The sequence below is a fragment of the Streptomyces sp. NPDC003042 genome, assembly GCF_053591315.1.
The window spans coordinates 63,361-120,060 of sequence record NZ_JBSFTP010000002.1 but is presented as its reverse complement, the minus strand read 5'-3'; the positions used below and the strand labels follow the sequence as shown (position 1 = coordinate 120,060).

Below are 56,700 nucleotides of genomic sequence, written 5' to 3'. Positions count from 1 at the left end.
CGGAGGCGCCGACGGTGTCGGTGGCGAACGCGACGTCCGAGCCGAGCAGCTCGCCGAGCCGCTCGGCGGCCGGGGCGAGCGAGAAGGCCGGGTCCGGGGCACCCTTGGGACGGCCCAGGTGCGAGGCGACGACCACGCGGGCGCCGGCTTCGGCGAGCTTCGCGATGGTCGGCTGGACGGCGCGGATGCGGCCGTCGTCGGTAATCCTGCCTTCGGCGAGCGGCACGTTGAGGTCCGCGCGTACGAAGACCCGCTTGCCGGAAACGCCCTCGGCGAGAAGTTCGTCGATCGTCTTCATGTGTTTCTACTCCTTGTCCCCATGCAGGGGCTTTCGTGCCCGTGCAGGGCGAGAGGACGAGGCAAGCCACAGGGCCCGTGCGGCGCTTCGTCGCGCTGCCCGGACCCTGTGCCTCACATCGTGGTGCCTTGCCCTGCGTGCTTAGAGCTGGCCGCCGACGAAGACGGTGAGGTCGACGAGGCGGTTGGAGTAGCCCCACTCGTTGTCGTACCAGCCGACGACCTTGGCCTGCGTACCGCCCTGAACCATGGTCAGGGAGGAGTCGAAGGTACAGGAGGCCGGCCAGTTGACGATGTCCGAGGAGACGATCGCGTCCTCGGTGTAGTCGAGGATGCCCTTGAGCTGGCCCTGGGCGGCCTTCTGGAACGCGGCGTTGATCTCTTCCACGGTGGTCTCGCGGGAGAGCTCCAGCACCAGGTCGGTGACCGAGCCGGTCGGGACCGGGACGCGCATGGCGATGCCGTCCAGCTTGCCCTTGAGCTGCGGGAGGACCAGCGCGGTGGCCTTGGCGGCACCGGTGGAGGTCGGGATGATGTTCTCGGCGGCGGCGCGGGCGCGGCGCAGGTCCGAGTGCGGGAAGTCGAGGATGCGCTGGTCGTTCGTGTACGCGTGGACCGTCGTCATCATGCCCTTGACGATGCCGAAGCTCTCGTCGAGGACCTTGGCCATCGGCGCCACGCAGTTGGTGGTGCAGGAGGCGTTGGAGATGACGTGGTGGTTGGCCGCGTCGTACTTGTCCTGGTTGACGCCCATCACGATGGTGATGTCCTCGTCCTTGGCCGGAGCCGAGATGAGGACCTTCTTCGCGCCGGCGGCGATGTGCTTGGCGGCGTCGGCCTTCTTCGTGAAGATGCCGGTCGACTCGATGACGATGTCGGCGCCCAGCTCACCCCAGGGGAGGTTCGCGGGGTCGCGCTCGGCGAAGGTCTTGAAGGTCTGACTGCCGACGGTGATGCTGTCGGTGGTGTGGCTGACGTCTTGCTTGAGGCGACCCAGGATGGTGTCGTACTTGAGCAGGTGCACCAGGGTCGCGTTGTCAGTCAGGTCGTTGACACCGACGATCTCGATGTCCGCTCCCTGCTCCAGGAGCGCACGGAAGTAGTTGCGGCCAATTCGGCCAAAACCGTTGATGCCTACGCGGATCGTCACGAACCGATCTCCTCGTTGGTGCGCCGGTCTACTGCGCCGGCGAGCTGTATGGGATGTCCCCGACCGCTTATGACCCTACCTCTCCGTGAGCTTCTGGGTGACATCGGCCAGGGCCTGACACGCCTTCTTCCCCTGTACCAAGCACTCGACACGGGGACGTCGGGCACTTCGCCCCCCGTCACCCAGAGTGAGCGACGGGGGGTCCGCCGGTCAGTGGTGCAGGGATCTCAGGGCCTTACCGACGAGTACGGCTCGGTCCGCCGCGGCCGGCACGTGTTCGAGGCCGAAACCGAGGAGCACGGTGTCACCGGTAGTGATCGAGGCATAGGACGTGAACAGCTCTCCGGTCCTGGACCAATCGCCCGGAACATCGGGGCTTCCGGCAGGTGCGCCCTGGACGGCCCAGACGCCGAGCGAGGTCTCGAAGCCCTCGACGGCCTGGTCCGCCCCGCCCACCGACACCCGTGCCTCGTCCGCGAAGACCCCGCGGCCGCCCGACCCGGGGTCGGTGATGTACGCCAGAGAGACCTCGACGGTCCTGCCCGCGTAGGCGCTCAGGTCGAAGGAGACCTGCTTCCAGCCGCCGGAGGAGCCGGTGAAGCTGTTCCAGGCGCCGCTGGTGCCCCGCGGGGTGCAGCCCGCGGCCTCCAGGGTGAGGTAACGGCGCAGGAAGGGATGGCCGTTCATGAAGAACCCGGCCTCGCACTCCACCGGGACCGTGGCGGAGCTCAGCCCGCCCTGGTCCGCCAGTGTGGTCCAGTCGTCCCCGCCGGCCGTACGGGCTTCCAGGACGGCGTGGTCGTAGCCCTCCTCGGTGTTCCAGTTGAGGGCCGTCTTCAGCTGCGGCTTGTCGGCGGCGCTCACCCCGGTCAGGTCGATGGTGCGCGTGAGCCGCCTCCAGTCGTCGTCCTCGTGGGTCGCCGCGGCCATCCCGCTGCCCGCGTAGGGGGCGTACGGGTTCACGACCCCCGTGTACCGGCCCGCCTGCGCGCTCTTGAACTGCGGGAACTGCGCCGGCGGCAGGGTGTCGGAGGTCACGGTGTAGGCCCCCGGGGCGTTCAGCGGGTTGCCCGCCGCGTCCCCGAGAGCGCCCGTGGCGCCGCCGAGGGCGCCGGCGCCGGCGAAGCCGGTGGGCACGCCGGCCGCGGCCCGCCCGTAGGCGCCGAGCCAGTACTGGCTGAAGTCGTTGGTCACGGCCCGGCCGACCTGGGCGTTTCCGCCTGCCAGCTCACCGGCCTCGATCAGCTTGCCGCCCTCGTTGAGGAAGGCGCGTACGGCCAGCTGGGTGGCGCCGCCGGGGGTCTTGGCCCCGGTGTAGTGGACGGCCGTACGGAAGTGGGAGAGCACCCCCAGGCGGTGCGGGACGCCCTGCGCGGCCACGTCCCAGACCGCCGCGGACTTCCCGTTGGCGCGCAGCGCGTCGACGTAGGTCTGGGCGTGCCGCGCCGTCGCGCCCTCCTCGGCGATGACGAGGACGTCCGCCCGTGGCCGTTCGGCGACCGTGTACGTGAAGTGCTCGCTGGAGACCTGTCCACCGGAGCGGTCCCGGCCGGTGAACCAGACCTCGACCCGGTCGCCGGGCCGCGCGCCCTCGACCTCGGCGCGGTACTCGTCGAACCAGTTGTTGTCCTCGCCGCCGTAGACCTCGCCGCCCTTCCAGGCCTCCAGGTCCTCGTCGTGCGTGCGGCCGCCGTTGACGCGGTACTTGAGCTCCTTGTCGCGCAGCGCCTTGCGGGCGGTGACGGAGACCGTCTGGTCCTCACCGCGTGGGGCGTAGGAGGTGGTGAAGGGGTCCGGGGTGAAGTCGGCCGCGCTCAGACCGACGGCGGACGCCGGCCGGTCGGGGTGCGCGGCGCTGTCGCCGACGGAGAGCGCGAAGGGGATGTTCTTGGCGAATTCGCCCTGGATGAGCTTCTCGTCATCCGGGAAGTTGAAGCCGGAGGCGCAGTCCTCGGGCTTCCACTGGTCGTTCGGGTCGCTCGCGGAGGCCGTCTGGCAGGTGGTCATCTCGGGGGTGAACATCATGATGCCGTTGGCGTTGGCCGCGTGCCCGTCGGCTTCGCCGTTGGTCGTGTACAGCTCGGAGGAGACCTGCGGGTGGTAGCCGGGGACCGCGGGGTTCTCGGGGGTGCCTGCGAGCGCCTTGTAGGCCACGTCGTCCGGGGTCGGGGTGGCCACCTGCCAGCCCACTCCGTAGAGGATCAGCTCGGCGGCGGAGTGGTAGTTGACGGCGTACTCGAAGCCGATGCGCTTCTGGAAGGCGTCGAGGGCGACGGTCTCGGGTTCGGAGGAGGCCGCGGGGCCGCGGTAGGTCTCGCTCGACCGGTTGGGCGAGGAGCCCTCGTTGTCGTAGCCCCACTTGTAGGCGAAGTTGCGGTTGAGGTCGACGCCGTCGCCGGTGGTGATCTTGCCGTCGCCGTTGTTGTCGCGCAGGTTCTTGCGCCACAGCCGGGCGCTGTCGGCGGAGAAGGTGTGGTCGTACCCGTCGGGGTTGGCGGAGATGAGGAACCACAGCTCGGTGGAGTCCACCAGCTTGGTGATCCGCGCGTCCCTGCCGTAGCCGTCGAGGGTGTGGTGCATCAGCCGCCGGGTCATCTCGGGGGTGATCCACTCGCGGGCGTGCTGGTTCGACATGTAGAGCACGGACGGTTTGTCGCCGTCCTTGGTCCTCTTCGCGTCCTTGGTGACCTTGACGGCGAGGATGTCCTTGCCCTGGACGGTCTTGCCGAGGGAGACGACCTTGGTGAGCGACGGGTTCTCCCGCGCGGTCCGCAGGATCTCCTCCTGGAGGCCGCCCTTGCCGCTGTACGGGCGGAAGACCCCGTCCCCGGCGGCCTTGGCGCGGGCGAGCCCCTGGGCGGGGATCTTGCGCTCGGCGAGGGTGACGCCCTGGGCGGCGAGCTGCTTCGCCTGGCCGCCGGTGAGGAAGAGCTCGACGCGGGCGGTCCCCGTCTCGGGGGCCTGTTCGGTGAGTTCGTGGGCGTCCTGCCCGGCGGCGAGGACGAGCGGGACCTGCTCGCGGGTGATGTCGGCGTCGTAGACCCGTACCTCGTCGGCGCCGGGTGCGGCGTCGGACGGGGGCCGGTCCTGGGCTGCGGCGGGTAACGCGGCCAGTGCGGTTGCGAAGACGAATGCGCTTGCGGCGAGGATCGTTCTCGCGCGGTGCCTCATGTGCCCCCCTGGGGGTCGTCTGCCACGAAAGCTTCGGACGACAGGCTCACGAGGAGTCCATGCCCATGTCAATGGGCCCTGGGGGCGACACGGCCGGAAGGGGCCCGCACGGGTGAGCGTGCGGACCCCTTCCGGAGTAGCGCCGGGTCTGGCCGGGGGGATGGCCCGAGGGGCCGAATCAGCCGGCCATGTTGTCGGCCAGCTCCTCGCTGAGGTCGAGGTTGCACTCCGTGCCCGGGATGCCGAGGTCCTGGGCCCGCTTGTCGGCCATCGCCAGCAGGCGCCGGATCCGGCCCGCGACCGCGTCCTTCGTCAGCGGCGGGTCGGCGAGGGCGCCCAGCTCCTCCAGGGAGGCCTGCTTGTGCTCCATGCGCAGCCGGCCGGCCGCGGCGAGGTGCTCGGGGACCTCCTCGCCGAGGATCTCCAGCGCGCGCTGCACCCGGGCTCCGGCGGCCACCGCGGCCCGCGCGGAGCGGCGCAGGTTGGCGTCGTCGAAGTTGGCGAGGCGGTTGGCGGTGGCGCGCACCTCGCGCCGCATCCGCCGCTCCTCCCAGGCCAGCACCGAGTCGTGGGCGCCTAGGCGGGTCAGCAGGGCCCCGATCGCGTCGCCGTCGCGGACCACGACCCGGTCCACGCCGCGCACCTCGCGCGCCTTGGCGGCGATCGAGAGCCGGCGGGCGGCGCCCACCAGGGCCAGGGCGGCTTCCGGACCCGGGCAGGTGACCTCCAGGGAGGAGGAGCGGCCCGGCTCGGTGAGCGAGCCGTGGGCCAGGAAGGCGCCGCGCCAGGCGGCCTCCGCGTCACAGGTGGCCCCGGAGACCACCTGCGGGGGAAGACCGCGGATGGGCCGGCCGCGGCCGTCCACGAGACCCGTCTGGCGGGCCAGCTGGTCCCCGCCCGCCACGACCCGCACCACGAAGCGGCTGCCCCGGCGCAGTCCGCCCGGGGCCATCACCACCAGGTCGGAGGAGTGGCCGAAGATCTCCAGGATGTCCTTGCGCAGCCGCCGGGCGGCGACTCCGGTGTCCAGCTCCGCCTCGATGACGATGCGGCCGCTCACGAGGTGCAACCCGCCCGCGAACCGAAGAATCGCCGAGACCTCAGCCTTCCTGCAGCAGGTCCGGGTGACGGGCAGGCGGGAGATCTCATCCTTCACCGCGGGCGTCATCGCCATGGGCCGATCCTTCCATGCATCCGAAAAATACGGTCGTACGCGGCGGCCAGCAGCTCCGGGTCGTGCTTCGGAGAGCCGTCCAGTCTGGCCACCGGCGCCAGCTCGACCGCGGCACCGAACCGTTTTGCGGCATGGGCGAGGGACTCGCGGTCGGGCACGGCGGCCTCGTCGGCCAGCACCACGTCCAGGGCGAGTTTAGGGGCGTGTCGGGCCAAAACCTCCAAATGACGCTGCGGAGAGAAGCCCTCTGTTTCTCCGGGCTGCGGAGCGAGGTTCAGCGAGAGGACCCGCCGGGCCTTCGTCTGGACCAGCGCGTCGAGCAGTTGCGGCACCAGCAGGTGCGGGATGACGGAGGAGAACCAGGACCCCGGACCGAGCACGACCCAGTCGGCGTCGAGCACCGCGGCGACCGCCTCCGGCACGGCCGGCGGGTCGCTCGGCACCACCTGTACGGAGAGCACCTCGCCCGGCGTCAGGGCCACCGTGGCCTGCCCCCGGACGGTGTCCACGTCCTCCGGGCGAGCCGGATCGTGGCCCTTGACCAGCGCCTGGAGCTCCAGCGGCACCGCCGACATCGGCAGGACCCGGCCGTGCGCGCCCAGCAGCTTGCCGACCAGGTCCAGCGCCTGGACGGGGTCGCCCAGCTGCTCCCACAGGGCGACGATCAGCAGATTGCCGACCGCGTGCTCGTGCAGGTCGCCCCGGGACTGGAAGCGGTGCTGGATGACGCGGGCCCAGGTCTGGCCCCATTCGTCGTCCCCGCACAGCGCGGCCAGCGCCTTGCGCAGGTCACCGGGGGGCAGCACGCCCAGCTCCTCCCGGAGCCGGCCGCTGGAGCCGCCGTCGTCGGCGACGGTGACGACGGCGGTGAGCTCACCGGTGATGCGGCGCAGCGCGGCGAGGGAGGCCGACAGCCCCATGCCGCCGCCCAGGGCGACGACCTTGGGGGCGACCACCTTGCGTGCCGCGCCTCGGCGGCCGGCGCGGCCCGCGCCGTCCTCTCCCCCTTCGGGGGCGAAGCGGCGCAGGCGGCGCAGTCGCAGGGTCCGTCCGGTCACTCCCGCCCCATGTCCCGGTGGACGACGACGGTCTCGACTCCCTCGGACGCCAGGCGGGCGGCGAGCTTCTCGGACATGGCCACGCTGCGGTGCTTGCCGCCCGTGCAGCCGACCGCGATGGTCACGTACCGCTTGCCCTCGCGGCGGTAGCCGGTGGCGATGAGCTGGAGCAGCTCGGTGTAGCGGTCGAGGAACTCCTTGGCGCCGGGCTGGCTGAAGACGTAGCCCGACACCTCCTCGTTGAGTCCGGTGAAGGGGCGCAGCTCGGGGACCCAGTGCGGGTTGGGGATGAAGCGGCAGTCGACGACGAGGTCGGCGTCGACGGGGAGGCCGTACTTGTAGCCGAAGGACATGACGGTGGCCCGCAGCTCGGGCTCCTCGTCGCCCGCGAACTGGGCGTCCATCTTCGCGCGCAGCTCGTGCACGTTGAGGCTGGAGGTGTCGATGACCAGGTCGGCGTCGCCGCGCAGCTCGCGCAGCAGGTCACGCTCGGCCGCGATGCCGTCGACGATGCGGCCGTCGCCCTGGAGGGGGTGCGGGCGGCGCACCGACTCGAAGCGGCGGACCAGCGCGTCGTCGGAGGACTCCAGGAAGACGATGCGCCGGGTGACCCCGCGGGCCTCCAGGTCGGCGAGCGACTCGCGCAGCGCGTCGAAGAACTGGCGGCCGCGGACATCGACGACGACGGCGATGCGCGCCACGTTGCCCTGGGAGCGGGCGCCGAGTTCCACCATCGTGGGGATCAGCGCCGGCGGGAGGTTGTCGACGACGAACCAGCCGAGGTCCTCCAGGCACTTGGCCGCCGTACTGCGGCCGGCCCCGGACATCCCGGAGATGATCACCAGCTCGGGGATGGCGACCTCGGCGTTGTCGCCGGGCTCCACTGTCGTGCCCGTACTCACCTGTGCTCCGTCTCGGTCGTACTCGGTCTGCTCGGACTGCTCGGACTGCTCGGACTCGTGCTCGTGCTCGGACTCGTGCTCGGTCATTGCTCGGTCCCCCGTTCGGACGGTGCCCCCGCCGACGCGGGTGCCTCGTCCTCCATGATCTCTCCTGTCGCCGTGTTGACGGCAGGACCAGCGGGAACGGCCTCGGCGAGGGCCGCGACCACGGTCTCGGCCGTCTTGCGGCCTATGCCCGGGACCTCACAGATCTGATCGATTGTGGCCTGTCTCAGCCTTTTCACCGAACCGAAGTGTTTGACCAGGGCCAGCCTGCGGCTCTCGCCGAGACCGGGCACCTCGTCCAGGGGGCCGGCCTTCAGGCGCTTGCCGCGCTTGGCCCGCTGGTACTGGATGGCGAACCGGTGGGCTTCGTCACGCACCCGCTGGAGCAGGTAGAGGCCCTCGCTGGTGCGGGGCAGCACGACGGGGTCGTCCTCGCCGGGCACCCAGACCTCCTCCAGCCGCTTGGCCAGCCCGCACACGGCCACGTCGTCGACGCCGAGCTCCTCCAGGGCGCGCTTGGCGGCGGCGACCTGCGGCCGGCCGCCGTCGACCACGACGAGCTGCGGCGGGTACGCGAAGCGCTTGGGGCGCCCGTCGTCCTCGGGCACCTCTCCCGCGCCGTCCTCCTCGACCCACTCCCCCGTCTTCGTCTTCTCCTGGAGGTAGCGGCGAAAACGCCGGGAGACCACCTCGTGCATGGAGCGGACGTCGTCCTGCCCCAGATGCGACTTGATCTGGAAGCGCCGGTACTCGCTCTTGCGGGCGAGCCCGTCCTCGAAGACGACCATGGACGCCACGACGTCGTCGCCCTGGAGGTGCGAGATGTCGAAGCACTCGATGCGCAGCGGCGCGCTGTCCAGCTCCAGGGCCTCGGCGATCTCCTCCAGGGCCCGGGAGCGGGTGGTGAGGTCGGCGGCGCGCTTGGTCTTGTGCAGGGCGAGGGACTGCAGGGCGTTGCGGTGGACGGTCTCCATCAGCGCCTTCTTGTCCCCGCGCTGCGGAATGCGCAGGTTGACGTTCGACCCGCGCCTCTCGGCGAGCCACTCGCCCAGAGCGGGCGTGTCCTCGGGAAGCGCCGGAACCAGCACCTCCTTGGGGACCGCCTCGCCCTGCTCCTCCCCGTACAACTGCTGGAGGGCGTGCTCGACGAGCCCCGCCGTGTCCACGGCCTCGACCTTGTCGGTGACCCAGCCGCGCTGGCCCCGGACCCGCCCGCCGCGGACGTGGAAGATCTGCACGGCCGCTTCGAGCTCGTCCTCCGCGACCGCGATCAGGTCGGCGTCGGTGGCGTCGGCGAGCACGACGGCGTTCTTCTCCATGGCCCGGCGCAGGGCCCCTATGTCGTCACGCAGCCGGGCCGCCTTCTCGTACTCCATCTCCTCGGCCGCCTCGCGCATCTGCTGTTCGAGGCGGGAGAGGTAGGTGCCGGTGCGGCCGGCCATGAAGTCGCAGAAGTCCTCGGCCAGTTCGCGGTGCTCCTCGGGGGTGACGCGGCCGACGCAGGGCGCGGAGCACTTGCCGATGTAGCCGAGCAGGCAGGGACGGCCGATCTGCTCGGAGCGCTTGAAGACCCCGGCGGAGCAGGTGCGCACGGGGAAGACCCGCAGCATCAGGTCGACGGTCTCGCGGATGGCCCAGGCGTGCCCGTACGGGCCGAAGTAGCGCACGCCCTTCTTCTTGGGGCCGCGCATGACCTGGACGCGGGGGTACTGCTCGTTCATCGTGACGGCGAGGGAGGGGTAGCTCTTGTCGTCCCGGTACTTGACGTTGAACCGGGGGTCGTACTCCTTGATCCAGGAGTATTCGAGCTGGAGCGCCTCGACCTCGGTCGACACCACGGTCCACTCGACGGCGGCGGCCGTGGTGACCATGGTGGCGGTACGCGGATGCAGGTTCGCGACGTCCTGGAAGTAGCTGGCCAGGCGCTGGCGCAGGCTCTTGGCCTTCCCGACGTAGATCACCCGACGGTGCTCGTCGCGGAACTTGTAGACCCCGGGAGAGTCGGGGACCTGTCCCGGCTTGGGACGGTAGCTGGAAGGGTCGGCCATGCCAACACCCTACTGGCGCGCAAGGACAACGAACCGTACCCGTCCGCCTCCGGCGGGGGGCCACGCCTCGGCCCGAAGCCCCGGTCCCGGACAGTGCCTCGCCGCCCACCCAGCCTCGCCGGCGTTTGAGGCGCGGGTCCGGGGCGGAGCCCCAGGTCTTTCAGCCTCGCCGGCGTTTGAGGCGCGGGTCCGGGGCGGAGCCCGGGGAACGGGGGAAGGGCGGGGAACGGGGGAAGGGCGGGGAGGGGACAGCCCCGCAGGGCCCGGCCCCTGGCGGTGGCCGGGCGCTGCGGGTCAGGGGTTACGCCGCGGCAGCGGTGCGGCGGCGGCGACGGGACCACCGCAGGCCCACGGCCCCGACGGCCCCGAGCATGACCGCGAGCCCTCCGCCCACCAGGCTCACGGGAACCGCGGCATCGGGATCGGGATCGGCGGAGCCGGCGGCGGCGAACCCACCCGCCTTCCCACCCTTGGCGTAGCCGGAGCCGGGAAGCTTGTCCCCGTACTCCTTGACCACGCGGACGCGATACGCGGCGAGGCTCGTCCCCCGCTCGCCCACGGCCCGAACGGCGTCCTCGTCCAGCGGCAGCACCTGCCCGCCCTGGGCGACGTACCACGCGTCGGTCTGCGGTTCCCGGAACACCGTGCCGCCCGGCAGCTTCGCGGCGCCGAGCTGGGCGTAGCGGAATTCGTCGTCGCCGGTGGCGATGTTCACCACCTGCCAGCCGGCCTCCGTCCGCGCGGTCCACAGCGCCGCCTGCTGCCCGTCGGAGGAGACGGCCTTGCTGGCGAGGAACTCCAGTCGGGCGACGGGGGCCCCGGCCTGGCCCGCGACGAAGTCGGGGGAGAGGTAGTGGACGGGGACGGCCTCGCCCTCGATGCGGGGCTGCGCGGCGGTCAGCGACACCTTGCCCTCGCGGGCGAAGAACCGGGAGAGGGTGGCCAGGGTGTCGGGGGCGGCGGCGGCCGCGTGGGCGGCCGCCCGGGTCTCGGCGGTGGCGGCCTGCGGCTGCGGCTGGGGCTGCGGCACGGGGGCCGCGGCGGCCGTCCCGCCGAGGGCGAGTACGGCGACGGCGGCGAGGACCGTCGCGGCGGCGGCCGCGCGCGGGGTGGGGGGCACGGGGGTCATGGCGGTCACGCCCCGATCCTGTAGAGGGAGTGGGTCCAGGAGAAGGTGTTGTTGTTCACGTACCAGGCGTGGGAGGCCCAGTTGTAGCGGTCGCTGGAGGGCCACGGGTCTCCCCAGTAGACCCAGCTGTTGGCGGTGTCGTAGCCGTAGATCACGTGCATGTGGCCACCGCCGTTGGACCACTGGATCCGGGTCTCGATGGGGCGGTTGGCGTTGATCTCGCTCTGCACGGTGGAGTACTGGAGCCAGCCGTTCACGTAGCTGCCGGCGTTGATGCCCGCCCAGCGCAGACCGTTCTGGACGTTGCCCAGGGTGGCCTGGTTGTTGGGGCATTCGGTGCCCTGCTGACGGTTGAAGGCGGCGTTGCAGAACTGGTTCTGGCTGTAGTTCCGGCCGAACCAGGTGGCTATGGTGTTGCCGCCCGCGGCCCAGCACCAGTTGGTCTTCTGCTGCGCCTGCATGGTGATGTCCAGGCGCTTGTAGGCGAGGGCCGCGCTTTCGGAGTCGGGTCCGGCCACGGCGGCGGTGGCGGTGCCGGCGCCCGTGGTCAGGACGAGGAGCAGGGCCGAGATGAAGGCGGCGAGGGATGGCCGTCGGTTCTTGTTGCGCATCGCGTTCCTCCCGAGGTGGGGAGTGGGGGGTGGAGGAGCGCGTCCGGACGCTGTGGAGGAGCATCAGGGAGTTGTCGCGATCAGGTCAACACGCTTCAATACGCGGTGACATTGCAATGTGAACGGTGGGGCTGTGGTGTGAACGGTTGCTGTCGTTTCCACCTGGTCCCCCCGGCACCACCGGCCCGGCCCCCACGTCGGCGCTGTGAATGTTCACAGAGGGAGTCGCCATGCGGCCGACCGGCGACAAGACGGAACTCGGACAACTCCTGCGCGGCGGCCCCTTCCATCTCGCCCTGCGCGCCGCCCTCGCCGCGCGCGGCCTGCCCCTGCATCGGATACAGCACCGGCTCGCGGCCCGCGGCATCAAGGTCGGTGTCACCAGCCTCAGTTACTGGCAGCAGGGCGCCCGGCGTCCGCGCCACCCGGAGTCCCTGCGGGCCGTCGCCGCCCTGGAGCAGATCTTGGAGCTGCCGGACGGCGCCCTCCTGCGCCTGCTGACCCACCCCGAGGGCGCGGCCTGGACCGGCCGCCCGGCCTCCCGCTCGTACCGGGCGCTGGTGAGCGTCGGGGCAGCGGTGGAGCAGCTGCTGAACGGCATGGAACTCCCGGCGGACGGCGGGCTGCACTCGGTCGGCCATCACGAGCGGGTCCGCATCGGGGCGGCCGGCGAGCTGCGCGGCCGTACCTCGCAGCAGATCGTCCGGGCCCACCGCGACGGGGTGGACCGCTACCTCGCCATCCACCACGGCGATCCGGGCTGCGACCCGACGCGCGTGGAGGTGACCGCGTACGAGAACTGCCGCACCGGTCGGGTGCGCTGTCATCCGGAGGCCGGGGTGGTGGTGGCGGAGCTGCTCTTCGACGCGCGGCTGCGGCGCGGGGACACGTACGTCTTCGGCTACGGCGTCGAGGACGGCACGGGTGCGCGCAGCGCGGAGTACGTGCGCGGTTTCAGCTACGCGGGCGGCCTGTACATGCTCCAGGTCCGCTTCGACGAGGCGGCCCTGCCGGTGCGCTGCCGCCGCTTCGCCCGTACGGGTCCGCAGGCCCCGCGCACCGGCTTCGCCGACCTGACCCCGAGCGGCCGCCACCGGGCCGTCCACCTGGTGGAGCAGGAGGTCCGGCGCGGGATCCTCGGGATCTCCTGGGACTGGGAGTAGCTCCGGCTCCGGAGGGCGCTAGCCCGCGATCAGCTTGCCGTTCTCGGCCTTGACCGGGACCGCGGGCAGCGGGTCCGTGGCGGGGCCGCGCAGCGCCTGGCCGGTCCGCAGATCGAAGCGGCTGCCGTGGCAGGGGCAGTTGCCCTGCCCCTCGACGATCTTGTCCAGGACGCAGCCGGCATGCGTGCACTGGGCGCTGAAGGCCTTGTACTGGCCCTCCGCCGGGCACGTGACGACGACCTTCCGCTCCCGGAACAGCTTCGAGCCGCCGACGGGCACGTCGCCCACCGCGCCCAGTTCCACCGGGGCCGTGGGCGTCGCGGGGGTGCTGCCTCCGCTGTTGGTGGCGGTGGAGCAGGCCGCCAGTGTCCCTCCGGTGCCGACGGCCCCGGCGAGCGCGGCGGCGCTCTTGAGGACGGTACGGCGGGCGGCCGACTGCGACGCGGACATGCGGTTCTCCTGGGCACGAGGGGGCTGGGCCCACCCGACGATACCGGCGCCCGATGGGGTAGCTTCCCCGCGTGATCGTCGTCGGTGGTGAAGCCCTGATCGACCTGGTGCCCGTCGCGGAGCCGCCGGGCGCGCTGGTGCCCCGGGCCGGCGGCGGACCGTACAACACGGCGCTGGCGCTCGGCCGGCTCGGGGCCGACGTCGCCTTCTGCTCCCGGGTGTCGGCCGACGGTTTCGGCGAGAGCCTCCTGGCCGGGCTGCGGGCCGCCGGGGTGGACCTCTCGCTGGTCCAGCGCGGGCCGGAGCCGACCACGCTCGCCGTACCCTCGCTGACCCGGGACGGCTCGGCCGCGTACGGCTTCTACGTCGAGGGGACGGCCGACCGGCTCTTCAGCCTGCCGCCCGCGCTGCCCCCGGGCGTACGGGCCCTCGCGCTCGGCACCTGCTCGCTGGTGCTGGAGCCCGGCGCGAGCGCCTACGAGGCGCTGCTGCGGCGGGAGTCGCGGCGCGGGCTGGCGACCCTGCTGGACCCCAACATCCGCCCCGCGCTGATCGCCGATCCGGTCGCGTACCGGGAGCGCTTCCTGAGCTGGCTGCCGTACGTGTCGGTCCTGAAGCTGTCGGAGGAGGACGCGGCCTGGCTGGGCGGCGGCGCCGGCGACTGGCTGGCGGCGGGGCCGTCGGCGGTGGTGCTCACCCGGGGCGCGGCGGGTCTGACGGTGTGGACGGCGGAGGGTGCGGAGCACAGCGTGGCGGCACGCCGCGTTCCGGTCGTCGACACGATCGGCGCGGGCGACACGGTCAACGCGGCGCTGCTGCACCGGCTGTGGGGAACAGAACCGGCGTCGGCGGACTGGCCGGACGTCCTGTCCTTCGCCGCCCACGCCGCCGCGCTGACGTGCACCCGGGCGGGCGCCGAGCCGCCGTACGCGGCCGAACTCACCGGATGACGGCTGCGGCCCGCGGAGCGGCGTCGCTCGTACCCATGAAGATGCCGCCGCTCGACGCGGGCCACGGGGTCACCGCGGTGGTCCACGACCCGGCCCGGGCGCGGCGGGCAAACCGGCCGAGACCATACCCGTCGCGGCACCGGTCGGGCCTTGGGGGACGGCGAGGGGTGCTCCCTCACGCTGGGCCACCCGATGCCGCGCAGCCGATGGCCGCGAGCGGTACGCGGCGACCGTGGTCAGGGCCCCCGACGCTGCCGGCGTGGCGGACGCCCTCCTGACGGCCGGCGCGTCCGGTCGACCCGAGCCCCGCCGGCGGTATCCCCGGGCCCAGTCCGGAGGTCGCGTCGCGGGGCTCGGCGGCGGAACCCCGCAACGGCGCCGTACGGCGAAGGGCCCGGCCGCCGGCCGAGCCCCTCACCGCTCCCGCTCACCACAGCGCAGCGACTACGCCTTGCGCGGTGCCCGCACGGCCTTCTTGGCCGGAGCCGCCTTCTTCGCCGGAGCCGCCCGCTTGACCGCGGCCTTCTTCACCGCGGCCGGAGGCGCCCCGGCATCGGACACCCGGTCCGCGCCCAGGATGTCGCGCAGGAACTTGCCCGTGTGGCTCGCGCCCACCGACGCGACCTGCTCGGGGGTGCCCTCCGCGACGACCAGACCGCCGCCGTAGCCGCCCTCGGGTCCCATGTCGACGACCCAGTCGGCGGTCTTGATGACGTCCATGTTGTGCTCGATGACGATCACCGAGTTGCCCTTGTCCACCAGGCCCGACAGCACCTTGATGAGCTTGCTGATGTCCTCGAAGTGCAGGCCGGTCGTCGGCTCGTCCAGCACGTAGACCGTCCGCCCCGTCTGCCGCTTCTGCAGCTCGGACGCCAGCTTCACGCGCTGCGCCTCACCGCCCGACAGCGTCGGCGCGGACTGGCCGAGGCGGACGTAGCCCAGCCCCACCTCGTTCAGGGTCCGCAGGTGGCGCGAGATCGTCGGCACCGCCTCGAAGAAGTCCAGCGCCTCCTCGATGGGCATGTTCAGGACCTCGGCGATGGACTTGCCCTTGTAGTGGACCTCCAGCGTCTCGCGGTTGTACCGGGCGCCGTGGCACACCTCGCACGGGACGTAGACGTCCGGCAGGAAGTTCATCTCGATCTTGATCGTGCCGTCGCCGGAGCAGTTCTCGCAGCGGCCGCCCTTGACGTTGAAGGAGAAGCGGCCCGGCAGGTAGCCGCGCACCTTCGCCTCCATCGTCTCCGCGAAGAGCTTGCGCACGTGGTCGAAGACGCCCGTGTACGTCGCAGGGTTGGACCGCGGGGTCCGCCCGATCGGCGACTGGTCGACATGGACGACCTTGTCCACCAGGTCGTCGCCGTCCACCCGCGTGTGCCGTCCGGGCACGGACCGGGCGCCGTTCAGCTCCCGGGCCAGGTGCGTGTAGAGGATGTCGTTGACCAGGGTCGACTTGCCGGAGCCGGAGACGCCGGTGACGGCCGTGAGCACGCCCAGCGGGAAGGACACGTCGATGTCCCGCAGGTTGTTCTCCTTGGCGCCGTGCACGGTCAGCTTCCGCTCGCCGTTCACGGGACGGCGTACGTCCGGCACCGCGATGGAGCGCTTGCCCGACAGGTACTGGCCGGTCAGCGACTCGGGGTTCTCCAGCAGCTCCTTCAGCGAGCCGCTGTGCACCACCTTGCCGCCGTGCTCGCCCGCGCCGGGGCCGATGTCCACGACCCAGTCGGCCACCTTGATGGTGTCCTCGTCGTGCTCGACGACGATCAGCGTGTTGCCCATGTCCCGCAGCCGCACCAGCGTCTCGATCAGCCGGTGGTTGTCCCGCTGGTGCAGGCCGATGGACGGCTCGTCCAGCACGTACAGCACGCCGACCAGGCCGGAGCCGATCTGCGTGGCCAGCCGGATGCGCTGGGCCTCACCGCCCGAGAGGGTGCCGGCGGCGCGGTTCAGCGAGAGGTAGTCCAGGCCCACGTCCACCAGGAAGCGGAGCCGCTCGTTGACCTCCTTGAGGACCCGCTCTGCGATCTTCTTGTCGCGCGCGTCGAGCCGCATGCGCCCCAGGAACTCCGCGCACTCGCTGATCGACATCGCGGCGACGTCGGCGATGGACTTCTCCATCACCGTCACGGCGAGCACGATCGGCTTGAGCCGGGTGCCCTCACAGGTCGGACACGGCACCTCGCGCATGTAGCCCTCGAAGCGCTCGCGGCTCGTGTCGCTCTCGGATTCCGCGTGCCGCCGCTTGACGAACGGCACGGCGCCCTCGAAGGCCGTCGTGTAGGCCCGCTCGCGCCCGTACCGGTTGCGGTAGCGGACCTCGATCTGCGTCTTGTGCCCGTACAGGAGGGCCTTCTTCGCACGCGCCGGCAGCCCGGCCCACGGGATGTCCGTACGGAAGCCCAGCTCCGCGGCGAGTGCGCCGATCAGCCGCTGGAAGTAGTCCTTGGTGTGGCCGAGCGACCACGGCGAGACGGCGCCCTCGTCCAGGGACCTGTCCTCGTCCGGGATGATCAGCTCCGGGTCCACCTCCATGCGCGTACCGATACCGGTGCACTCGGGGCAGGCGCCGAAGGGCGAGTTGAACGAGAAGGAGCGTGGCTCCAGCTCCTCGAAGGAGAGGTCGTCGTACGGGCAGTAGAGATGCTCGGAGAACATCCGCTCGCGCTCGGGATCGTCCTCGGCGAGGTCGACGAAGTCCAGGATCACCATGCCGCCGGAGAGGCCCAGCGCGGTCTCGACGGAGTCGGTGAGCCGGCGCTTGGCGCTGTCCTTGACCGTGAGGCGGTCGATGACCACCTCGATGGTGTGCTTCTCCTGCTTCTTCAGCGTGGGCGGCTCGGAGAGCTGGATGGTCTCCCCGTCCACCCGCGCCCGGCTGTAGCCCTTGGTCTGGAGATCGGCGAAGAGGTCGACGAACTCGCCCTTGCGCTCGCGCACCAGCGGGGACAGCACCTGGAAGCGGCTGCCCTCGGGCAGTGCGAGCACCTTGTCGACGATCGCCTGCGGCGACTGCCGCGTGATCGGGCGGCGGCACTCGGGGCAGTGCGGCTTCCCGATGCGGGCGAAGAGCAGGCGGAGGTAGTCGTAGACCTCGGTGATGGTGCCGACGGTCGAGCGCGGGTTGCGCGAGGTCGACTTCTGGTCGATCGAGACGGCCGGGGAGAGGCCCTCGATGAAGTCGACGTCGGGCTTGTCCATCTGCCCGAGGAACTGGCGGGCGTACGAGGAGAGCGACTCGACGTAGCGGCGCTGGCCCTCGGCGAAGATCGTGTCGAAGGCCAGGGAGGACTTGCCCGAGCCGGAGAGTCCGGTGAAGACGATGAGTGAGTCGCGGGGCAGGTCGAGCGAGACGTTCTTGAGATTGTGCTCGCGAGCGCCACGAACGATGAGACGGTCGGTCACGCCGGTCTGCACCTTTCTTGAGAGAGCGGGGGGCACGGGGCCCCCGTCCCAGGGTATGGGGGGCGCCTCTGCGATGGAGTTGGAGTCTGGGCTTCCGAGCGTATAGCACGCACATTCGATTTACGGCACTCCGCAGACCGCTTCACCCGATCGTGTGGCCGAGGCCCGGAGCGGACTAGGCTCGGTCCATGACTGATCATGTGCACGACCTGCGATCTGTACGTGAAGCCACCGAGCGGCTGCTGACCGCGGTGGCGAAGCTGGACAACGCCGCCCTCACCGAGGAGTCACATCTCCCCGGCTGGACCCGTGGCCACGTCCTGGCCCACCTCGCGCGCAACGCGGACGCCCTCGTGAACGTCTTCGAGGGACGCCCCATGTACGAGAGCGCCGCCGCACGCGACACGGACATCGAGCGCGACGCCGACCGGACTCTGGAACAACAACTGACGGACGTCCGTGATTCCGCGGCCCGCTTCCTCGCGGTCGCCGAAGCCCCCCAGGACTGGTCGCGCACCGTCGAGCTGCGCGGCGGCGTCACCGACCTCGCGGCCAACGTGCCCTTCCGCCGGCTCGTCGAGGTCGAGCTCCACCACGTCGACCTGAACGTCGGCTACGAGCTCGCCGACCTCCCCGACGAGTTCACCGGCCGCGAGATCGCCTTCCTCGCCGACCGGTGGTCGGCTCGCCCCGAGGTGCCGCCGACCGCCCTCGTCGCGGCCGACGGGCGCACCTGGCGCACCGGCACCGCCGGAGATCCGGCCGTCACCGTGTCCGGCACCGCCGCCGGGCTGCTGGCCTGGCTGGCCGGCCGCGGCGACAAGGGCGCCTCCCTGACCACCGCGGGCGGCCCGCTGCCCGAGCTTCCCCCGCTCTAGCCTGTGACACCCCTACCAGCCCGCGACCCACCTAGGATCACCACATGACGTACAGCGGAGCGGTCAAGGTCGGCGGTCCGGCCGACGTGCACGAACTCGCGGACCTGATGATTTCCAAGGTCGCGGTGGGCTCGATGAACAACAACGCGTACCTGCTGCGCTGCCGGGCCACCGGCGCGCAGCTGCTGATCGACGCGGCCGCCGAGGCGGACACGCTGCTCAGCCTGATCGGCGACGACGGCATCGAGTCCGTCGTCACGACCCACCGGCACGGGGACCACTGGGGCGCCCTCGCGGCCGTGGTCGCGGCGACGGGGGCGCGGACGTACGCGGGCGCCTACGACGCCGAGGGCATCCCGGTCGCCACGGACGTCCTGGTCGAGGACGGGGACACGATCCGGGTCGGCCGCGTCGAGCTGACCGCGCGGCACCTGGTCGGGCACACGCCCGGCTCGATCGCGCTGGTCTACGACGACCCCCACGGTCACCCGCACGTGTTCACCGGCGACTGCCTCTTCCCCGGCGGAGTCGGCAACACCTGGGGCGACCCGAAGGCCTTCGCGCGGCTGATCGACGACGTGGAGCACCAGCTCTTCGAGCAGCTGCCGGACGAGACGTGGGTCTACCCGGGACACGGCAACGACACCACGCTCGGCGCCGAGCGTCCCCACCTGGCGGAGTGGCGCGAGCGCGGGTGGTGATCCCGGTCAACGCCGCGGGACGGGGCACACCTTCCGGTCGATGATGACCGAACGCATGTCCTGGGGGTGCGGGGTGGGGTAGTTGCTGCACCATGCAACAGCACCCCTCTCCCACCACCTCACCCACCACCTCCCCTCCCTCCTCCCCCTCGATGCTGCGCCTCGCCACTGCCTCGCTCGCCGGCACCGCCATCGAGTTCTACGACTTCTTCGTCTACGGCACGGCCGCCGCCCTGGTGCTCGGCCCCCTCTTCTTCCCGTCCTTCTCCCCGCTCGCCGGAACCCTCGCCGCATTCGGCACGTTCGCCGTCGGGTTCCTCGCCCGCCCGCTGGGCTCGGCGGTCTTCGGCCACATCGGCGACCGCTACGGCCGCCGTCCGGTGCTGCTCGGCTCGCTGCTGCTCACCGGCGTCGCCACGGTGGCCGTCGGCTGCGTGCCCTCGTACGCCTCGATCGGCATCGCCGCTCCGCTGCTCCTGCTCCTGCTGCGCTTCCTGCAAGGACTCGGGCTCGGCGGCGAGTGGGGCGGGGCCGTGCTCCTGACCGCCGAGCACGCGCCCGAACGCCGGCGCGGCCTGTGGTCGAGCTTCCCGCAGATCGGCCCCGCCGTGGGCTTCCTACTGGCCAACGGACTGATGCTGGTGCTGTCCGGCACCTTGAGCGACGCCCAGTTCACCGCCTGGGGCTGGCGGGTTCCCTTCTGGGCCGCCGGGCTGCTGGCGCTGGCCGGGCTCTGGCTGCGGCGAACGGTCGAGGAGACCCCGCAGTTCCGGGAGCTCGCCGAGACCGGCCGCCGGGCCGAGGCACCGCTCTCCGAGGTCGTACGCGGCCACTGGCGGCTGCTCCTGCTGACCGCGGGGGCCCTGGCCGTCGGATATGCCGTCTTCTACGCGGTCACCACCTGGTCCCTCGCCTACGCCACCGAGCGCCTGGGCGTGGACCGCACCGTGATGCTGGCCTGCATCATGGCGGCGGTCCTGCTCAAGGGGCTGGTCACCCCGCTCGCGGCAGTGCTCGGGGACCGCTGGGGGCGGCGGCCGCTGTGCCTGGCCGGCTGTACGGCCTGCGTGGTGTGGATGTTCCCCTTCGTCGGGCTGCTGCGCACGGCGGACCCGCTGCTGATGACGCTGGGCTTCGTCGGCGCGCTGCTGGGGATGGTGACGATGTTCGCGGTGGTGGGCGCGTACCTGCCCGAGCTGTACGCCCCGCGGATCCGCTGCACGGGCGCGGCCGTCGGCTACAACCTGGGCGGCGTACTGGGCGGGGCGCTGACCCCGATCGTGGCGACGGCGCTGGCGGACGGCTCCGGTCCGCCGTGGGGCGTGGCGGTGTACCTGACCGGGATCGCGCTGGTCAGCCTGGGCTGCTTCGCGCTGCTGCCGGAGACGAATCCGGTGGTCGTGCGCGAGCGGGACGCGGGTACGGCAACGGGGGCGGCCGAAGCGACCGCCCCCGCGTAGATCCGTAGATCCGTAGACCCGTAGGTCTCGTTACGCGTCGATGCTCTCCGAGCGGGTGGCGGCCTCGGCCGCCGCCTGCTTCTTCGAGGCCATCAGGCTGGTGACGGTGGTGATCACCAGGACACCGCAGATGACACCCAGGGAGACCGGGATGGAGATCTGCGGGACGTGCAGCCCGGACTCGTGCAGGGCGTGCAGCACGAGCTTGACGCCGATGAACCCGAGGATGGCGGAGAGGCCGAAGCTGAGGTGGACCAGCTTCTTGAGCAGACCGCCGATCAGGAAGTACAGCTGGCGCAGCCCCATCAGGGCGAAGGCGTTGGCGGTGAAGACGATGTACGGGTCCTGGGTGAGACCGAAGATCGCGGGGATCGAGTCCAGGGCGAACAGCACATCGGTGGTTCCGATGGCGAGCATCACGACCATCAGCGGGGTCAGGACGCGCTTGCCGTTGTTCCGGATGAAGAGCTTGGTGCCGTGGTAGCGGTCGGCGACGCCGAACTTCTTCTCGATCGACTTGAGGAGACGGTTCTCCTCGAACTCCTCCTCTTCGTCGTCCTTCAGCGCCTCCTGGATCAGCTTCCACGCGGTGTAGATCAGGAACGCGCCGAAGATGTAGAAGACCCACGAGAAGTTGGTGATGATCGCGGCGCCCGCCGCGATGAAGATCGCGCGCAGGACCAGGGCGATCAGCACACCGATCAGCAGCACGCGCTGCTGGAGGTGGGAGGGCACCGAGAACTTCGCCATGATGAGCACGAAGACGAAGAGGTTGTCCACGCTCAGCGACTTCTCGGTGATGAAGCCGGCGAAGAACTCCTGCGAGGCCTGGCCGTTGCCGAAGAACAGCAGGCCGAGGCCGAAGAGCACAGCGAGGGCGACCCAGACGACGGTCCAGATGCCCGCTTCCTTCATGGAAACGTCGTGGGGCTTGCGGCCGATGAAGAAGTCGGCGCCGATCAGGACGCCCAGACCGGCAATGGTCAGCACCCATAGGGTCAACGAAACATCCACTATTTACCCGCCTCCGGCAGATGGCTCAGCACATGGTCAGCGTCATCGCTGCCGGAGGTCTCTTCCACCCGGCCGGCCTGGAGGCCACGGGCCGGCGCCCCGGGACCGAATGCGGTCCGTATTGACGGGTACGCCGTAGCAGGCAAGCAGGAATACTCCCCTCCGCGTTCACCAGGGTACCCGCCGGAGCCGGAAAAGGTAAAGGGATGGCCAAGGACTGGTCATCGCAGGGTTTTCCGGCCCCCGCCCGCCGTCAGGGCCGGGCGGTGCGCCGGGCCCGCGCTATCCGCTCCAATGCCTGGTCCAGCACCCGGCTGCCCTGCGGGGGCAGATCCGGGGAGAAGGTCCAGGCGTGGTGGACCCAGGGGTCGGCGAGATGGTTGTCCGGCACCGGTGACAGCCGCATCAGCGAGCGCCACAGCGGATCCAGCAGCGGCCCGTACGCCGAGGCCTCGTCACGGTCCGCGACCATCAGCAGGTGCACGCCTACCGCCGGGCCCTCGTCTGCCAGGTAGCGCAGCTGCGTCACGGCGCGGTCGTCGAAACCGTGCGGGAAGTCGTGCACGAGCACCAGCTGCTCGGCCCGGTCCACATCCGGCGGCAAGTCCTCCGGAGCGCCGGCGCGCAGTGCCATCTGTACGAGGTCCACCCGCCGCGTCAGCTGCGCCAGGGTCTGGGTGACCCCGGCGGCCCCGGCGGCGGGCGGCGCGGCCAGCACCCCGGCGCGTACCAGGGGGGCCAGCGAGGCGGCGCCCGCCCCGGCCGCGTCGATGACGTGGAGGGAGAACCGGTCCGCGGGGTGGACGGCGAGCAGCCGTACGGCGTGCGCCACGGCCATGTCCATGGCGGCGCGGCGCAACCGGTCGGTGTCCATCGCCATGGCGGCCTCGGAGCCCGTGCGGCCGTTGTCGATCCACAGGCCCCGCTCCAGCGGGAACCGCATCAGCATCGGGATCCGCAGGTCGGGCCGCTCGGGCAGGGTCAGGTCGCCCAGGCGCAGCGCCAGCGGGCCCTCCTCGGGCGTGCCCGAGCCCTGGCCGTGCCAGACGGGGTTGTCCCAACGGGCGTACGCGGCCGGCAGCGCGGGCTCGACCACCTCGGACTCGGCGACCAGCTGGGCCAGGTCCCGGTCCAGCACGGCCCGTGCCTGGGCGACCAGCTCGTCGCGGCGGGCGCGGGCGGTGTCGCGGGCGGCGTTGCCGGAGCCCGCGAGCCGGTCGCGGGGGTCGGACAGGGCCGCGTCGAGCTCGCGGTCGAGGCGCGAGTCGGCGAAGTCGACGGCGCTGCGGTAGGCGGCGACGGTGCGGGCCAGGTCCTCGAACATGCCCCAGACCTGGTTGTAGAGCCGCTCCTCCATGGACCAGCCGTCGGCGTCCCCGGCGACGGGGCGCGGGTACTGGCCCGGCTCGGCAGCGGGGGCCGGCCGGGGCGCCGGTTCGGGCGGCTCGGCGCTGGTACGGCGGCGGCGCGGGTGGGCGTAGTCGACGGTGGGCGGGCCGCCGGCCGCGTCCGCGACGGTGGCGCCGGAGGCGGGCGCGGAGACGGGCGCGGGGCCCGGATCCAGCGGGGTGGTGGCAGGCGTGGGCTCCTGCGGGGCGGCGTCGCGCGAGCCGCGTAGATTCCGCGGCTGTCCGGGCCGGGAGGCGAAGGTGCGGTCGCCCTCGCCGCTCCGCGCGGCCGGTGCGGCCGCCTTGAGGGCGGCGGCGGCCAGCGCGGTGGCCTCGGGCGCGGCCAGTCCGCCGTCGACGAGCAGGGCGCCGAGGCCGTCCGCGTATCCCTGGCCGACGGCCCGTACCTTCCAGGCGTCCTGGCGCCGGTACAGCTCCAGGGCCACCACGGCGGTCTCGCTCTCCAGGCCCGTCAGGGTGAAGCCGGCGAGCTCGGCTCCGCCCTCGCCCGCCACCGCGACGTACGACGCCGGGACCGCGCCGAAGCGGACCGGGCCGCCGGGCGGCAGGACGAGGACCACGCCGATCTTGTGGACGTCCGCCGCGACGGCGTCGAGGTCGACCGCGAAGGTGTGCCGGTCGGCGAGCCCCGCGGGCACCTGAAGCCCGGGGAGCGACGGGGCCCCCGGGTGCGCGAGGACCCCGGGGCCGGAGAACCGGCCCCGTTCGTCCGCCAGCGAGGCCAGGGCGAGCACGGGCGCGCCCGCCGAAACCCTGACCTCCACCCGGCTGTGGGACACGGGGTGGTTCTGCCCCCGGACCAGTTCGGCCGTCATCGTGCAGCCCCTCCCCCGTGCCTTCTTCTCTTGTCCGGTACTGCTACAGGTGCGGCAGGATCGACGGCATCAGGTCCTGGAAGGTCCGGCCGTTGGCCGGGTTTCCGAGGGCCGTCATCTGCCAGCCGCTGCCGACACGCGATACCTTCGCCATGATCTGCGCGGTGTACTGGCCGCCGCCGTCGAGGGTGTAACGGGCCATCTCCTGGCCGTTGGTCTCGTCGACGATGCGGCAGAACGCGTTCTGCACTTCCTGGAAGGTCTGGCCGGTGAACGAGTTCACCGTGAAGACGATCTGGTCGATGTGCACCGGCACGCGCTGGAGGTCGACGAGGATGGCCTCGTCGTCCCCACCCTGACCGACGCCGCCGACGAGGTTGTCGCCGGTGTGCCGGACAGAGCCGTCATCGCTCTGCAGGTGCCGGAAGAACACGACGTCCACGGGCTGCTTGTCGGCGAAGAGCACCGCCGACGCGTCCAGGTCGATCTCCCGGGTCCGCGAGCCGAACAGCCCACGGCGCTTGGCAGCCTGCCAGCCGAGGCCCATCCGGACCGCGGTCAGCGTGCCGCCGTCCGCCTTCTGCAGACTGATGGCCTGACCCTTGGTCATGTTGACCGTCACGCGATGTCCCCTCTCCATAGCCCGCCCCAATAACGAGCGCGCCGCGTGTACCTGCGACTGTGCCCCAACCCTACTGACAGCCCCCGAGTCAGGCGAGGCCCGCTTCCTTCATCTGCCGAAGCTCCTTCTTCAGCTCGCCCACCTCGTCCCGGATCCGGGCCGCCACCTCGAACTGCAGCTCCGCTGCCGCGCCCCTCATCCGCTCGGTCATCTGCTCGATCAGCGCGGCCAGTTCGGCGGCGGGCCGGTCGGTGAGCACCTCGGCCGCCTTGGCGCCCTTGGCCCCCCTGGCGCCCTTGCCCGCCTTGGCCTGAGCCGCCTTGCCGCCCAGCGCGGGGACCGGCGCCACGGCCACCACCTTGCCGTCCTTGGCCTGCCGGTAGCCGGTGCCGAGCAGTTCCTCGGTGTCCAGCTCCTCGCGGGCGATGGTGGCGACGATGTCGTTGATCTTCTTGCGCAGCGGCTGCGGGTCGATCCCGTGGGCCGTGTTGTACGCGACCTGCTTCTCCCGGCGGCGGTTCGTCTCGTCGATCGCCTGCGCCATCGCCGGAGTGATCGTGTCCGCGTACATGTGGACCTGGCCGGAGACGTTGCGCGCCGCGCGGCCGATGGTCTGGATCAACGAGGTGCCCGAGCGCAGGAAGCCCTGCTTGTCGGCGTCGAGGATCGCCACCAGCGACACCTCGGGCAGGTCGAGGCCCTCGCGCAGCAGGTTGATGCCGACCAGGACGTCGTACTCGCCGGAGCGCAGTTCGCGCAGCAGCTCGATGCGGCGCAGGGTGTCGACGTCGCTGTGCAGGTAGCGGACCTGGATGCCGAGCTCCAGGAAGTAGTCCGTCAGGTCCTCGGACATCTTCTTGGTCAGGGTGGTGACCAGGACCCGCTCGTTCTTCTCCACGCGCCGGCGGATCTCGTGCACCAGGTCGTCGATCTGGCCCTCGGTGGGCTTGACCACGACCTCGGGGTCGATCAGGCCGGTGGGGCGGATGATCTGCTCGACGAAGCCCTTGCCGCGCGAGAGCTCGTACTTGCCGGGCGTGGCCGACAGGTAGACGGTCTGGCCGATGCGCTCCTGGAATTCCTCCCACTTCAGCGGCCGGTTGTCGAGCGCGGACGGCAGGCGGAAGCCGTGGTCGACCAGGGTCCGCTTGCGCGAGGCGTCTCCCTCGTACATCGCGCCGATCTGCGGCACCGTGACGTGGGACTCGTCGATGACGAGGAGGAAGTCCTCGGGGAAGTAGTCGATGAGGGTGTTGGGCGCGGAGCCGCGCTCGCGGTCGTCCATGTGCAGCGAGTAGTTCTCGATGCCGGAGCAGGACCCGATCTGGCGCATCATCTCCAGGTCGTACGTGGTGCGCATGCGCAGCCGCTGCGCCTCCAGCATCTTGCCCTGCTTCTCCAGCTCCGCGAGGCGCGAGGCGAGCTCCGCCTCGATGCCGGCGATCGCCTTCTCCATGCGCTCGGGACCGGCCACGTAGTGGCTCGCGGGGAAGACGTAGAGCTCGCGGTCCTCGCTGATGACCTCGCCGGTCAGCGGGTGGAGGGTGGAGAGCGCCTCGATCTCGTCGCCGAACATCTCGATGCGGACGGCCAGTTCCTCGTAGACCGGGAAGATCTCGATGGTGTCGCCGCGCACGCGGAAGGTGCCGCGGGTGAAGGCGACGTCGTTGCGCGTGTACTGGATGTCGACGAAGCGGCGCAGCAGCTGGTCGCGGTCGATCTCCTCCCCGACCTTGAGGGAGACCATCCGGTCGACGTACTCCTGCGGGGTGCCGAGGCCGTAGATGCAGGACACGGACGCGACGACGATCACGTCGCGGCGGGTCAGCAGGGAGTTGGTCGCGGAGTGGCGCAGCCGCTCCACCTCCTCGTTGATCGAGGAGTCCTTCTCGATGTAGGTGTCCGACTGCGGTACGTAGGCCTCGGGCTGGTAGTAGTCGTAGTACGAGACGAAGTACTCGACGGCGTTTTTCGGCAGGAGCTCGCGGAACTCGTTCGCCAGCTGGGCGGCGAGCGTCTTGTTCGGCGCCATCACCAGGGTGGGGCGCTGAAGCTTCTCGATCATCCACGCCGTGGTCGCCGACTTGCCCGTGCCGGTCGCGCCGAGCAGGACGACGTCCTTCTCACCTGCGCGGATGCGCTTCTCCAGCTCGGCGATGGCCGCCGGCTGGTCGCCGCTGGGCTGGTAGGAGCTGACGACCTCGAAAGGCGCCACCGTGCGTTCGATCTTCGATACGGGCCGCATGAGTCAACCGTACGGCCCCCCACTGACAGTCAGCGCCGGCCTGGTCCGTTTGTCGTAGTTCGGTGGCGCCGCGGTGATCTCCAACCCCATGATCGCCGTAGAACCGCTCGCCGTTAGTGCATCCAGTGCATCGCCGCAACGTCTGCCGTGCCGCGCCCGTTTGAGGCAGGAGCAGGGTTCACGACCCGAGGAGAACGCACATGTACGTCGTCCGACCGGCCGCCGCGGCCACCGCCGCCTTCCTGGGCCTCACCCTCACCGTGCTGGGCGGCGGGACGGCCGTGTCCGCCGCGCCGGGACCGGCCGCCTCCGCAGCCGGGGCGGGGGCCGGGGCCGGGCCGAGCGCGTTCGCCGGGCCGGTCGTGTACGCCCACCGGGGAGCTTCGGCGTACGCCCCGGAGAACACCCTGGCCGCGGTCGACCTGGCGATGCGGCTGGGTTTCGCCTGGGTCGAGAACGACGTCCAGCGCACCAGGGACGGCGAGCTGGTGGTCGTCCACGACGACACCCTGGCCCGCACGACGGATGTGGAAGAGGTGTTCCCGGACCGCGGGCCCTGGCGGGTCAAGGACTTCACGGCCGCGGAGATCGCCCGGCTCGACGCGGGGAGCTGGTTCGGCGACGGGGAGTACACGGGCGCCGGGGTGCCGACCTTGCGGGAGTACCTGGACCGGGTGCGGCGCAACCAGCAGCGGCTGCTGCTGGAGATCAAGAAGCCGGAGCTCTACCCCGGGATCGAGGAGCAGACCCTGAAGGTGCTGGACGAGGCGGGCTGGCTCGACGAGCAGCACGTCACCCGCCGCCTGGTGGTGCAGAGCTTCAGCGCCGACTGCGTACGCATCGTGCACCGGCTGCGTCCGGACCTCGTGACGGCCTTCCTGGGCACCCCGCCCGTGGCCGACCTGCCGCGCTACGCCGAGTTCACCGACCGGATCAACCCGTGGCACACAACGATCTCGGCGGACTGGGTGGCGGCGGTGCACGACCTGCGCGGTGCCCACGGGGACGTCATGGGGGTGGACACCTGGATCGTGGACGACGCGGCCACGGCCCGCAAGGTCCAGGAGATGGGCGTGGACGGGATCATCACGAACGCTCCGGACGTCGTACGGGAGGCGGTGGGCGGATTCTGACCGCGTTGTCGGAGGCGAGCCGTACCGTGGACGCGTGGACAGCACCGAGCGGCCCCGCGGGCCGCACCTCGAATGGACCGTCGTCCCCAGCGGCAGCATCGGCATCGGGTCCCTCCTCCTGGCCGCGACCCCCGAGGGTCTGGTCCGGGTCGAGTTCCATGCCGGGCCGGACCGGGCTGAGAAGATGATCGGCTCGCTGGTCTCCCGGCTCGGCGCCGACGCCCGGCGGCCGGCACCGGGCGAGGAGGTGCTGCTGGCCGAGCCGATACGCCAGCTGACCGCGTACTTCGCCGGTTCGCTGCGGCGCTTCGAGCTGCCGCTGGACTGGCGGCTCAGCTCCGGCTTCAACCGCCGGGTCCTGCTGGAGCTGGACCGCTCGGTGCCGTACGGATCGGTCGTCGGGTACGGGGAGCTGGCCGCCCGCGTCGGGCAGCCGGGGGCGGCGCAGGCCGTGGGCAACGCCATGGGGTCGAACCCGCTGCCGCTGGTCGTGGCCTGCCACCGCGTGGTGGAGAACGACGGCGGCATCGGGGGCTTCGGGGGCGGCGTGGAGACCAAGCGGATCCTGCTGGCGCTGGAGGGCGTGCTTCCACAGCCACTGTTCTGACCTGCGGTTTCCGTGCCCCGGGGGTCCGCTGCGGGGGCGGGCCGCCCCACCGGGACCGGGTTCCCCCGCGCGGTAAGGGATGGGACACTGCCGCAGTGACCACTCGTGCCGCATCAGGCCTCACCCCGTACGCAGCCACCCGGTGCCCGCGACGGGGGTGCCCGGCATGAGCGCCACGCCCGAGACCTCACCCGGGACGTCGCCCGTGACCGGCGCACCGGTCGGCCCGGCGGAGCTGCCCCGGATCCAGCGCAGGATCACCGGTGTGCTGATCGCCTCCCAGATGCTGGGCGGCCTCGGGGTGCCGATCAGCATCGCCCTGGCGCCGGTGCTGGCCACCGAGATCAGCGGTACCGAGGCGCTGTCGGGCCTGGCCTCCACCGCCTCGGTGATCGGCACCGCCCTGCTCTCGCTCCCGCTCGCCGCCCTGATGACCTCGCGCGGGCGCCGGCCCGGGCTGGTCGTCGCCTACGCGATCGGCGCCGCCGGCGCGGGCCTCGTCGTACTGGCCGCCGCGATCAAGAACTTCCCCCTGCTGATGCTCGGCATGGCCGCCTTCGGCGCCGCCTCCTCCGCCAACCTCCAGGCCCGGTTCGCCGCCGCCGACCTCGCGGCGCCCGACCGCAGGGCCCGCGCGATCTCCGTGGTCGTCTGGGCCTCCACCATCGGCGCGGTGCTCGGCCCCAACCTCTCGGCCCCGGCCAGCGACAGCTTCGCCGGCACCTCCATACCCCAGACGGCGGGGCCCTTCGTGTGGGCCGCCGCCGTCTTCGTACTCACCGGCGCGCTGATCGGCGTACTCCTGCGGCCGGACCCGCTGCTGACGGCCCGGGCGCTGGCCGCGCCCGAGGAGCAGACCCGCCGAGGGCGCTCGCTGCGCGCCGGGTTCGCCGCCGTCAAGGCCTCCCCTCGGGCCCGGCTCGCGCTCGTCACCGTCGCCGTGTCACACACCACCATGGTCTCGATCATGGTGATGACCCCGGTCGACCTGGGCCACCACGGCGCCGACCTGAAGCTCGTCGGCCTGGTGATCAGCGGTCACATCGCGGGCATGTTCGCCTTCTCGCCGATCATGGGCTGGCTCGCCGACCGGCTCGGCAGGCTCTCCGTGATCGGCCTCGCGGCCGGGCTGCTGTCGATCGCCGCGCTGCTCGCCGGCACCGCCGACGGGAGCCACACGCAGAGCGCGATCGGCCTCTTCCTGCTCGGCCTCGGCTGGTCCGCCGGGATGGTCTCCGGCTCGGCGCTGCTGACCGACTCGGTGCCGCAGGCCGCACGGCCCGCCGTACAGGGGCTGAGCGACCTGACGATGAACACGGCCGCCGGCGTGGGCGGCGCGGCGGCCGGCCTGGTCATGGCCCAGGCCGGGTACGGCTGGCTCAACGCGATCGGCGCCGCACTGCTGCTGCCGATGGCGGCGCTCGCCCTGTTCACCGCCCGACGGCACCCGCAGCCCGTGAAGCAGGGGGCGGACGGGGACGCGTAGGCCCTCAGCAGTTGATGTGGTAGGCCTTGCGCAGCGTCTCGTGGACCGTCCAGGTCGTCTTGTCGCCCTCCCGCAGGACGCAGGCCGAACCCGGGCCCACCTCCAGGGTCGCGCCGCCCGCGACCTCGATGGTGGCGCGGCCTCTGACCACCACGAACAGTTCGTCGGCTTCGGTGTCGGTGACCACCCCGGGGGTGATCTGCCAGATTCCCCGGATCTGCGAGCCGTCCTCGGACTCCCACAGCACCTTGCCGGTGACGACGGGCGCGCCGGAGACGATCTGTCCGGGATCGAGGTCCTCGGCTTCGAGTTCGGCGTCCGGGACGTCCGCGACGGACACCGCGAAGGAGGCGGGGGCGGCGGGGCCGCGGTCACTGGTGCTCATGGCGCGTCAGCCTATTGCGACCGTCGGGCGGGGCGCGGTGACCAGAACGTCCAGCGCGGGGACGCCGCGCGCGTCATTGCGTCGAGCGCCCGGGGCGTTTCGGCCAGAGCGGCGCGTACGTCCGGGAGCGGCGGGCGGGACTCGCGTCGCGGTCCGCGTACGTGAGGTCGTAGCGGGCGGCGCGTTCGTCGCAGAAGCCGCGGCGGTCCCTGGAGGAACGGTACTCGGACAGCTTGACGCCGGAGCGGGGGCGGCGCGTTTGGGGGCGCGAATCCGGTGCCATGGATGGGGACATGCCACAGCACAGAGCATCCGAGGTCCCGGTCCTGTCGGAAGAGGTACGCGAGGCGCTCGCCGCCGGGCGGCCCGTCGTCGCCCTGGAGTCGACGATCATCTCGCACGGCCTGCCCCGGCCCCGCAACCTGGCGGTCGGCCTCGAACTGGAGGCCCTGGTCCGGGACGAGGGGGCGGTTCCGGCGACGATCGCGGTGGTGGACGGGGTGGCGTACGCCGGCCTCGACAAGGGGCGGCTGGAGCGGATCGCGGGCGGCGACGGCGTACGCAAGCTCGGCCACCGCGACCTGGCTCCCGCCCTCGCGACCGGAGCGACCGGGGCGACGACGGTGTCCGCCACCGCCTTCCTGGCCGCGCGGGCCGGGCTGCGGGTGTTCGCCACGGGCGGGCTGGGCGGCGTCCACCGCGAGTGGACACGGTCGCAGGACGAGTCGGCGGACCTGTCGCTGCTCGCGCGGACGCGCATCACCGTCGTGTGCGCCGGAGTGAAGTCGATCCTGGACGTGCCGGCCACCTTGCAACGGCTGGAAACCCTCGGGGTGGGCGTGCTCGGCTACAGGACGCGGCGATTCCCCGGGTTCTACCTGGCCGACTCCGGCGAGCCGGTCGACTGGACGGTGCACAGCCCGCAGGAGGTCGCCGCGGTGATGGCCGCTCAGGACGCCGTCGACGGCCCCGAGTCCGCCCTCCTGGTGGCGCAGCCGGTCCCGGAGGCGGAGCAGCTGGATCCGCAGCTCCACGACCGGGTCCTGGCCGAGGCGCTCGCCGAATGCCGGGAGCGGGGCATCACGGGGCAGGCGGTGACACCGTTCCTGCTGGCGTTCCTGGTAGAGGCGACCGCAGGCGCCTCCCTGGAGGCCAACCTGGCGGCGGTACGGGGCAACGTGCGGCTGGGGGCCCGGATCGCGGAGGCCTGGGCGGCCCGGGCATGACCGGGCCGCGACCCGGCGGACCGGGGGCGCTGCTGGTCGTCGGGGACGTGGTCACGGACGTCGTGGCGGTCCACCCGGAACCCCTCGACCCGGCCACCGACACCGCCGCCCGGATCCGCACCCTGCCGGGCGGCGCCGGGGCCAACGCAGCCTGCTGGGCCGCCCGCACGGGCACGGCGGAGGTGCGCCTGCTCGCCCGGGTCGGCTCCGACTCGGCACGGTGGCACGAGCGGGCCCTGGTCGAGGCGGGAGTCCGGCCCCGCCTCGTGGTCGACCCGGCCGAGCCGACCGGGACGGTCGTGGCGCTGGTCGGCAAGGACGCGGAGCGGACCTTCCTGACCGACAGCGGGGCCTCGCTGCGCCTGTGCCCCGCCGACTGGGCACCCGCCCTGCTGGACGGCGCCGCGCACCTGCACCTGTCCGGATACCTGTTCTTCGCCGACACCAGCCGGGAGCTGGCCCTGGTCGCGCTGCGGGCGGCGCGGACGCACGGGGTCGCGGTCAGCGTGGACCCCGCCTCGGCGGGGTTCCTGGCCGCACTGGGCCGCGAGCGCTTCCTGGCCGCCGTGGCCGGGATCGGCGTACTCCTGCCCAACGAGGACGAGGCCCGGCTGCTGGCCGGCCTGCCGGAGCCGGCCGGAGTGGCCCGGGCCGCGGCGGAACTGAGCCGGCGGATACCCCTGGTGGTGGTCACGCGCGGCGCGGGCGGAGCCCTGGTCGCCGAGGGAGGCCGGATCACCGCCGAGGTCGACGCGGAACCCGCCGAGGCGGTGGACTCCACGGGCGCCGGAGACGCCTTCACCGGCGGCTTCCTCGCCGCCCGCCTGTCCGGCGCGAACCCGTCGGAGGCCGCCCGCGCGGGCTGCCGCGCGGCGGCCGAGGCGGTCACGAGGCTGGGCGGTCGACCGTAGCCCGACCCGGCGGGAGGGGGCCGGCGCCGGTTCGGCTACGGACGGCCCCCTACACCGGTCCACGCCGGATGCCGCGGATCATCCGCCCTGACCAGCACGTCGGCGGCCGCCGCGGGGTCGGTCTCCCGCGCGTAACGGGCGTACGCGGGCAGGGTCCAGCGCTCGGACTCCGCCGTGCGCCGGGCCAGCGCCCCCGGCGAGAGGCTGATGTGCACGCTGAGGTCGAAGGGGAACCAGTGCCCCAGCAGCAGCGGGCCGTGCACGATCAGTACACCGCCCGGCGGCAGTTCGGCGTACGGGCTGCGGGTGGCCCGGTCGGTCACCGGGTCCCAGAGGTCGGGCAGCACCCGCCCGCTGCCCCCGGGATCGGTCGGGCCGAAGACCTCGCGCCACAGCGCGCCGGTGTCGTACCAGCCGCCGAGGTACGCGTCCACGTCCTCGCGCCCGAACTCGAACCGCAGCGACGCGGGCCGCAGGAACCCGTCCGCCGCGACCACCAGGGCCGGACGGCCGCGCGGACGCAGCGCCCCGGCGAGGTGCGCCGCGAGGACGCCGGTACCCGCGGCGGGCGCGCCGTCGATACCCACCCGCTGCCAACTCGGTTCCTCGGACGTCGTGTTCAGGTCGTCGAGGTGAGCGGCGAGCCGTTCGGCCATCCGCTGCCAGGTGATCGCTTCCAGCTGCACGACCCCATTGTCAGTGGTCGGCCTTAGCGTTTTTCACGAGGGATCACCGGGGACAGGAACCGGCGGCCCGGCCTTCGGGGAGGGGTCTGTCATGGCTCGGGAGACGACGTATCTGGAGCTGTCGCAGGAGGACGGCGCGGCGCACAAGTTCTACGAGGTCACGGTGGACGGCACCGCCGTCCGCGTGCGGTACGGCCGCATCGGCGCGGACGGCCAGCTCCAGAGCTCCTCCTTCCCGACCGCCGACAAGGCCCGTGCGGCCGCCGCGAAGAAGATCGGCGAGAAGGTCCGCAAGGGGTACGCGCCCGCCGTACGCGGTGTCCGCGCCGCCCGCTCGGTGACCCGCCGCCAGGTCACCTCGGCGCCCTCGACGGCGCGCGCGGTGGCTCCGGTGCTGTGGCGCTTCCGTACCGGCTCCTCGGCCTTCGGCATCCACGTGGACGAGGACCGCTGCTGGGTCGGCAACCAGGCCGGGGACGTCTACACCGTGAGTCACGCCGGCGAGGTGCTGGCCCGCTACTCGCTGCCGGACGGGGTCAAGTGCCTGGTGGCGGACGAGTTCTGGATATACGCGGGGTGCGACGACGGCACGGTGTACGACCTGTCGTCCAAGGTGCCGTTCGGGGCGTACGACATCGCGGCGGACGTGGACATCTTCTGGCTCGACATCCGCGAGGGCGTGCTGAACGTGTCCGACCGCAACGGCGGGCTGACGGTCATCGACCACGAGGACGAGTTCCAGTGGTCGCGGCGTTCGGCCGGGTCCAACGCGTGGATGGTCCGGGCGGACGAGCGGGCCGTCTACCACGGTCACAGCCAGGGCGTGACGGCCTACGCCCCCGACGGCGGCGGCGAGTTGTGGCACACCGCCACCAACGGTTCGGTGCTGTTCGGCTGGCAGGAGCAGGACGCCGTGTACGCGGGGACCGGCCGCAACACCGTGCAGCGGCTGTCGAAGGCGACGGGCGCGGTGGAGGCCTCGTACCGGTGCGACGCGGCCGTCTACTCGTGCGCGACCTCGCCGGACGGGCGGCACGTGTTCGCCGGTGACCTCGCCTCGTCGGTGTACTGCTTCGACTCCTACGGGCAGCGGCTGTGGAAGCTCGGTACGGGCAGCGGGGCGGCGTTGTCGATGCAGTACCTGGACGGGCGGCTGTACCTGGTCACGACGGACGGCTCGCTGGTGTGCGTGGACGCGAGCGAGGCGGCGATCGCGGCGGCTCAGCAGGGCTCAGTCCCGGCGCCGGTGGATGTGAAGTCCGCGGCGGCCCTGCCGGTCTTCACCCCGGCGGCCTCGGCTTCGGCGGTGGCGACGGTCTCGGTGGCCGCGGTCCCGGCCGGCGGGGTGGTGGTCGAGTGCGTCCAGCAGGGCGGCCGGATGCGGGTGCAGGTGGTGTCGGGTGGCTTCGACCCCGCGTGGAACGTGCAGTTCCCGCGCGGCATCCGGGAGGCCGGGGCGCGCTACGTGGTGGACGGGCTGCACCCCGCGTCCGGTGGCTTCTACCGGGTGCGCGGGGAGATACGCCGACTGGTCTGAGCGGCCCCGGTACAAGCCGGGCGGTTCACCGGTCATGCTCGGGGCAGCCGCACGGCGTAGCACCGGGCGGGGTCGCGACGGGCACCGACAGGACGGCGTCCGCGGCGAGGTGGCTGGTCACCTGGAGGACGATCGGCTCGGTGCCGAGGTTGCGGCCGAGGTGTATGTGCCCGATCCCCTCCGGTTCGACGAAGGTGTCCCCCGCCGTGTGCACCTCGATCGAGTCGTCGCTCAGGATCCTGGTCAGTGTCCCTGACTTGACCACGGCCATCAGCAGCACGCGGTGGTAGTGCCAGCCCGTGCAGCCACCGGGCTCTATGACGATCTCCCGGACTATGAGGTCCGAGGTCCGCGTCGCTCTCGGGCGCCGCGCCGTCGCCTGCCTTCCACCCATGTGCCCTCCTCCGTGAGCCCACCGCTGCCCACTTGACTGACGGTAGGGGGACATCATGGCGTCGAGGGAGAGTCGGTGAAAGACGAACAACCCATATCCGTAAAGTGATATACGCACCGGTTGGCGGTATCACCTCGTCATGAGTCTCGTCGTTTTCGAGTCGCGGAAGCAGATCCATTGCGCCGACTGCCGCCAGGGCCCGCTCCGGCGTCTCGTCCGCGAAGCCGGGGTGCCCCGCTGCCTGGACTGCGCCGATCTCGGGCACCTGGTCTACCTGCCGCGCGGCGACGCAGCGCTCACCCGACGGGCCCGGGAGGCCAGTTCGCTCTCCGCCGTCGTCCTGCGCCGGCACAAGCGCCGCCGCCGCTACGAACGCCAGGGACTGCTGGTCGAGGAGGCGGCCCTGGCCCGCGCCGAGCGCGCCTGCCTCGCGGACGCCGAGGCGCGGGCCCGCCGCCGGGAGCGCGACCGGCTGCGCCGTGCGGCCGAGGACACCCGGTTCACCGCGGCCTTCGCCGCCGAGATCCGGCGGCTGTTCCCCGGGTGTCCGGCCGACCGCGCCCAGGCCATCGCCGCTCACGCCTCGCAGCGCGGCAGCGGCCGGGTCGGGCGCAGCGCGGCCGGCCGTGCCCTCGACGAGCAGGCGGTGTCGATGGCCGTACGGGCGGCCGTGCGGCACACCGACACCGAGTACGACGCCCTGCTGATGGCGGGGATCCCCCGCTTCGCGGCCCGGGCCCGCCTGGCGGCACGGATCGACGCGGTCCTGGACGGCTGGCGCCCGGCTAGTTGAGGCGGAAGCGGCGGTACAGCAGTGCCCCGCCGAGCAGCAGCGCACCGCCGCCGGGCAGCAGGTAGCCGACGCCGTCGGATCCGGTGTGGGCGAGGGCCGAGATGGGGCGGGGCTCCGCGGAGGGGGCGGACGCCGTGGGCGGAGCGGTCGGGGCCACCGGCCGCTCGGTGGTGGGCGGCTGGGGCGGCTTGCCGCCGGTGGGGGGCTGCCCGTTGACGGAGGTGTTCCCGTGGGAGCTGTTGCCGACCCCGACGACGCTCACCGCGTTGCCGCTGACGTTCAGCGGCAACTCCACGGGAAGCTGGAGGCCGTTGCCGGAGAGCAGCCCCGGCGAATCCTTTCCGCGCCCGTCGGCCACGGATCCTCCGCCGCCGGCGGCCCCGGGTTTCGACGGGTGCGGAGCCGGATGCGAGGGCCCCGGCCCCAGATTCCCGCCGCCCCCGGGCGCCCCGTTGCCACAGCTGTTCCCGGCGGCCGAGTTGAGCACGCCGATCACGCTCACCGTGTTGCCGCACACATTGACCGGGGTGTGCACGGGCAGTTGCACCAGGTTCCCGGAGAGCAGCCCCGGCGAACGCTCCGTGCGCCCACCCGCGTCCGCATCGGCGTGGGCGAGGCCGCCCACCCCCGCGACCGCCAGTCCACCGCCCGCGACCATCGCCGCGATCAAGCCATTCCGACGACTGTGACGCATCAGTTTTCCTGCCTTCCGGAGGGTTTACGGGCATCACGCCCGCACCGGAGACAACGCCCTTGAACCCGTTCGGGTTATAGAGCCGGTAGGCATTTCACTCCATCGTGTACTGGGTAGTACTTACTTCATGACTGAACGACCGCGGCTCCTGCTTGACGTGGACGGCCCGCTCAACCCCTTCCGCTCCCCCTTCGCAGGCCTGCGCGGCTACACGAGTCACCGGATGCGTCCAGCCCTCTGGACGTCGCGTCGCGACCCGGAGTCCCGGCCCCCGGTTGCTGGCTCTGCCCTGCGAACTCGCTCCTCCTGACGGGCGACGGAGCCGGTCCGTCAGCGGGCGAGCGCGGTGACCGGGTCCGGGGAGGGGGTGGCGGGAGTGGGCCACCAGTCGTCGTCGTCCGGGCGGGACTCGTAGGCGTACCAGAGACCCTCGCGGCTCAGGCGGAGCTGGCGGGTGTGACAGGTGAGGCGGTTGCGCTCCGGGCGGAAGGAACCCCGGCCGGCCGCCACGAGGGCGGGGCCGGCCCGGTCGAAGGGGCCGGCCGGAGGGTCCCACGGCTCGTCGAGGACGGTCAGGGCGGGCAGGCCACCCTGCCGCCAGGCGGCGGCGGCACGGGCCAGGTCGGTGGTGCTTCGGCCGGTGGCCCGGGCCAGGTCACGGTAGAGGGCGCGGGCGGGGCCGGTGAGCCCGGCGGTGGGATGCGCGGAGGCGAGCCGGACGGCGTCCTGCCACAGGGTGAGGTCACCGGTCGGGTCGGCTCCCGCGGTGAGCAGGGCGAGGGCGCGGGCGGCGGCATCGGTCGCGAGCTGGTCCAGGGCCAGCGGGTCCGGAGCGGCCGGGTCGGACGGGTAGGCGGGCGGCAGGCCCACGGCGGTGGGCGCGGCGAGCGGAGCGGGCAGCGGGGGCAGGCTGGTGCGGGCCACGGCCGCGCGGGCCTGGACGCCGGGGAAGTCCGGTGCGGCGCCGGGCTGTTCACGGGCGGCATGGGCGGCACTGCGCCGGGCCAGCTCGTCGAGCAGCTCCCGCTCCCCCCGCCCGCGCAGGAGCAGCAGGACGAAGGGGTCCTCGTCGAGCAGCCGGGCCGCCCGGTAGCAGAGGGCGGCGGCGTGCTTGCAGGGCGGACGGGCCAGGTCGGGGCAGGAGCAGCGCGGCACGAGCTCGCCCGCCAGGGGCAGGATCGTCTCCGCGAGGGACTGCGGGACCTCCCTCTCCAGCAGCGCCGCGAGCGCCGCGGGATCCGCGGCCACCGTCTCCAGGACCTCGGCCCACTCGGTGTCGGTGAAGGCGCCGAGGGCCAGCTCGGTGCGGTACGGGCGGGGCCGACTGCCCCGGACGTACGCCACGATCCGGCCGGGGGTGATCGTGACCGCGTCGACGCGGCCCCCGGTGGCGTACGTACGGCCGCGGGCCAGCCGGGCCGCGTCCTGCGCACGCTCCTCCAGTGCGGCCACCCAGGCCTTGCCCCACCAGGTCGCGGCCTCCTCCCCGTCGGGCACGGTCTCGAAGGTGCGGCGGCGGTCGTCGCGCGCGGTGATCACGCCGGCCTCCGCAGCGAGACGAGATCGGCCAGCTCGCGGTCGGTCAGCTCGGTGAGCGCCGACTCGCCGGAGCCGAGGACGGCGTCGGCCAGGGCCCGCTTGGCCTCCAGCATCTCGGCGATGCGGTCCTCGACGGTTCCCTCGGCGATGATCCGGTGGACCTGGACGGGCTGGGTCTGGCCGATCCGGTAGGCCCGGTCGGTGGCCTGCTCCTCGACGGCCGGGTTCCACCAGCGGTCGTAGTGGATGACATGCCCGGCGCGGGTGAGGTTCAGCCCGGTACCGGCCGCCTTGAGGGAGAGCAGGAAGACCGGGACCTCACCCGACTGGAAGCGGTCCACGAGCTCCTCGCGCCGGGGGACGGGCGTCCCACCGTGCAGGAACTGGTGGGAGATGCCCCGGGCGGACAGGTGCCGCTCGATGATCCGGCCCATCGTCACGTACTGGGTGAAGATCAGCACCGCGCCGTCCTCGGCGAGGATCGTGTCCAGGAGCTCGTCCAGCAGGGCGAGCTTGCCCGAGCGGTGAGCGATCCGGGGCGCCTCCTGCTTCAGGCTGTGCTCTTTGAAGCTGTGCTCTTTCAAACTGTGCTCTTTCAAATACTGAGCCGGGTGGTTGCAGATCTGCTTCAGCGAGGCCAGCAGCTTCATGATCATGCCGCGCCGCTCCATGCCCTCGCTCGCCTCGATCACGGCCATCGCCTCCTCCACCGCCGCCTGGTAGAGCGAGACCTGTTCCCGGGTGAGGGACACCGGATGGTCGGTCTCGGTCTTCGGCGGCAACTCGGGCGCGATACCCGGGTCGGACTTCTTGCGACGCAGCAGGAACGGCCTGACCAGCGCGGCCAGTCGGGCCACCGCCTCCTGGTTGCCTCCGTCCTCCTCCTGCTGGTGCTCCACCGGGCGCGCGTGGCGGGCCCGGAAGCTGGTGAGCGGGCCGAGCAGTCCCGGCGTCGTCCAGTCGAGCAGCGCCCACAGTTCCGAGAGGTTGTTCTCCACCGGGGTGCCCGTCAGGGCCACCCGGGCCGGGGCCTGGATCGTGCGCAGCGCCTTCGCCGTCGCCGAATGCGGGTTCTTGACGTGCTGGGCCTCGTCCGCGACGACCATGCCCCAGCTCTGCTCGGCCAGCCGGGCCGCTGCGGCGCGCATCGTCCCGTACGTCGTGAGGACGAAGCCCCCGGCCAGCCCGTCCAGGCTGCGGCCCGCGCCGTGGAAGCGGCGTACGGGGGTGCCGGGCGCGAATCTCTCGATCTCCCGCTGCCAGTTGCCCAGCAGCGAGGCCGGGCAGACGACGAGGGTGGGCTCCGGGTGGTCGCGGTGCAGGTGGAGGGCGATGAGGGTGACCGTCTTGCCGAGGCCCATGTCGTCGGCGAGGCAGCCGCCCAGACCGAGCGAGGTCATCAGGTCCAGCCAGGCCAGCCCGCGCAGCTGATAGTCGCGCAACGTGGCCTTCAGCGTGGCGGGCGGCGCGATCGGGGTCAGTTCGCCGGTCAGCCGGTCCCGCAGGGCGGCCAGCGCTCCCACCGGAACCGCCCGCACCTGCTCCCCGTCGATCTCGGCCGTCTCGCTCAGTACGGTGGCCAGCGCGTCCACCGGGTCCAGCAGCCCCAGCTCCCGCTTGCGCGCCTTGCGCACCAGCTCGGGATCGACCCGCACCCACTGGTCGCGCAGCCGCACCACGGGCCGGTGTGCCTGCGCGAGCGCGTCCATCTCGCCCGGGGTGAGCCGGTCGCCGCCCAGCGCGAGCTCCCAGGAGAAGGCGAACAGCCCGGCCGCGTCGAAGAACGCCGTGCCGTCCGTGGCGGATCCGGGCGCGGTCGAGCGTACGACGGCGGTCGCGGACAGCGTACGAGCCAGCTCGCGCGGCCAGTGGACCAGCACCCCGGCCGCGGCCAGCCGGGTCGCGGTCACGCCCAGCAGGTCCTCCAGCTCGGGATCGCAGAGCGCCAGGGAATCGGGAACCGGCTGGTCGAGCAGGCGCAGCAGCGGCGGCCAGACCCGGGCGGCCCGGCGCAGCGCGAGGACGGCGTCGATCCGGGCACGCGGGCCGAAGCCGGCGGCGGCAGCGCCCGCCCATAGCTGCGCCGCGTCGGTCACCAGGGTCGGATCGGCGAGGCTGTGCACCTGGACCACGGCGGCCCCGGCCCGGCGGACGTCCGGCGCCTCGGCCTCGTCGAACAGGCGGAAGGAGGACAGGTCGAGCCGCAGCGAGATTCCCACCCCGGCATCGGCGCCGGCCGCGACCTGCGCGGCCCACTCCTGTATCCCGGGCACCCGCTGGGGCTCCTGCGCGGCGAACGGTCTCCCGGCGGCGAACGGCGCGGCCAGCGTACGGGGCAGGCTGTCGGCGACGGCGTCGAGGAACGCCCGGACCAGCGCCTCCGGTTCCGGCAGGGTCAGCGGGCGGCGCCCGGCGAGCGGCGTGGCGTACCCCTCGTGGGGCAGGGCGGCGGCGATGGCGCGCAGGTGTCCGACATCCTCGGCGTCGAGCGGCCCGGCGCGCCAGGCGTCCACGCCTTCGGGGGTGAGGCCGGGCAGGAGCCGGCCGCGCGCGGTGAGGACGAGCGCCTGCGCGGCGGCGGTGCCCCAGGCACGGGTGGCGGGGTGGGCGGCCGGGCTGCGGGCGGCCCGTATGAGCAGGGGCAGGACCGCCACGACGGAGAGGGTCACGGCGGGCACGGTGCGGGTGCGCACACCGTCGCCGTGCGGCCGGACCACCTGGAGCGTCTGCGGCGTCCCGGCCTCGGGCAGTGGCTCTCCCTCGGGGCACCAGAAGGCGACCCGCCCTTCGCGGGGGACCGCGGCGGGAAGGAACACGGCGGCCCGGCGAAGCAACAGCGGGTGCGGCTGTGCTCGTGGCTGTTCTTCTGGCTGTGGCTCTGACTGTGGCTGTGGCTGTAGCTGCGGCTTCACGGTGTCCCCCTCCCTCGTCCTCGGCTCCGCCCGCTCATGGCGGATCCACTGCCGCCGAGTCTAGGCGCGACCACTGACAATGGCGCTGACCTGCGGGTACACCCCACGGGCACCGCGCAGCCGCCTTCAGCTCGCCCAGCGGCCCAGTTCGCTCGCGAAGCCGTACTCCGGCCGCCCCGTCGTGGCGCTCGTGCGCCAGGGGACGCCGTTGTCGTCCAGGCGCAGGGTGCCGGACCCGCCGGGACCGGTCCACCGCAGGTCGAGGTACCAGTCGCAGTCGCAGCCCGTGGCCGCCGCCTCCACCCGCAGCACGGCCGGTTCCGCCGCCGAGACGCGCAGCGGGAAGGCCGGGGCCGGGACCGGTTCCCCGGAGTCGTTCCCCGCGACGGCCCGCGCCAGCGGCCTCGGCGCGTCCAAGTTGACCGCGAAGCCGGCCGGGGTCAGTGCCCCGCCGCAGCCCTGGGACATCTGGTAGACGTTCCAGGCCGGCGGGGTCCGCCGCGCGGCGACCCGTACCTCCAGGTCCTGGAGGACCACCGCCCCCTCCCCCGTCCCGTGCACAGTGACCTCCACGATCTGGGTCCGGGCGTGCACGGCTCCCTGTGCCCGCGCCCAGGCGGGCGCGTCCGCCTCCACCGGCGGCGGGGGCACGGTGGCCGGGGCCCGCGTGGAGAGGTAGGCGTGGTCACAGCCCGCCGCCCACACATGCGACCGTACGACCGCCTTGAGCGGCGTCACGGGCGCGGGAGCCGGCGAAGCCGGGGCCGCGCCCTGCGTCGGGCCCGCCTGCGGCGTACGGGCCTGCGGCGTACGCGGCTCCGGGCCGGCCGCGGCCAGCATCCCCACCGCGACCGCTCCGGCCACCGCCCCCGCCGCGACCACCGCGACCGACCGCCGCCGCCGGTACCAGGGCCGCCGGACGACCGGCTCCCGCTCCACGACCGGCTCGACACGCGGCTCGACAACCGGCTCCGTGAAAGACCGCGCACCGCGCCGCGCGTCCGCCAGGAGCCAGGCCCGGTGCAGGTCCACGGCCTCCTCCCGCGTCGCCCCGCAGGCCCGCGCGAAGCGGTCCACCGTCGCGAACTCCGTCGGCACCGCCTCCCCGTTGCAGTACCGGTGCAGGGTCGACGTACTCGTGTGCAGCGTGCGCCCGAGCGACCCGTAGCTGAGTCCCGCGCGCTCCTTCAGCTCCCGCATCCGCCGCGCGAAGATCTCCGTCTCCGCCGGCACGGACCGTTCCGCCTCGTCCACAGCGCTCCCCCCGTCCCGTGAATCCGTTCCATGCGTGGGGTGTTCCCCCAGGTGACGGCGTCCACGGCCGTTCCAGTGTCCCGGATCCGTCCCGTTCCGTCGCCTGACGCCCCGTGGCGGGGAAGGCTGTTCACGCTGTCGTACCTCAACCGCACTCGTACGGGGAGAACACCGTGTTCCGACGCTCCAGCACCTCGGCCCTCGCCACCGCCGTCCTCGCGGCGGCAGCCGCCCTGCTCCTCACCGCCTCCACCACCGCCGCGGCCGCGGCCGCGCCCGGCTTCATCAACGGCACCGACCTGCCGCCGCACCCCTCATCCCCCTGGTACACCGGCAAGGTCACCCAGGGGCTGCCCGAGAACGCCCCGTTCTGCCTGGAGGGGGTGCTTCCGACGGCCGGCAGCTGGCACCGTTCCTTCGGCACCGAGTTCGACACCGGCGCCGTCCAGATCTCCGTACGGTCCGCCTCGGGTTCCGCGGCCGCCCGGCTCGCGGCCACCTTGGAGCGGAAGGTCGCGGCCTGCGCGGCCGACTGGCTGCGTACGACGCCGGGCGGGACGGCATCCTGGCAGGACTACGGGACGCTGTCCGTCGAGGAAGGCGCGCACGTCTACGGGGTCCACACCTCCATGCCGGAATCCGAGCCGGGTGTGCACCTGTACGGGATCGGGCGCGACGGGTCCACCGTGACGGTCGTGAAGTGGGGGCAGATGGGCCACCTGACCGACGCTCCCGTGCCCGCCTTCCAGAAGACGACCACCACGGCCGTCAGGAAGCTCACCCCGTAGCAGCGCGGACAGCGCGGACAGCCCGTACATCCGGTCGTCCCACCGCGCGTGGCACCATGGATCTGAGGCCTCACCCCAGGACGAGGCGGTGCGCATGCGTTCCGGAAACGAGCCCGTGACCGCCCGCAGCCCGCTGCGGCTGCGGTTCTGGCTGAGCCTGTGGGGGCTGATCTGGGGCGCCGGCGGGGCGGCCGCCTTCTCGCTGGCCGGCCGTCCCGGGTGGGCGGCCGCCTGCGCGGCCGTCGCGCTGCTGGCCACCGTGGACATGCTCGTCGTGGTCCGGCACATCCACCAGGGCGCGCACTACCAGCCCGGCCGGGACGTGCCACCGTACGAGCCGCCGCACAACCGCTGAGGCCCGGCCTCGGTCCCCGGCCCCAGGCCTCGGTCCCTGGCTCGATCCCCGGCCTCAGTCCTCGAAGCGCGCCGCCGCCAGGTACTCGGGCTGCGGGTCCAAGGCCGCGGCGAGGCGGAAGTGCCGACGGGCCTGCTCCCGCTTCCCCGACCGCTCATGAGTACGGGCGAGCGCGAAGTGGGCGAAGGCGTTGTCCGGCTCCCGTTCGAGCACCAGCTCGAATTCCAGCTCCGCCGGACGCAGCTGCGCCGCCGCGAAGAAGGCCCGGGCACGCAGCAGCCGGGCCGCGGTGTTCTCGGGGTGGGCGGCTATGACCGAGTCGAGCAGCTTGACCGCGCCGCGCGGGTCGCGCGCGGCCAGCAGCTGCTCGGCGGCCCGGTAGTCGATGACGTGCGTCTCGGGGCTCGCCAACCTGGACGGCCCTGATCGGGAGGACGAGGACGACGACGAGGACGACGAGGGCGGCGGCTCCGGCGGGGGCGTGGTGTCGGACATGCTGTCTTTCCTTCCCTCTTACGAGCGCGTTCAACGCTCGCCGCCGATTCCGCTATTCCACGGCCCGCGCGGTGAGCTCCTCCCACACCTTGCGCACCTGCGGCTCCAGCGCCTCGAGCGGCCCGTCGTTGTCGATCACGAGCGTGGCCACCGCCAGCCGCTGCTCCCGCGTGGCCTGCGCGGCCATGCGGGCCCGCGCCTCCTCCTCGGTCATGCCGCGCAGTGCGGTCAGCCGGGCGAGCTGCGTCTCGGGGGTCGCGTCCACGACCACGACCAGGTCGTACAGCGGCGCGAGGCCGTTCTCGGCGAGCAGCGGTACGTCGTGCACCACGATCGCGTCGGGCCCGGCCGCCGCCTCCAGCTCCGCGGACCGGGCGCCGACCAGCGGGTGCACGATCGCGTTCAGGATCCGGAGCTTCGCCGGGTCGGCGAACACGATCGACCCCAGCTTCGGCCGGTCCAGCGCGCCCTCCGCGGTGAGCACCGACTCGCCGAAGGCCTCCACCACGGCCGCGAGGCCGGGCGTACCGGGCTCCACGACCTCCCGCGCGATCCGGTCGGCGTCCACGACGACCGCCCCGTATCCGGCCAGCAGCCGTGAGACCTCGCTCTTGCCGGCACCGATTCCGCCTGTCAGGCCCACTTTCAGCATGCTCAGCACCCTAGAGCCCGCCTGCCCGGTCCTGCCAGGCCCCTCCCCCCAGCGCCGAAGGACGCCGGAAAGCCCCCGCGCCTACAGCTCGCCCTCGCGCTCCGCCAGGAACCGCTCGAACTCCCGCCCGATCTCGTCCGCCGACGGGATCTCGGCCGGCTCGGCCATCATGTTGCCCCGGGTCTCGGCTCCGGCCGCGGCGTCGTACTGGTGCTCCAGCCCCTGGACCAGGCTGACGAGCTCCTCGTCGCCCTCCCGGATCTGCCGGTCGATCTCCGTCTGCGTACGGTGCGCCTCGGTCCGCAGGGCGTGTGCCACGGCGGGCAGGACGAGCCCGGTCGCGGCCGTGATCGCCTCCAGCACGGTCAGCGCCGCGTCCGGGTACGGGGAGCGCGCGACGTAGTGCGGTACGTGTGCGGCGACGCCCAGCACGTCGTGCCCCCACTGGCCGAGGCGGAACTCGACGAGGGACTCCGCGCTGCCCGGTACCTGCGCCTCGTCGAAGGGGCTGCGGTGGCCGGGCATGAGGTCGGTCCGGTTGCCGTGCGGGGTGATGCCGACGGGCCTGGTGTGCGGGACGCCCATGGGGATGCCGTGGAAGTTGACCGAGAGCCGGACTGCGAGCCGCTCGACGATCTGCCGGACGGCGAGCGCGAAGCGCTCCCACTCCACGTCGGGCTCCGGCCCGGAAAGGAGCAGGAAGGGCGCGCCGGTGGCGTCCTGGACGAGGCGCAGCTCCAGCCGGGGCTCCTCGAACTCGGTCCAGCGGTCGCGCTGGAAGGTCAGCAGCGGGCGGCGCGCCCGGTAGTCCACCAGCCGGTCCGCGTCGAAGCGGGTCACCACCTGGTGGGGCAGGGTGTCGAGGAGCCGCTCGACGATCTGCTCCCCGGCCTCGCCGGCGTCGATGTACCCCTCGAAGTGGTAGAGCATGACCAGTCCGGCCGAGTCCTGGGCGAGCGCCAGGTCAGCCACCGCCAGACCCTTGGCGTCCCATTCGTACAAACCCTGTGGATCAAGCACCCTCACCACTCCTCCCTCGCGCCGTGTTCTCAGCGAAGAACGTCCAAGGGGGCGTCCACATTCCCCAGTTGGCCCTCTTCACGAGACTTCATGGGAAACGCGGGAACGCGGTAAGGCCCGCCCCCCGAAGGGGACGGGCCTTACCGTTCAGCTCAGCTCAGCTCAGCTCAGCTGCGCACTGCGATCAGCTCTGGCCGCCGGCCAGCTTCTCGCGGAGCGCGGCCAGGGCCTCGTCCGACGCCAGGGCGCCGGAGGTCTCGTCCGACTCCGAGGAGTACGAACCACCGGAGAGGCTGGCGCCGCCACCGGCGTTGCCACCGCTGGCGGCCGGGGCGGCAGCGCCCTCGGCAGCAGCGGCCTCGTCGGCCTCGCGGCTCTTGATGACCTGCGCCTGGTGCTGCTCGAAGCGGACCTGCGCCTCGGCGTACTGGCGCTCCCACGTCTCGCGCTGGGTGTCGAAGCCCTCGAGCCAGTCGTTGGTCTCGGGGTCGAAGCCCTCGGGGTAGATGTAGTTGCCCTGGTCGTCGTAGGACGCGGCCATGCCGTACAGGGTCGGGTCGAACTCGACCGACGCCGGGTCGGCACCGAAGGACTCGTTGGCCTGCTTCAGCGACAGCGAGATCCGGCGACGCTCGAGGTCGATGTCGATGACCTTGACGAAGATCTCGTCGTTGACCTGGACGACCTGCTCCGGGATCTCCACGTGGCGCTCGGCCAGCTCGGAGATGTGGACCAGACCCTCGATGCCCTCGTCCACGCGGACGAACGCACCGAACGGAACCAGCTTGGTGACCTTACCCGGGACGACCTGGCCGATCTGGTGCGTCCGGGCGAACTGCTGCCACGGGTCTTCCTGCGTCGCCTTCAGCGACAGGGAGACACGCTCGCGGTCCATGTCCACGTCGAGAACCTCGACGGTGACCTCCTGGCCGACCTCGACAACCTCGGACGGGTGGTCGATGTGCTTCCAGGACAGCTCGGAGACGTGCACGAGACCGTCGACGCCACCCAGGTCCACGAAGGCACCGAAGTTGACGATCGAGGAAACGACGCCGGAGCGGACCTGACCCTTCTGCAGGGTGGTGAGGAACGTCTGGCGAACCTCGGACTGGGTCTGCTCGAGCCAGGCGCGGCGGGACAGGACCACGTTGTTGCGGTTCTTGTCCAGCTCGATGATCTTCGCCTCGAGCTCCTTGCCCACGTAGGGCTGGAGGTCGCGGACACGACGCATCTCGACGAGAGAGGCCGGCAGGAAGCCACGGAGGCCGATGTCGAGGATGAGACCACCCTTGACGACCTCGATGACGGTACCGGTGACGATGCCGTCTTCTTCCTTGATCTTCTCGATCGTGCCCCAGGCACGCTCGTACTGAGCGCGCTTCTTGGACAGGATCAGACGGCCTTCCTTGTCCTCCTTCTGGAGAACCAGGGCCTCGATCTCGTCGCCGACCTTGACGACGTCGTTCGGGTCGACGTCGTGCTTGATCGAGAGCTCGCGGCTCGGGATCACGCCCTCCGTCTTGTAACCGATGTCGAGGAGAACCTCGTCCCGGTCCACCTTGACGATGACGCCGTCGACGATGTCGCCGTCGTTGAAGTACTTGATCGTCTCGTCGATTGCCGCGAGGAACGCGTCCGCGTCGCCGATGTCGTTGACCGCTACCTGCGGAGGGGTGGTGGCGGTGGTCTCGGTGCTGCTCGTCATGTGGGAAAGGGCTCCGGTTACGGACAGAAAGTCGTAGGTACTGCTACGCCGGAGCCCTTATCGGCATCTGCCGAGAAGCCGGACAGCCAAGGAAGCCCAGACTCCCCGCGAAGGGAAGGGCCTCGAAAACCGAGGGGACATCGACAGATGCAAGCGCAGCCTGCTAGGTCTGAGGAGCACAGGCTCGCAGCGCAACTTGTAGCATACGGGGGCAGCCGGACAGGGTCAATGCGCGAAGGCGCACACCCCGGGCAGATCACCGCGTTACCGGCACAATTCGTGGGCGCTTCCGCCCCGATGAGCATCCGCAGCCATTCGCAGACTACGACGACGGGCCCCATGAACCAAGAGGACTACGACCCCCAAGATGCCTCCGAGGCCGGCATCGTCCCCGAGGACGACGCGGAGGCCACACGGCGTGACACCGGGGACGCGGAGAGCAGTCGGGCGAGCCGCGGCTGGTGGGACCGCAACGCGGACGAGTACCAGAGCGAGCACGGCGCCTTCCTCGGCGACGACCGCTTCGTGTGGGGGCCCGAAGGCCTGGACGAGGCGGAGGCCGGGCTCCTCGGCCCCGCCGCCTCCCTGAAGAACAAGGACGTCCTGGAGATCGGCGCCGGCGCCGCCCAGTGCTCGCGCTGGCTCGCCGCCCAGGGCGCCCGCCCGGTCGCCCTCGACCTCTCCCACCGCCAGCTCCAGCACGCCCTGCGCATCGGCGCGGACGTCCCGCTCGTCGAGGCCGACGCCGGACGCCTGCCCTTCCGCGACGGCTCCTTCGACCTGGCCTGCTCCGCGTACGGCGCGGTCCCCTTCGTCGCCGACCCGGTGAACGTCATGCGCGAGGTGCACCGCGTGCTGCGCCCCGGCGGCCGCTGGGTCTTCTCCGTCACCCACCCCATCCGCTGGGCCTTCCCCGACGAGCCCGGCCCGGAGGGGCTGTCCGTCGCCGCCTCCTACTTCGACCGGACCCCGTACGTCGAGCAGGACGAGCAGGGCCGGGCCGTGTACGTCGAGCACCACCGCACCCTCGGCGACCGCGTCCGGGACGTGGTGGCGGGCGGCTTCCGCCTGCTGGACCTCGTCGAGCCGGAGTGGCCGGAGTGGAACAGCCAGGAGTGGGGCGGCTGGTCCCCGCTGCGCGGCAACTTGATCCCGGGCACCGCGATCTTCGTCTGCGAGCGCGACTGAGGTGATCCGTACCGCCGCCCTCGAAGCCCTTCCCGTACGGGAGGCCGTGCCCGCGCTCGTCTCCGCCCTGGACGGCCACGGCGCCGCCGTGCTCTGCGCCCCGCCCGGCACCGGCAAGACCACGCTGGTGCCGCTGGTACTCGCGGGCCTCGTCGCCGGCGGGCCGCGCCGCCGGGTCGTGGTCGCCGAGCCCCGGCGAATCGCCGCCCGGGCGGCGGCGCGGCGGATGGCCTGGCTGCTGGGCGAGCGGGTCGGCGAGTCGGTGGGCTTCACGGTGCGCGGCGAGCGGGTCGTGGGCGCCGGAACCGTGGTGGAGGTGGTGACCACCGGGGTGCTGCTCCAGCGGCTCCAGCGCGACCAGGAGCTGGCCGGCGTCGACGTGGTGGTCCTGGACGAGTGCCACGAACGGCACCTCGACGCCGATACGGTCGCCGCGTTCCTCCTGGACGTACGCGAGACCCTGCGCCCGGAGCTGCGCCTGGTCGCTGCTTCGGCGACGACCGACGCGGCCGGCTGGGCCCGGCTGCTCGGGGGCGCGCCGGTGGTGGAGGCCGCCGGGATCTCGTATCCGGTGGAGACGGTGTGGGCGCCGCCCGCCCGGCCGGTGCGGCCGCCGCACGGGATGCGGGTGGACCCGGCGCAGCTGGCGCACGTGGCCTCGGTGGTGCGGCGGGCGCTGGCGGAACGTTCCGGCGACGTCCTGTGCTTCCTGCCCGGCGTGGGCGAGCTGGCCCGGGTCGCCGGACAGCTGGCCGGGGTGGACGCCGAGGTGCTCCAGGTCCACGGCCGGGCGTCGGCGGCCGTGCAGGACGCCGCGCTGACGGCCGCGCCGCACCGCCGGGTCATCCTGGCCACGGCGGTCGCGGAGTCGAGCCTGACCGTGCCGGGCGTACGGGTGGTCGTGGACTCCGGACTGGCCCGCGAGCCCCGCGTGGACCACGCCCGGGGCCTGGGCACGCTGGCGACCGTACGGGCGTCCCGCGCGGCCGGGCGCCAGCGGGCGGGCCGGGCCGGGCGGGAGACGCCGGGGGCGGTGTACCGGTGCTGGGAGCAGGCCGAGGACGCGCGGCTGCCGGCGTTCCCCTCCCCCGAGATCCGGATCGCGGACCTGGCGCAGTTCGCGTTGCAGGCCGCCTGCTGGGGCGACCCGGACGCGACCGGACTGGCGCTGCTCGACCCGCCGCCGGCCGGGGCCATGGCCGCCGCGCGGGAGGTGCTGGTCGCCGTGGGCGCGGTGGACGACGCCGGTCGGCCCACCCCGCGCGGGCTGCGCATGGCCCGGCTCGGACTGCACCCCCGCCTCGCGCGGGCGCTGCTGGACGGGGCCGAGGCGCTGGGCGCGCGGCGGGCGGCGGAGCTGGTGGCCCTGCTGAGCGAGGAGCCGCCGCGCGAGTACGGGGACGACCTCGCCTCTGCCTGCCGCTCGGCGCGGGCCGGGGGTGACGGGTACTCCGCCCGCTGGCGGACGGAGGTCCGCCGTCTGGAGCGTGCCGCCCAGGACCCCGCGGGGCTCTCCCCCGCCCCACCCCTTCCCGAACCGGCCTCCGCCCGGACCCGGCCCTCAAGCGCCGGACGGGCTGACCGTGCGCGGGCGCCCGGGGGCGGGGCGCCCGTTTCCGACGACGACGCCGCCGGGCTCGTCGCAGCCCTGGCGTTTCCGGAGCGCGTCGCCAAGGCCAAGGGCGAGGGGGCCTTCCTCATGGCCAACGGCACCGGGGCCGAGCTCGGCGCCGGGTCACGGCTGCGCAGCGCGCCGTGGCTGGCCGTCGCCGTCGCCGACCGGGCCCCGCACTCCGCCTCCGCCCGGATCCGGCTGGCCGCCGTCATCGACGAGGACACCGCCCGGCTCGCCGCCGCCCACCTGCTGACCGAGGGCGAAGAGGTCCACTGGGAGGACGGGGACGTCGTCGCCCGCGCGGCCCAGCGGCTCGGCGCGATCGAACTGGTCGCACGGCCACTGCGCGATCCCGACCCGGCCCTCGTCCGGGCCGCCCTGCTCGACGGGCTGCGCGCCGAGGGCCTCGGCCTGCTGCGCTGGTCCCAGGACGCGCGGGCGCTGCGGGCCCGGCTCGGCTTCCTGCACCGCACGCTCGGCGGCGCCTGGCCGGACGTAGAAGACGACGGGGCCCTGCTGGAGCGGTCCGACGACTGGCTGGAGCCCGAGCTGTCCCGCGCCCGCCGCCGGGCCGACCTCGGCCGGATCGACGCCGGGCAGGCCTTGAACCGGCTGCTCCCCTGGGCCACCGGCGAGGCCTCCCGGCTCGGTGAGCTGGCACCCGAAAGGATCGAGGTGCCCAGCGGTTCCCGGATCCGGGTCGACTACACCGGTGGGCAGCCCGTGCTCGCCGTGAAGCTCCAGGAGCTGTTCGGGCTGGCCGAGACGCCCCGGGTGGCGGGCGTTCCCGTACTCGTCCACCTGCTGTCGCCCGCCGGTCGGCCCGCCGCCGTCACCGCCGACCTCGCGTCCTTCTGGCAGGGCGGCTACCGCGCCGTCCGCGCCGAGCTGCGCGGCCGCTACCCCAAGCACCCGTGGCCCGAGGACCCGGCGACCGCCGAGCCGACCCGCCACACCAACGCCCGGCTCAAGCGCTGAGTTCCTCCCGGCTGGGCTCCTCACGGCTGAACCTCTCTCGTACGTGTCGGCTCCGCGCCTCCAGCCACAGCGCGAAGCCCAGGAGCGCGAGAGCGCCGGCCGTGAGGCCGATCGGCGCGTACGTGTGCAGGGCGAGGACCTTCGTACGGTTCGAGCTGACCAGGTCGAAGGTGTACTCGGCGTAGTCCTCGCGCATCTTCACGTGCCCGGCGAAGGCCGTGAGCTTGCCGTCGGGGCCGCCCGCCGCGATGCCGCCGCGCATCTCCTGCTGGATGACCTGCTCGGCGTTGACGGGCGCACCCGTCACCGGGTCGACCCAGAACATTGCCTTGACCGTGTACCAGAGGCTGGTGCCGGTGGTCTCCTCGATCGTCGCCGGGTCGATGCCCTCGATCGGCATCTTCTTCGGCATGGCGACCTTGGTCCAGGGGACGGTCTGCTCGAAGTAGTAGACCTCCATGCCCCTGAACGTGCGCGGGCCCACGTAGTGGATCGGCGAGGAGGTACGGGTCTGCGCGTCGAAGTAGAGGTAGTCGCGCGGCTCGGTGAAGAAGGGCCACTTGAACTCGATCCCCTCGCGCCGGACCGGGTCGCCGTCGACCATCTCGCCCGTGGCGTGCACCGGGTCCTGGGTGTGGGCGTCGAAGATGTAGCGCTCGGGGATCTGGGAGACCATCTTCCCGTCCGGGCCCATGATGTACGAGAGCGTGTCCCAGACGACGACGTCCTTCCCCGCGTCAGCCTCGATCTCCTTCGACGCCTCGACGTTGCCCTTGAGCGTCTGGACGATCGTGACCTTGTCGACCTTCTTGGGCTTCATGCCGTCGAGGTAGTCGATGAGGGTCGCGTCCTTCGCCTCCAGGACCATCTCCTGGTACTGGTTCGGCGGGATCTTGGCGAGCCGCGGATACGCGTACCAGCGCAGGAGTGGTGCGAGGGCCGCGCAGAACACGGCGAGGGCCAGCAGGACGAGGCTCGCTCTGCGTCGCATGGCCGGGCCTCCTCTACTGTCCGGGCGCGGAGGGCGCGGTGGTGAGCAGCGGCTTGGGCGAGGTCTTGCCTTCCGGCACCCCGACCGCCGTGACGGCGAGGACGAGGGCCAGCGCGGCGGCCAGCCCGATGGCGGCGGCGACGAGAGCGCGCATGCCGGGGCCTCCGGAATCTGATTGAGCGTCAGGGCGGAGGCACCGTAGCAATGCGGGGGTGAGATGAGAACCGTTCGACTACGGGGTTCGCGTCAGGCCGGTCGCCGACGGCGTGGCGCTCGGCGCGGGTGACGGAGTCGTGGCGGGGGTGGGCTTGGGGGACGGCGTGCGGGTGGGGGTCGGCGTCGGGGTGGGGGTGGGGGTGGGGGTGGGCTTCGGGGTGGGTGTCGGGGTGGGGGTCGGCTTCGGCGTAGGAGTCGGGCTCGGCGTGGGGGTCGGCGTGGGCTTCGGGGCGGGCGTGGGAGTCGGCTTCGGCGTCGGCGTGGGCTCCGTCGGCTTCGGGGTCGGCTTCGGCTTCGGCCTCGCCGGCGTCCCCGTGGCCGCCGCGCCGGCAGCGGGACCGGTGTCCGGGATCTGGTGCGCCCCCTGGAGGTAGTACGCGAACCAGGACCGCACCGTCCGCAGGTACTCCGTGGACTGGTTGTACGAGAGCACCGCCCGGTCGAGATCCGCCGGTACCCGCAGGTCGCGGGTCCCCGCGCACAGGTAGCGCCCGGCCGCCAGGGCCGCGTCGTGGATGTTGTTCGGGTTGCGCCGGCCGTCGCCGTCCGCGTCCTGGCCCCACGCCGCCCAGGTGGAGGGGATGAACTGCATCGGCCCGACGGCCCGGTCGTGGCGGGAGTCCCCGTCGTACGCCCCGCCGTCCGTGTCGGAGATGTTCGCGAAGCCGTTCCCGTCGAGCACCGGCCCGAGGATCGGCCGCAGCGTGGTCCCGGCGGCGTCCACCCGGCCGCCGCCCGCCTGTCCGGACTCGACCTTGCCTATCGCCGCGAGGAGCTGTCGGCGTAATCCGCAGCGGGCGTCGCTCTCCATCACCACCGGACCGGGGCTCTGCGGCCCGCTCTCGGCTCCGCCGACGCCTATGGCGTCGGCGGCGCGTCGTCGGTCGGCAGCAGTACGGCCGACGGTTCCGGGCCCACCAGTGACGGCAGTTCGGTGAATTGAAGCTCTCTCCCGGTGAACCCGGGAGATTCCCACCTAGGTCACCCTGGCGGGTTTGACGGGACACGCCCGTCCGACGACGATCCTCCCGACCGCCGGGGCGGGTACGGGACCCACCCAAGTTGTGCTGCACTTCAGCGACTTCAGCTTGGTTATCACTGAGGTCCCCGATTACTTTAGCGCACTCCCACGCTCCCGCACTTCGAATCAAGGACGCTCTGCGACATGAGCCGGCCCCTCCTCCTCGACGTCGGGCGCGACCTTACGTCAGCTCCCTGCACGGGGCACGTACTGTGGACCGGAATTCACGACATCCCCACGTCGACGAGGTGCCATGCCGTTCACTCTCAGCCACGCGGCTGCCGTACTTCCGGCCATGCGCCGGACCGGGCGCGCCCGGGGGCCGTTGGTCGCCTCGGCGCTGGTGCTCGGGTCGTTCGCGCCGGACACCTTCTACTTCGCGGACGCGGTCGTGCAGGGCCTCATGGGGTACGGGGCCTTCACGCATTCACTGCTGGGCGTCCTGACCGCGGACGCCGTCCTGACCGCCGCCCTCGCCGCGTGCTGGCTGCTCCTGCGCGAACCGCTGATCGCGCTCCTGCCGCGCCGGTGGAGGGGCCGCGCGTACACCTTCGTACGCGGCGAGCGCTGGCGCGGGCGCCGACTGCCCGTGCTCGCCCTCTGGTTCTACCTCTCGGCGGTGGCCGGCTCCCTCACGCACGTGGTGTGGGACAGCTTCACGCACCTGGACCGCTGGGGTACCGAGGCGTTTCCGGAGCTGGGCGAACCGCTCGCCTTCGGGCTGCCGCTCTACTCGTTCCTCCAGTACGGCAGTTCGGCGATCGCCGCCTGCGCCCTGCTCTGGTTCACGGTGACGGGCCTGCGCCGGCTGCCGGCCTCGCCCGTCCCGCCGTCCGTGCCGGTGCTCGGCCGCGGGGAGATCTGGGGCGCCCTCGTCCTCGTCGTGCTGTGCGTGACGGCCGGCGTCACGATGCGGGTGATCCGCTGGTACACCTTCTTCGACCGGATCCACAGCCCCCTCGACATCATCCCGACCGTCTGCTTCGGGGCGGGCGGCGGTCTCGCCGTGGCGCTGCTGCTGTACGGGCTCCTCGTCCGCCTCCGGCACCGCCACGACCGCGAGGACCACGACCGGGACGGGGACCGGAACGCGCGAACGCCCGTCCCCACCGCATAGCGGGGACGGGCGTTCGCAGGGCCTGCGGACCTCAGTGCGCGGCGGACTCCCAGTCGGGGCCGACACCCACGGACACGTCCAGCGCGGCCCGGAGCTCGACGGCCGCGCCCATTTCCCGGCGGACCAGCTCCTCGACCTGCTCCCGCTCGCCCGGAGCGATCTCCAGCACGATTTCGTCGTGGACCTGGAGCAGCATCCGCGACTTCAGCCCGGCCTCGGTGATCGCCTTGTCCACGCGCAGCATCGCGACCTTGACGATGTCGGCGGCGGTGCCCTGGATCGGTGCGTTCAGCGCCATCCGCTCGGCGGCCTCGCGGCGCTGGCGGTTGTCGCTGTTGAGGTCGGGAAGGTAGCGGCGGCGCCCGAAGATCGTCGCCGTGTATCCGGTGGCCCGGGCCTCGTCGACCACGCGCCCGAGGTACTCGCGGACCCCGCCGAACCGCTCGAAGAAGGTCTTCATCAGGCCGCTCGCCTCGGCGGGCTCGATGTTCAGCTGCTGGGCCAGACCGAACGCGGAGAGCCCGTACGCCAGACCGTAGGACATGGCCTTGATCTTGCGCCGCATCTCGGCGTCGACCTGGGAGCGCTCCACGCCGAAGACCTGGGAGGCGACGGTGGTGTGCAGGTCCTCGCCGGTCGCGAACGCCTCGATCAGGCCCTCGTCCTCGGAGAGGTGCGCCATCACGCGCAGCTCGATCTGGCTGTAGTCGGCGGTCATCAGCGACTCGTAGCCCTCGCCGACGACGAAGCCGCGGCGGATGGCCCGGCCCTCGTCGGTGCGGACCGGCACGTTCTGCAGGTTGGGGTCGGTGGAGGAGAGCCGTCCCGTCGCGGCGACGGTCTGGCTGAAGCTGGTGTGCACCCGGCCGTCGGCGGCGATGGTCTTGACCAGGCCCTCGACAGTGACGCGCAGCTTGGCCTGCTCCCGGTGGCGGAGCATGATCACCGGCAGTTCGTGGTCGGTCTGGCCGGCCAGCCAGGCCAGCGCGTCCGCGTCCGTGGTGTAACCGGTCTTGGTCTTCTTCGTCTTCGGCAGGTCCAGCTCGCCGAAGAACACCTCCTGGAGCTGCTTGGGCGAGCCGAGGTTGAACTCGTGGCCGACCGCCGCGTGCGCCTCTTTTATGGCCTGCTGCACCGCGCCCGCGAACTGCTGCTCCATGGCTTCCAGGTGGTCGCGGTCGGCGGCGATGCCCGCCCGCTCCATCCGCGCGAGCAGCTCGGAGGTCGGCAGCTCCATGTCGTGGAGCAACTCGACCGCGCCCACCTCGGCGAGCTTGTCGGTGAAGGCGTCGCCCAGGTCCAGGACCGCGCGGGCCTGCGCCATCAGCGCCTCCGCCTCGGCGGTCTCGTCCGCTCCGAAGGCCAGCTGCCCGTCCGCGGCGGCCGGAGCCAGCTCCCGGTGCAGGTATTCGTTCGACAGCACGTCCAGCGCGAAGGAGCGGCGGCCCGGCTTGACCAGGTAGGCGGCGAGCGCGGTGTCCATGGTGACGCCCGCGAGGGTCCAGCCGTGCTCCGGGAAGACCCGCATCAGGCCCTTGGCGTTGTGCACCACCTTGGCCCTGCCCGGGTCCGCGGCCCAAGCCGCGAAGGCCCGCTCGTCCGCCTCGTCCAGCTCGGCCGGCTCGAACCAGGCGGCCGCGCCCGTGGCCGAGGCCAGGGCGATCTCGCTGACGTTGCCCTGGCCCAGCGCCCAGCTGTCGACGGTGGAGACACCCAACGGGCTGCCCGCGTGGCTCTCCAGCCACGGCGCCAGCTCGCCCGCGCCCAGCACCGAGCCGTCCAGCTCCACACCGGCCGCCGGAGCAGGGGGTTCCTCCTCGGCCACACCGGGGTCGACGGCCAGCAGCCGCTCCCGCAGCGAGGCGTTGCGGATCTCCAGCACGTCCAGCACCCCGGCCACGGCGGTCCGGTCGTACGGCGCGCGCACCAGGTCGGCCGGGCTCCGGGGCAGCTCCACGTCCTTGACCATCTCGGTCAGGACCCGGTTGAGCTTCACGGCCTCCAGGTGGTCCCGGAGGTTCTGCCCGACCTTGCCCTTGACCTCCTCGACGCGCTCCACCAGCTCGGCGAACGACCCGAACTGGGTGATCCACTTGGCCGCCGTCTTCTCGCCGACACCCGGGATGCCCGGCAGGTTGTCGGACGGGTCGCCGCGCAGCGCGGCGAAGTCCGGGTACTGCGCGGGGGTGAGGCCGTACTTCTCCTCGACCTTCTCCGGGGTGAACCGGGTCAGCTCGGAGACGCCCTTCGTCGGATACAGCACGGTGGTGTGCTCGGAGACGAGCTGGAAGGAGTCACGGTCGCC

General features: G+C 72.4%; 48 protein-coding genes (2 of these 48 cut by a window edge). 17 read left to right on the top strand and 31 right to left on the bottom strand.

The window, feature by feature from the left end:
* The 9 genes from ACWDYJ_RS01850 to ACWDYJ_RS01810 form a co-directional block, all read right to left on the bottom strand.
* Positions 1-298: the 5' portion of a phosphoglycerate kinase gene (locus tag ACWDYJ_RS01850; protein WP_451563464.1), read on the bottom strand. It extends 914 nt beyond the left edge of the window; the window shows 298 of its 1,212 coding nt (coding positions 1-298); it begins with the start codon at positions 296-298; its stop codon lies beyond the left edge, outside the window.
* 141 nt (positions 299-439) lie between these two features.
* Entirely contained in the window at positions 440-1,447 is a 1,008-nt protein-coding gene (gene gap / locus ACWDYJ_RS01845) for a type I glyceraldehyde-3-phosphate dehydrogenase (RefSeq protein WP_451563463.1), read from the bottom strand.
* A gap of 210 nt (positions 1,448-1,657) precedes the next feature.
* Positions 1,658-4,618, bottom strand: a complete 2,961-nt coding sequence (locus ACWDYJ_RS01840) for a M14 family zinc carboxypeptidase (protein WP_451563462.1) — start codon at positions 4,616-4,618, stop codon at positions 1,658-1,660.
* A 178-nt stretch (positions 4,619-4,796) separates the two neighbouring features.
* Positions 4,797-5,792: a DNA-binding protein WhiA gene (gene whiA / locus ACWDYJ_RS01835; RefSeq protein ID WP_451563461.1), complete on the bottom strand. Its 996-nt coding sequence runs from the start codon at positions 5,790-5,792 to the stop codon at positions 4,797-4,799.
* On the bottom strand, positions 5,783-6,850 hold the full coding sequence (locus tag ACWDYJ_RS01830) for a gluconeogenesis factor YvcK family protein (protein ID WP_451563460.1): 1,068 nt from the start codon (positions 6,848-6,850) through the stop codon (positions 5,783-5,785). Before ACWDYJ_RS01830 ends, whiA begins: the two co-directional genes overlap by 10 nt.
* Entirely contained in the window at positions 6,847-7,839 is a 993-nt protein-coding gene (gene rapZ / locus ACWDYJ_RS01825) for an RNase adapter RapZ (RefSeq protein WP_451563459.1), read from the bottom strand. The genes ACWDYJ_RS01830 and rapZ overlap by 4 nt, the downstream gene beginning before the upstream one ends.
* Positions 7,836-9,845, bottom strand: coding sequence for an excinuclease ABC subunit UvrC (gene uvrC, locus ACWDYJ_RS01820; protein ID WP_451563458.1), 2,010 nt, complete (start codon positions 9,843-9,845; stop codon positions 7,836-7,838). Before uvrC ends, rapZ begins: the two co-directional genes overlap by 4 nt.
* A gap of 301 nt (positions 9,846-10,146) precedes the next feature.
* Entirely contained in the window at positions 10,147-10,974 is an 828-nt protein-coding gene (locus tag ACWDYJ_RS01815) for a hypothetical protein (protein WP_451563577.1), read from the bottom strand.
* A 5-nt stretch (positions 10,975-10,979) separates the two neighbouring features.
* On the bottom strand, positions 10,980-11,585 hold the full coding sequence (locus tag ACWDYJ_RS01810; protein ID WP_451563457.1) for a papain-like cysteine protease family protein: 606 nt from the start codon (positions 11,583-11,585) through the stop codon (positions 10,980-10,982).
* A 230-nt stretch (positions 11,586-11,815) separates the two neighbouring features.
* Between ACWDYJ_RS01810 and ACWDYJ_RS01805 the strand changes: the two genes are divergently transcribed.
* A complete protein-coding gene (locus ACWDYJ_RS01805) occupies positions 11,816-12,748 on the top strand; it encodes a hypothetical protein (protein ID WP_451563456.1) in 933 nt (310 codons plus the stop codon).
* Positions 12,749-12,766: 18 nt separating this feature from the next.
* Here the strand turns inward: ACWDYJ_RS01805 and ACWDYJ_RS01800 are convergent, their stop codons facing one another.
* Positions 12,767-13,198, bottom strand: a complete 432-nt coding sequence (locus ACWDYJ_RS01800) for a Rieske 2Fe-2S domain-containing protein (RefSeq protein ID WP_451563455.1) — start codon at positions 13,196-13,198, stop codon at positions 12,767-12,769.
* A gap of 71 nt (positions 13,199-13,269) precedes the next feature.
* On the opposite strand from ACWDYJ_RS01800, the gene ACWDYJ_RS01795 reads away from it, so the two are divergent.
* Complete coding sequence (locus tag ACWDYJ_RS01795) at positions 13,270-14,148, top strand: carbohydrate kinase family protein (protein WP_451563454.1); 879 nt, start codon at positions 13,270-13,272, stop codon at positions 14,146-14,148.
* A gap of 444 nt (positions 14,149-14,592) precedes the next feature.
* Here the strand turns inward: ACWDYJ_RS01795 and uvrA are convergent, their stop codons facing one another.
* Positions 14,593-17,553, bottom strand: a complete 2,961-nt coding sequence (gene uvrA, locus ACWDYJ_RS01790; protein ID WP_451563453.1) for an excinuclease ABC subunit UvrA — start codon at positions 17,551-17,553, stop codon at positions 14,593-14,595.
* Positions 17,554-17,741: 188 nt separating this feature from the next.
* Here uvrA and ACWDYJ_RS01785 point away from each other — a divergent pair, with 188 nt between their 5' ends.
* From ACWDYJ_RS01785 to ACWDYJ_RS01775, 3 genes are all read left to right on the top strand, one after another.
* The gene (locus ACWDYJ_RS01785; RefSeq protein ID WP_451563452.1) at positions 17,742-18,431 is read left to right on the top strand and encodes a maleylpyruvate isomerase family mycothiol-dependent enzyme; all 690 of its coding nucleotides are present in this window, start codon (positions 17,742-17,744) and stop codon (positions 18,429-18,431) included.
* A 44-nt stretch (positions 18,432-18,475) separates the two neighbouring features.
* Entirely contained in the window at positions 18,476-19,132 is a 657-nt protein-coding gene (locus ACWDYJ_RS01780; protein WP_451563451.1) for an MBL fold metallo-hydrolase, read from the top strand.
* Positions 19,133-19,224: 92 nt separating this feature from the next.
* On the top strand, positions 19,225-20,592 hold the full coding sequence (locus tag ACWDYJ_RS01775; RefSeq protein ID WP_451563450.1) for an MFS transporter: 1,368 nt from the start codon (positions 19,225-19,227) through the stop codon (positions 20,590-20,592).
* 30 nt (positions 20,593-20,622) lie between these two features.
* Here ACWDYJ_RS01775 and ACWDYJ_RS01770 read toward each other — a convergent pair whose 3' ends face one another.
* The 4 genes from ACWDYJ_RS01770 to uvrB form a co-directional block, all read right to left on the bottom strand.
* Positions 20,623-21,606, bottom strand: coding sequence for a TerC/Alx family metal homeostasis membrane protein (locus ACWDYJ_RS01770; protein ID WP_451563449.1), 984 nt, complete (start codon positions 21,604-21,606; stop codon positions 20,623-20,625).
* A 253-nt stretch (positions 21,607-21,859) separates the two neighbouring features.
* Entirely contained in the window at positions 21,860-23,830 is a 1,971-nt protein-coding gene (locus ACWDYJ_RS01765) for a TerD family protein (protein ID WP_451563448.1), read from the bottom strand.
* Between the two features lie 43 nt (positions 23,831-23,873).
* Positions 23,874-24,452: a TerD family protein gene (locus ACWDYJ_RS01760; protein ID WP_451563447.1), complete on the bottom strand. Its 579-nt coding sequence runs from the start codon at positions 24,450-24,452 to the stop codon at positions 23,874-23,876.
* An 88-nt stretch (positions 24,453-24,540) separates the two neighbouring features.
* Positions 24,541-26,697: an excinuclease ABC subunit UvrB gene (gene uvrB, locus ACWDYJ_RS01755; RefSeq protein WP_451563446.1), complete on the bottom strand. Its 2,157-nt coding sequence runs from the start codon at positions 26,695-26,697 to the stop codon at positions 24,541-24,543.
* A 200-nt stretch (positions 26,698-26,897) separates the two neighbouring features.
* Here uvrB and ACWDYJ_RS01750 point away from each other — a divergent pair, with 200 nt between their 5' ends.
* The 3 genes from ACWDYJ_RS01750 (at position 26,898) to ACWDYJ_RS01740 (ending at position 29,923) form a co-directional block, all read left to right on the top strand.
* A complete protein-coding gene (locus tag ACWDYJ_RS01750) occupies positions 26,898-27,830 on the top strand; it encodes a glycerophosphodiester phosphodiesterase (protein WP_451563445.1) in 933 nt (310 codons plus the stop codon).
* 34 nt (positions 27,831-27,864) lie between these two features.
* A complete protein-coding gene (locus ACWDYJ_RS01745; RefSeq protein ID WP_451563444.1) occupies positions 27,865-28,437 on the top strand; it encodes a methylated-DNA--[protein]-cysteine S-methyltransferase in 573 nt (190 codons plus the stop codon).
* Between the two features lie 166 nt (positions 28,438-28,603).
* Positions 28,604-29,923 (top strand): MFS transporter, encoded by a 1,320-nt coding sequence (locus tag ACWDYJ_RS01740; protein ID WP_451563443.1) that lies wholly within the window; start codon positions 28,604-28,606, stop codon positions 29,921-29,923.
* Between the two features lie 4 nt (positions 29,924-29,927).
* Here ACWDYJ_RS01740 and ACWDYJ_RS01735 read toward each other — a convergent pair whose 3' ends face one another.
* Together ACWDYJ_RS01735 and ACWDYJ_RS01730 are read right to left on the bottom strand one after the other, a co-directional pair.
* A complete protein-coding gene (locus tag ACWDYJ_RS01735; RefSeq protein WP_451563442.1) occupies positions 29,928-30,308 on the bottom strand; it encodes a cupin domain-containing protein in 381 nt (126 codons plus the stop codon).
* Between the two features lie 73 nt (positions 30,309-30,381).
* The gene (locus ACWDYJ_RS01730; protein ID WP_451563441.1) at positions 30,382-30,591 is read right to left on the bottom strand and encodes a hypothetical protein; all 210 of its coding nucleotides are present in this window, start codon (positions 30,589-30,591) and stop codon (positions 30,382-30,384) included.
* Positions 30,592-30,601: 10 nt separating this feature from the next.
* On the opposite strand from ACWDYJ_RS01730, the gene ACWDYJ_RS01725 reads away from it, so the two are divergent.
* The gene (locus tag ACWDYJ_RS01725; protein ID WP_451563440.1) at positions 30,602-31,534 is read left to right on the top strand and encodes a pseudouridine-5'-phosphate glycosidase; all 933 of its coding nucleotides are present in this window, start codon (positions 30,602-30,604) and stop codon (positions 31,532-31,534) included.
* Positions 31,531-32,445 (top strand): carbohydrate kinase family protein, encoded by a 915-nt coding sequence (locus ACWDYJ_RS01720; RefSeq protein WP_451563439.1) that lies wholly within the window; start codon positions 31,531-31,533, stop codon positions 32,443-32,445. Before ACWDYJ_RS01725 ends, ACWDYJ_RS01720 begins: the two co-directional genes overlap by 4 nt.
* Before the next feature lie 35 nt (positions 32,446-32,480).
* Here ACWDYJ_RS01720 and ACWDYJ_RS01715 read toward each other — a convergent pair whose 3' ends face one another.
* Entirely contained in the window at positions 32,481-33,131 is a 651-nt protein-coding gene (locus ACWDYJ_RS01715) for a uridine kinase (RefSeq protein ID WP_451563438.1), read from the bottom strand.
* Between the two features lie 91 nt (positions 33,132-33,222).
* Between ACWDYJ_RS01715 and ACWDYJ_RS01710 the strand changes: the two genes are divergently transcribed.
* On the top strand, positions 33,223-34,668 hold the full coding sequence (locus tag ACWDYJ_RS01710) for a WGR domain-containing protein (protein ID WP_451563437.1): 1,446 nt from the start codon (positions 33,223-33,225) through the stop codon (positions 34,666-34,668).
* A 25-nt stretch (positions 34,669-34,693) separates the two neighbouring features.
* On the opposite strand, the gene ACWDYJ_RS01705 is transcribed toward ACWDYJ_RS01710, so the two are convergent.
* On the bottom strand, positions 34,694-35,062 hold the full coding sequence (locus tag ACWDYJ_RS01705; protein ID WP_451563436.1) for a cupin domain-containing protein: 369 nt from the start codon (positions 35,060-35,062) through the stop codon (positions 34,694-34,696).
* Positions 35,063-35,201: 139 nt separating this feature from the next.
* Between ACWDYJ_RS01705 and ACWDYJ_RS01700 the strand changes: the two genes are divergently transcribed.
* A complete protein-coding gene (locus ACWDYJ_RS01700) occupies positions 35,202-35,855 on the top strand; it encodes a DUF2293 domain-containing protein (RefSeq protein WP_451563435.1) in 654 nt (217 codons plus the stop codon).
* Here the strand turns inward: ACWDYJ_RS01700 and ACWDYJ_RS01695 are convergent.
* The 4 genes from ACWDYJ_RS01695 to ACWDYJ_RS01680 form a co-directional block, all read right to left on the bottom strand.
* Positions 35,848-36,549, bottom strand: coding sequence for a chaplin family protein (locus ACWDYJ_RS01695; protein WP_451563434.1), 702 nt, complete (start codon positions 36,547-36,549; stop codon positions 35,848-35,850). The genes ACWDYJ_RS01700 and ACWDYJ_RS01695 overlap by 8 nt on opposite strands.
* A gap of 330 nt (positions 36,550-36,879) precedes the next feature.
* Entirely contained in the window at positions 36,880-38,088 is a 1,209-nt protein-coding gene (locus ACWDYJ_RS01690) for an SWIM zinc finger family protein (RefSeq protein WP_451563433.1), read from the bottom strand.
* Positions 38,085-40,925, bottom strand: a complete 2,841-nt coding sequence (locus tag ACWDYJ_RS01685; RefSeq protein WP_451563576.1) for an SNF2-related protein — start codon at positions 40,923-40,925, stop codon at positions 38,085-38,087. The genes ACWDYJ_RS01690 and ACWDYJ_RS01685 overlap by 4 nt, the downstream gene beginning before the upstream one ends.
* 201 nt (positions 40,926-41,126) lie before the next feature.
* Positions 41,127-42,233, bottom strand: coding sequence for a helix-turn-helix domain-containing protein (locus ACWDYJ_RS01680; RefSeq protein ID WP_451563432.1), 1,107 nt, complete (start codon positions 42,231-42,233; stop codon positions 41,127-41,129).
* 194 nt (positions 42,234-42,427) lie between these two features.
* Here ACWDYJ_RS01680 and ACWDYJ_RS01675 point away from each other — a divergent pair, with 194 nt between their 5' ends.
* The gene (locus ACWDYJ_RS01675) at positions 42,428-43,042 is read left to right on the top strand and encodes a hypothetical protein (protein WP_451563431.1); all 615 of its coding nucleotides are present in this window, start codon (positions 42,428-42,430) and stop codon (positions 43,040-43,042) included.
* 94 nt (positions 43,043-43,136) lie between these two features.
* On the top strand, positions 43,137-43,397 hold the full coding sequence (locus ACWDYJ_RS01670; protein WP_451563430.1) for a DUF6343 family protein: 261 nt from the start codon (positions 43,137-43,139) through the stop codon (positions 43,395-43,397).
* 54 nt (positions 43,398-43,451) lie between these two features.
* Here ACWDYJ_RS01670 and ACWDYJ_RS01665 read toward each other — a convergent pair whose 3' ends face one another.
* The 4 genes from ACWDYJ_RS01665 to rpsA all read right to left on the bottom strand — a co-directional run bounded on the left by ACWDYJ_RS01665 (position 43,452) and on the right by rpsA (position 47,269).
* Positions 43,452-43,892, bottom strand: a complete 441-nt coding sequence (locus ACWDYJ_RS01665; protein WP_451563429.1) for a tetratricopeptide repeat protein — start codon at positions 43,890-43,892, stop codon at positions 43,452-43,454.
* A gap of 52 nt (positions 43,893-43,944) precedes the next feature.
* Entirely contained in the window at positions 43,945-44,544 is a 600-nt protein-coding gene (gene coaE / locus ACWDYJ_RS01660) for a dephospho-CoA kinase (RefSeq protein ID WP_451563428.1), read from the bottom strand.
* Between the two features lie 81 nt (positions 44,545-44,625).
* The gene (locus tag ACWDYJ_RS01655) at positions 44,626-45,564 is read right to left on the bottom strand and encodes a PAC2 family protein (protein ID WP_451563427.1); all 939 of its coding nucleotides are present in this window, start codon (positions 45,562-45,564) and stop codon (positions 44,626-44,628) included.
* A 184-nt stretch (positions 45,565-45,748) separates the two neighbouring features.
* A complete protein-coding gene (gene rpsA, locus ACWDYJ_RS01650; protein WP_451563426.1) occupies positions 45,749-47,269 on the bottom strand; it encodes a 30S ribosomal protein S1 in 1,521 nt (506 codons plus the stop codon).
* A 339-nt stretch (positions 47,270-47,608) separates the two neighbouring features.
* Between rpsA and ACWDYJ_RS01645 the strand changes: the two genes are divergently transcribed.
* The gene (locus ACWDYJ_RS01645; protein WP_451563425.1) at positions 47,609-48,457 is read left to right on the top strand and encodes a class I SAM-dependent methyltransferase; all 849 of its coding nucleotides are present in this window, start codon (positions 47,609-47,611) and stop codon (positions 48,455-48,457) included.
* A 1-nt stretch (position 48,458) separates the two neighbouring features.
* Positions 48,459-51,050: an ATP-dependent helicase HrpB gene (hrpB, locus tag ACWDYJ_RS01640; protein WP_451563424.1), complete on the top strand. Its 2,592-nt coding sequence runs from the start codon at positions 48,459-48,461 to the stop codon at positions 51,048-51,050.
* Here the strand turns inward: hrpB and ACWDYJ_RS01635 are convergent.
* The 3 genes from ACWDYJ_RS01635 to ACWDYJ_RS01625 form a co-directional block, all read right to left on the bottom strand.
* Positions 51,040-52,041 carry a DUF3068 domain-containing protein gene (locus tag ACWDYJ_RS01635; protein WP_451563423.1) on the bottom strand — a complete coding sequence of 334 codons (1,002 nt, stop codon included), beginning with the start codon at positions 52,039-52,041 and terminating at the stop codon, positions 51,040-51,042. The genes hrpB and ACWDYJ_RS01635 overlap by 11 nt on opposite strands.
* A gap of 13 nt (positions 52,042-52,054) precedes the next feature.
* Entirely contained in the window at positions 52,055-52,195 is a 141-nt protein-coding gene (locus ACWDYJ_RS01630; protein ID WP_451563422.1) for an SPW_0924 family protein, read from the bottom strand.
* Between the two features lie 78 nt (positions 52,196-52,273).
* Positions 52,274-53,068 (bottom strand): lytic transglycosylase domain-containing protein, encoded by a 795-nt coding sequence (locus ACWDYJ_RS01625; RefSeq protein ID WP_451563575.1) that lies wholly within the window; start codon positions 53,066-53,068, stop codon positions 52,274-52,276.
* 463 nt (positions 53,069-53,531) lie between these two features.
* Between ACWDYJ_RS01625 and ACWDYJ_RS01620 the strand changes: the two genes are divergently transcribed.
* Positions 53,532-54,395, top strand: a complete 864-nt coding sequence (locus ACWDYJ_RS01620; protein WP_451563421.1) for a DUF4184 family protein — start codon at positions 53,532-53,534, stop codon at positions 54,393-54,395.
* Between the two features lie 31 nt (positions 54,396-54,426).
* On the opposite strand, the gene polA is transcribed toward ACWDYJ_RS01620, so the two are convergent.
* Positions 54,427-56,700: the 3' portion of a DNA polymerase I gene (polA, locus tag ACWDYJ_RS01615; RefSeq protein WP_451563420.1), read on the bottom strand. Its footprint extends 447 nt past the window's final position; only the last 2,274 of its 2,721 coding nucleotides appear in the window; its start codon lies beyond the right edge, outside the window; the stop codon is at positions 54,427-54,429.

What these genes read in the sequence shown, in the direction of transcription:
- ACWDYJ_RS01840 (WP_451563462.1), bottom strand. Translation starts at nt 4,618, where the DNA reads ATGAGGCACCGCGCGAGAACGATCCTCGCCGCAAGCGCATTCGTCTTC.
- whiA (WP_451563461.1), bottom strand. Translation starts at nt 5,792, where the DNA reads ATGGCGATGACGCCCGCGGTGAAGGATGAGATCTCCCGCCTGCCCGTC.
- rapZ (WP_451563459.1), bottom strand. Translation starts at nt 7,839, where the DNA reads ATGACCGAGCACGAGTCCGAGCACGAGCACGAGTCCGAGCAGTCCGAG.
- uvrC (WP_451563458.1), bottom strand. Translation starts at nt 9,845, where the DNA reads ATGGCCGACCCTTCCAGCTACCGTCCCAAGCCGGGACAGGTCCCCGAC.
- ACWDYJ_RS01815 (WP_451563577.1), bottom strand. Translation starts at nt 10,974, where the DNA reads ATGACCCCCGTGCCCCCCACCCCGCGCGCGGCCGCCGCCGCGACGGTC.
- ACWDYJ_RS01810 (WP_451563457.1), bottom strand. Translation starts at nt 11,585, where the DNA reads ATGCGCAACAAGAACCGACGGCCATCCCTCGCCGCCTTCATCTCGGCC.
- ACWDYJ_RS01805 (WP_451563456.1), top strand. Translation starts at nt 11,816, where the DNA reads ATGCGGCCGACCGGCGACAAGACGGAACTCGGACAACTCCTGCGCGGC.
- ACWDYJ_RS01800 (WP_451563455.1), bottom strand. Translation starts at nt 13,198, where the DNA reads ATGTCCGCGTCGCAGTCGGCCGCCCGCCGTACCGTCCTCAAGAGCGCC.
- ACWDYJ_RS01785 (WP_451563452.1), top strand. Translation starts at nt 17,742, where the DNA reads ATGACTGATCATGTGCACGACCTGCGATCTGTACGTGAAGCCACCGAG.
- ACWDYJ_RS01780 (WP_451563451.1), top strand. Translation starts at nt 18,476, where the DNA reads ATGACGTACAGCGGAGCGGTCAAGGTCGGCGGTCCGGCCGACGTGCAC.
- ACWDYJ_RS01775 (WP_451563450.1), top strand. Translation starts at nt 19,225, where the DNA reads ATGCAACAGCACCCCTCTCCCACCACCTCACCCACCACCTCCCCTCCC.
- ACWDYJ_RS01765 (WP_451563448.1), bottom strand. Translation starts at nt 23,830, where the DNA reads ATGACGGCCGAACTGGTCCGGGGGCAGAACCACCCCGTGTCCCACAGC.
- uvrB (WP_451563446.1), bottom strand. Translation starts at nt 26,697, where the DNA reads ATGCGGCCCGTATCGAAGATCGAACGCACGGTGGCGCCTTTCGAGGTC.
- ACWDYJ_RS01750 (WP_451563445.1), top strand. Translation starts at nt 26,898, where the DNA reads ATGTACGTCGTCCGACCGGCCGCCGCGGCCACCGCCGCCTTCCTGGGC.
- ACWDYJ_RS01740 (WP_451563443.1), top strand. Translation starts at nt 28,604, where the DNA reads ATGAGCGCCACGCCCGAGACCTCACCCGGGACGTCGCCCGTGACCGGC.
- ACWDYJ_RS01735 (WP_451563442.1), bottom strand. Translation starts at nt 30,308, where the DNA reads ATGAGCACCAGTGACCGCGGCCCCGCCGCCCCCGCCTCCTTCGCGGTG.
- ACWDYJ_RS01730 (WP_451563441.1), bottom strand. Translation starts at nt 30,591, where the DNA reads ATGGCACCGGATTCGCGCCCCCAAACGCGCCGCCCCCGCTCCGGCGTC.
- ACWDYJ_RS01725 (WP_451563440.1), top strand. Translation starts at nt 30,602, where the DNA reads ATGCCACAGCACAGAGCATCCGAGGTCCCGGTCCTGTCGGAAGAGGTA.
- ACWDYJ_RS01720 (WP_451563439.1), top strand. Translation starts at nt 31,531, where the DNA reads ATGACCGGGCCGCGACCCGGCGGACCGGGGGCGCTGCTGGTCGTCGGG.
- ACWDYJ_RS01710 (WP_451563437.1), top strand. Translation starts at nt 33,223, where the DNA reads ATGGCTCGGGAGACGACGTATCTGGAGCTGTCGCAGGAGGACGGCGCG.
- ACWDYJ_RS01705 (WP_451563436.1), bottom strand. Translation starts at nt 35,062, where the DNA reads ATGGGTGGAAGGCAGGCGACGGCGCGGCGCCCGAGAGCGACGCGGACC.
- ACWDYJ_RS01700 (WP_451563435.1), top strand. Translation starts at nt 35,202, where the DNA reads ATGAGTCTCGTCGTTTTCGAGTCGCGGAAGCAGATCCATTGCGCCGAC.
- ACWDYJ_RS01695 (WP_451563434.1), bottom strand. Translation starts at nt 36,549, where the DNA reads ATGCGTCACAGTCGTCGGAATGGCTTGATCGCGGCGATGGTCGCGGGC.
- ACWDYJ_RS01670 (WP_451563430.1), top strand. Translation starts at nt 43,137, where the DNA reads ATGCGTTCCGGAAACGAGCCCGTGACCGCCCGCAGCCCGCTGCGGCTG.
- ACWDYJ_RS01665 (WP_451563429.1), bottom strand. Translation starts at nt 43,892, where the DNA reads ATGTCCGACACCACGCCCCCGCCGGAGCCGCCGCCCTCGTCGTCCTCG.
- coaE (WP_451563428.1), bottom strand. Translation starts at nt 44,544, where the DNA reads ATGCTGAAAGTGGGCCTGACAGGCGGAATCGGTGCCGGCAAGAGCGAG.
- rpsA (WP_451563426.1), bottom strand. Translation starts at nt 47,269, where the DNA reads ATGACGAGCAGCACCGAGACCACCGCCACCACCCCTCCGCAGGTAGCG.
- ACWDYJ_RS01645 (WP_451563425.1), top strand. Translation starts at nt 47,609, where the DNA reads ATGAACCAAGAGGACTACGACCCCCAAGATGCCTCCGAGGCCGGCATC.
- ACWDYJ_RS01635 (WP_451563423.1), bottom strand. Translation starts at nt 52,041, where the DNA reads ATGCGACGCAGAGCGAGCCTCGTCCTGCTGGCCCTCGCCGTGTTCTGC.
- ACWDYJ_RS01630 (WP_451563422.1), bottom strand. Translation starts at nt 52,195, where the DNA reads ATGCGCGCTCTCGTCGCCGCCGCCATCGGGCTGGCCGCCGCGCTGGCC.
- ACWDYJ_RS01625 (WP_451563575.1), bottom strand. Translation starts at nt 53,068, where the DNA reads ATGGAGAGCGACGCCCGCTGCGGATTACGCCGACAGCTCCTCGCGGCG.
- ACWDYJ_RS01620 (WP_451563421.1), top strand. Translation starts at nt 53,532, where the DNA reads ATGCCGTTCACTCTCAGCCACGCGGCTGCCGTACTTCCGGCCATGCGC.